The sequence below is a fragment of the Sulfitobacter sp. L-8 genome, from assembly GCF_056859255.1.
The window spans coordinates 1-54,710 of record NZ_JBSXOD010000027.1 but is presented as its reverse complement, the minus strand read 5'-3'; the positions used below and the strand labels follow the sequence as shown (position 1 = coordinate 54,710).

General features: G+C 54.6%; 65 protein-coding genes and 1 riboswitch (1 of these 66 running past the window's edge). Of the genes, 38 read left to right on the top strand and 27 right to left on the bottom strand.

All coding sequences use genetic code 11. The annotated features are described in order from the left end of the window. A protein-coding gene (gene mntR / locus AC13DE_RS02220; RefSeq protein WP_446314334.1) for a manganese-binding transcriptional regulator MntR crosses the window boundary here: on the top strand, positions 1–321 show its 3' portion. It extends 138 nt beyond the left edge of the window; the window shows 321 of its 459 coding nt (coding positions 139–459); the start codon falls outside the window, past its left edge; it ends in the stop codon at positions 319–321. 352 nt (positions 322–673) lie between these two features. Here the strand turns inward: mntR and repC are convergent, their stop codons facing one another. From repC to repA, 3 genes are all read right to left on the bottom strand, one after another. After that, complete coding sequence (gene repC / locus AC13DE_RS02215) at positions 674–1,762, bottom strand: plasmid replication protein RepC (RefSeq protein WP_483046894.1); 1,089 nt, start codon at positions 1,760–1,762, stop codon at positions 674–676. A gap of 211 nt (positions 1,763–1,973) precedes the next feature. Next, positions 1,974–2,942, bottom strand: coding sequence for a plasmid partitioning protein RepB (gene repB / locus AC13DE_RS02210; RefSeq protein WP_483046893.1), 969 nt, complete (start codon positions 2,940–2,942; stop codon positions 1,974–1,976). Beyond that, positions 2,942–4,141: a plasmid partitioning protein RepA gene (gene repA, locus AC13DE_RS02205; RefSeq protein WP_446295942.1), complete on the bottom strand. Its 1,200-nt coding sequence runs from the start codon at positions 4,139–4,141 to the stop codon at positions 2,942–2,944. Before repA ends, repB begins: the two co-directional genes overlap by 1 nt. Positions 4,142–4,604: 463 nt before the next feature. Between repA and AC13DE_RS02200 the strand changes: the two genes are divergently transcribed. The 16 genes from AC13DE_RS02200 (at position 4,605) to AC13DE_RS02125 (ending at position 15,410) form a co-directional block, all read left to right on the top strand. Beyond that, complete coding sequence (locus AC13DE_RS02200; RefSeq protein ID WP_446314337.1) at positions 4,605–5,204, top strand: cytochrome b/b6 domain-containing protein; 600 nt, start codon at positions 4,605–4,607, stop codon at positions 5,202–5,204. Positions 5,205–5,265: 61 nt separating this feature from the next. Then, positions 5,266–6,015 (top strand): SDR family NAD(P)-dependent oxidoreductase, encoded by a 750-nt coding sequence (locus AC13DE_RS02195; RefSeq protein WP_483046892.1) that lies wholly within the window; start codon positions 5,266–5,268, stop codon positions 6,013–6,015. 146 nt (positions 6,016–6,161) lie between these two features. Next, a complete protein-coding gene (locus AC13DE_RS02190; RefSeq protein WP_483046891.1) occupies positions 6,162–6,515 on the top strand; it encodes a hypothetical protein in 354 nt (117 codons plus the stop codon). Between the two features lie 87 nt (positions 6,516–6,602). Beyond that, positions 6,603–8,033, top strand: coding sequence for a multicopper oxidase family protein (locus tag AC13DE_RS02185; RefSeq protein WP_483046890.1), 1,431 nt, complete (start codon positions 6,603–6,605; stop codon positions 8,031–8,033). Between the two features lie 37 nt (positions 8,034–8,070). Further along, a complete protein-coding gene (locus AC13DE_RS02180; RefSeq protein ID WP_483046889.1) occupies positions 8,071–8,526 on the top strand; it encodes a DUF411 domain-containing protein in 456 nt (151 codons plus the stop codon). Positions 8,527–8,592: 66 nt separating this feature from the next. Next, positions 8,593–8,727 (top strand): hypothetical protein, encoded by a 135-nt coding sequence (locus AC13DE_RS02175; protein ID WP_446295936.1) that lies wholly within the window; start codon positions 8,593–8,595, stop codon positions 8,725–8,727. Between the two features lie 137 nt (positions 8,728–8,864). Further along, entirely contained in the window at positions 8,865–9,293 is a 429-nt protein-coding gene (locus AC13DE_RS02170; protein WP_483046888.1) for a c-type cytochrome, read from the top strand. Further along, positions 9,290–9,889 (top strand): DsbE family thiol:disulfide interchange protein, encoded by a 600-nt coding sequence (locus tag AC13DE_RS02165; RefSeq protein ID WP_446295934.1) that lies wholly within the window; start codon positions 9,290–9,292, stop codon positions 9,887–9,889. Before AC13DE_RS02170 ends, AC13DE_RS02165 begins: the two co-directional genes overlap by 4 nt. After that, the gene (locus tag AC13DE_RS02160; protein ID WP_446295933.1) at positions 9,886–10,398 is read left to right on the top strand and encodes a TlpA family protein disulfide reductase; all 513 of its coding nucleotides are present in this window, start codon (positions 9,886–9,888) and stop codon (positions 10,396–10,398) included. Before AC13DE_RS02165 ends, AC13DE_RS02160 begins: the two co-directional genes overlap by 4 nt. Continuing rightward, complete coding sequence (locus AC13DE_RS02155) at positions 10,395–10,742, top strand: hypothetical protein (protein WP_446295932.1); 348 nt, start codon at positions 10,395–10,397, stop codon at positions 10,740–10,742. Before AC13DE_RS02160 ends, AC13DE_RS02155 begins: the two co-directional genes overlap by 4 nt. Before the next feature lie 39 nt (positions 10,743–10,781). Further along, positions 10,782–11,084, top strand: a complete 303-nt coding sequence (locus AC13DE_RS02150) for a hypothetical protein (RefSeq protein ID WP_446295931.1) — start codon at positions 10,782–10,784, stop codon at positions 11,082–11,084. 63 nt (positions 11,085–11,147) lie between these two features. Then, positions 11,148–11,843 (top strand): SCO family protein, encoded by a 696-nt coding sequence (locus AC13DE_RS02145; RefSeq protein WP_483046887.1) that lies wholly within the window; start codon positions 11,148–11,150, stop codon positions 11,841–11,843. Continuing rightward, entirely contained in the window at positions 11,840–12,328 is a 489-nt protein-coding gene (locus tag AC13DE_RS02140; RefSeq protein ID WP_483046886.1) for a hypothetical protein, read from the top strand. Before AC13DE_RS02145 ends, AC13DE_RS02140 begins: the two co-directional genes overlap by 4 nt. A 2-nt stretch (positions 12,329–12,330) precedes the next feature. Continuing rightward, the gene (locus AC13DE_RS02135) at positions 12,331–13,068 is read left to right on the top strand and encodes a cytochrome c biogenesis CcdA family protein (protein WP_446295928.1); all 738 of its coding nucleotides are present in this window, start codon (positions 12,331–12,333) and stop codon (positions 13,066–13,068) included. 219 nt (positions 13,069–13,287) lie between these two features. Next, complete coding sequence (locus AC13DE_RS02130; RefSeq protein ID WP_446314345.1) at positions 13,288–14,394, top strand: porin; 1,107 nt, start codon at positions 13,288–13,290, stop codon at positions 14,392–14,394. Between the two features lie 350 nt (positions 14,395–14,744). Continuing rightward, on the top strand, positions 14,745–15,410 hold the full coding sequence (locus AC13DE_RS02125) for a L,D-transpeptidase (RefSeq protein ID WP_483046885.1): 666 nt from the start codon (positions 14,745–14,747) through the stop codon (positions 15,408–15,410). 58 nt (positions 15,411–15,468) lie between these two features. On the opposite strand, the gene AC13DE_RS02120 is transcribed toward AC13DE_RS02125, so the two are convergent. Then, complete coding sequence (locus AC13DE_RS02120; protein ID WP_446295925.1) at positions 15,469–15,759, bottom strand: hypothetical protein; 291 nt, start codon at positions 15,757–15,759, stop codon at positions 15,469–15,471. A gap of 157 nt (positions 15,760–15,916) precedes the next feature. On the opposite strand from AC13DE_RS02120, the gene AC13DE_RS02115 reads away from it, so the two are divergent. The 7 genes from AC13DE_RS02115 (at position 15,917) to AC13DE_RS02085 (ending at position 20,188) form a co-directional block, all read left to right on the top strand. Next, positions 15,917–16,507 (top strand): hypothetical protein, encoded by a 591-nt coding sequence (locus AC13DE_RS02115; protein ID WP_483046884.1) that lies wholly within the window; start codon positions 15,917–15,919, stop codon positions 16,505–16,507. 41 nt (positions 16,508–16,548) lie between these two features. Further along, complete coding sequence (locus AC13DE_RS02110) at positions 16,549–17,052, top strand: hypothetical protein (protein WP_446295923.1); 504 nt, start codon at positions 16,549–16,551, stop codon at positions 17,050–17,052. Between the two features lie 42 nt (positions 17,053–17,094). Continuing rightward, a complete protein-coding gene (locus AC13DE_RS02105) occupies positions 17,095–17,601 on the top strand; it encodes a cupredoxin domain-containing protein (RefSeq protein ID WP_483046883.1) in 507 nt (168 codons plus the stop codon). Between the two features lie 18 nt (positions 17,602–17,619). Then, positions 17,620–17,829 carry a copper-binding protein gene (locus AC13DE_RS02100; protein WP_483046882.1) on the top strand — a complete coding sequence of 70 codons (210 nt, stop codon included), beginning with the start codon at positions 17,620–17,622 and terminating at the stop codon, positions 17,827–17,829. A 112-nt stretch (positions 17,830–17,941) separates the two neighbouring features. After that, the gene (locus AC13DE_RS02095; RefSeq protein ID WP_483046881.1) at positions 17,942–18,466 is read left to right on the top strand and encodes a cupredoxin domain-containing protein; all 525 of its coding nucleotides are present in this window, start codon (positions 17,942–17,944) and stop codon (positions 18,464–18,466) included. Between the two features lie 9 nt (positions 18,467–18,475). Further along, positions 18,476–19,714: an ABC transporter transmembrane domain-containing protein gene (locus AC13DE_RS02090; protein ID WP_483046919.1), complete on the top strand. Its 1,239-nt coding sequence runs from the start codon at positions 18,476–18,478 to the stop codon at positions 19,712–19,714. Between the two features lie 33 nt (positions 19,715–19,747). Then, on the top strand, positions 19,748–20,188 hold the full coding sequence (locus tag AC13DE_RS02085; protein ID WP_483046880.1) for a c-type cytochrome: 441 nt from the start codon (positions 19,748–19,750) through the stop codon (positions 20,186–20,188). A gap of 60 nt (positions 20,189–20,248) precedes the next feature. On the opposite strand, the gene AC13DE_RS02080 is transcribed toward AC13DE_RS02085, so the two are convergent. Continuing rightward, complete coding sequence (locus tag AC13DE_RS02080) at positions 20,249–20,449, bottom strand: heavy-metal-associated domain-containing protein (protein WP_446312227.1); 201 nt, start codon at positions 20,447–20,449, stop codon at positions 20,249–20,251. A 190-nt stretch (positions 20,450–20,639) separates the two neighbouring features. Between AC13DE_RS02080 and AC13DE_RS02075 the strand changes: the two genes are divergently transcribed. Then, on the top strand, positions 20,640–21,068 hold the full coding sequence (locus tag AC13DE_RS02075) for a YqaA family protein (RefSeq protein WP_446312226.1): 429 nt from the start codon (positions 20,640–20,642) through the stop codon (positions 21,066–21,068). A gap of 88 nt (positions 21,069–21,156) precedes the next feature. On the opposite strand, the gene AC13DE_RS02070 is transcribed toward AC13DE_RS02075, so the two are convergent. From AC13DE_RS02070 to AC13DE_RS02060, 3 genes are all read right to left on the bottom strand, one after another. Continuing rightward, the gene (locus AC13DE_RS02070; RefSeq protein WP_446296498.1) at positions 21,157–21,798 is read right to left on the bottom strand and encodes a transmembrane anchor protein; all 642 of its coding nucleotides are present in this window, start codon (positions 21,796–21,798) and stop codon (positions 21,157–21,159) included. Between the two features lie 18 nt (positions 21,799–21,816). Next, positions 21,817–22,506, bottom strand: a complete 690-nt coding sequence (locus tag AC13DE_RS02065; RefSeq protein ID WP_446296527.1) for a HupE/UreJ family protein — start codon at positions 22,504–22,506, stop codon at positions 21,817–21,819. Between the two features lie 96 nt (positions 22,507–22,602). Beyond that, on the bottom strand, positions 22,603–22,962 hold the full coding sequence (locus AC13DE_RS02060; RefSeq protein ID WP_446296499.1) for a hypothetical protein: 360 nt from the start codon (positions 22,960–22,962) through the stop codon (positions 22,603–22,605). A 79-nt stretch (positions 22,963–23,041) separates the two neighbouring features. Between AC13DE_RS02060 and AC13DE_RS02055 the strand changes: the two genes are divergently transcribed. Together AC13DE_RS02055 and AC13DE_RS02050 are read left to right on the top strand one after the other, a co-directional pair. Further along, positions 23,042–23,317 carry a metal-sensing transcriptional repressor gene (locus AC13DE_RS02055; protein ID WP_446312225.1) on the top strand — a complete coding sequence of 92 codons (276 nt, stop codon included), beginning with the start codon at positions 23,042–23,044 and terminating at the stop codon, positions 23,315–23,317. Between the two features lie 12 nt (positions 23,318–23,329). Further along, complete coding sequence (locus AC13DE_RS02050) at positions 23,330–24,649, top strand: MFS transporter (protein WP_483046879.1); 1,320 nt, start codon at positions 23,330–23,332, stop codon at positions 24,647–24,649. Between the two features lie 49 nt (positions 24,650–24,698). Here AC13DE_RS02050 and AC13DE_RS02045 read toward each other — a convergent pair whose 3' ends face one another. Beyond that, complete coding sequence (locus AC13DE_RS02045) at positions 24,699–25,034, bottom strand: ArsR/SmtB family transcription factor (RefSeq protein ID WP_446296502.1); 336 nt, start codon at positions 25,032–25,034, stop codon at positions 24,699–24,701. A gap of 60 nt (positions 25,035–25,094) precedes the next feature. On the opposite strand from AC13DE_RS02045, the gene AC13DE_RS02040 reads away from it, so the two are divergent. From AC13DE_RS02040 to AC13DE_RS02020, 5 genes are all read left to right on the top strand, one after another. Further along, the gene (locus AC13DE_RS02040; protein ID WP_446296503.1) at positions 25,095–25,544 is read left to right on the top strand and encodes a YeeE/YedE family protein; all 450 of its coding nucleotides are present in this window, start codon (positions 25,095–25,097) and stop codon (positions 25,542–25,544) included. Positions 25,545–25,554: 10 nt separating this feature from the next. Then, positions 25,555–25,989: a DUF6691 family protein gene (locus AC13DE_RS02035; RefSeq protein WP_446296504.1), complete on the top strand. Its 435-nt coding sequence runs from the start codon at positions 25,555–25,557 to the stop codon at positions 25,987–25,989. Between the two features lie 2 nt (positions 25,990–25,991). Beyond that, positions 25,992–26,912, top strand: coding sequence for an MBL fold metallo-hydrolase (locus AC13DE_RS02030; protein WP_446296505.1), 921 nt, complete (start codon positions 25,992–25,994; stop codon positions 26,910–26,912). Between the two features lie 12 nt (positions 26,913–26,924). Then, the gene (locus AC13DE_RS02025; RefSeq protein WP_483046878.1) at positions 26,925–27,311 is read left to right on the top strand and encodes a rhodanese-like domain-containing protein; all 387 of its coding nucleotides are present in this window, start codon (positions 26,925–26,927) and stop codon (positions 27,309–27,311) included. A 141-nt stretch (positions 27,312–27,452) separates the two neighbouring features. After that, complete coding sequence (locus AC13DE_RS02020) at positions 27,453–28,295, top strand: sterol desaturase family protein (protein ID WP_483046877.1); 843 nt, start codon at positions 27,453–27,455, stop codon at positions 28,293–28,295. A 71-nt stretch (positions 28,296–28,366) separates the two neighbouring features. Here the strand turns inward: AC13DE_RS02020 and AC13DE_RS02015 are convergent, their stop codons facing one another. Then, entirely contained in the window at positions 28,367–30,739 is a 2,373-nt protein-coding gene (locus AC13DE_RS02015; RefSeq protein WP_483046876.1) for a Hint domain-containing protein, read from the bottom strand. Positions 30,740–31,058: 319 nt separating this feature from the next. Between AC13DE_RS02015 and AC13DE_RS02010 the strand changes: the two genes are divergently transcribed. Continuing rightward, positions 31,059–32,207 (top strand): sensor histidine kinase, encoded by a 1,149-nt coding sequence (locus AC13DE_RS02010; protein ID WP_483046875.1) that lies wholly within the window; start codon positions 31,059–31,061, stop codon positions 32,205–32,207. A gap of 67 nt (positions 32,208–32,274) precedes the next feature. Here AC13DE_RS02010 and AC13DE_RS02005 read toward each other — a convergent pair whose 3' ends face one another. Further along, positions 32,275–33,327, bottom strand: a complete 1,053-nt coding sequence (locus AC13DE_RS02005) for a flavin reductase family protein (RefSeq protein WP_483046874.1) — start codon at positions 33,325–33,327, stop codon at positions 32,275–32,277. Then, positions 33,324–34,589 carry an aromatic ring-hydroxylating oxygenase subunit alpha gene (locus tag AC13DE_RS02000; RefSeq protein WP_483046873.1) on the bottom strand — a complete coding sequence of 422 codons (1,266 nt, stop codon included), beginning with the start codon at positions 34,587–34,589 and terminating at the stop codon, positions 33,324–33,326. The genes AC13DE_RS02005 and AC13DE_RS02000 overlap by 4 nt, the downstream gene beginning before the upstream one ends. A gap of 156 nt (positions 34,590–34,745) precedes the next feature. Here AC13DE_RS02000 and AC13DE_RS01995 point away from each other — a divergent pair, with 156 nt between their 5' ends. Next, complete coding sequence (locus tag AC13DE_RS01995; RefSeq protein ID WP_483046872.1) at positions 34,746–35,684, top strand: LysR substrate-binding domain-containing protein; 939 nt, start codon at positions 34,746–34,748, stop codon at positions 35,682–35,684. 130 nt (positions 35,685–35,814) lie between these two features. Here the strand turns inward: AC13DE_RS01995 and AC13DE_RS01990 are convergent, their stop codons facing one another. After that, positions 35,815–36,069 (bottom strand): hypothetical protein, encoded by a 255-nt coding sequence (locus tag AC13DE_RS01990; RefSeq protein WP_446296513.1) that lies wholly within the window; start codon positions 36,067–36,069, stop codon positions 35,815–35,817. A 565-nt stretch (positions 36,070–36,634) separates the two neighbouring features. Continuing rightward, on the bottom strand, positions 36,635–37,402 hold the full coding sequence (locus AC13DE_RS01985) for a hypothetical protein (RefSeq protein WP_483046871.1): 768 nt from the start codon (positions 37,400–37,402) through the stop codon (positions 36,635–36,637). A 387-nt stretch (positions 37,403–37,789) separates the two neighbouring features. Here AC13DE_RS01985 and AC13DE_RS01980 point away from each other — a divergent pair, with 387 nt between their 5' ends. Both AC13DE_RS01980 and AC13DE_RS01975 read left to right on the top strand, forming a co-directional pair. Continuing rightward, the gene (locus AC13DE_RS01980) at positions 37,790–38,839 is read left to right on the top strand and encodes a hypothetical protein (protein WP_483046870.1); all 1,050 of its coding nucleotides are present in this window, start codon (positions 37,790–37,792) and stop codon (positions 38,837–38,839) included. Continuing rightward, complete coding sequence (locus tag AC13DE_RS01975; protein ID WP_483046869.1) at positions 38,836–40,056, top strand: GNAT family N-acetyltransferase; 1,221 nt, start codon at positions 38,836–38,838, stop codon at positions 40,054–40,056. The genes AC13DE_RS01980 and AC13DE_RS01975 overlap by 4 nt, the downstream gene beginning before the upstream one ends. A 95-nt stretch (positions 40,057–40,151) precedes the next feature. Here AC13DE_RS01975 and AC13DE_RS01970 read toward each other — a convergent pair whose 3' ends face one another. From AC13DE_RS01970 to AC13DE_RS01955, 4 genes are all read right to left on the bottom strand, one after another. Further along, positions 40,152–40,847, bottom strand: coding sequence for a L,D-transpeptidase (locus AC13DE_RS01970; protein ID WP_483046868.1), 696 nt, complete (start codon positions 40,845–40,847; stop codon positions 40,152–40,154). A gap of 487 nt (positions 40,848–41,334) precedes the next feature. Beyond that, entirely contained in the window at positions 41,335–42,132 is a 798-nt protein-coding gene (locus AC13DE_RS01965) for a carnitinyl-CoA dehydratase (protein WP_483046867.1), read from the bottom strand. Continuing rightward, positions 42,129–44,180 carry an acetate--CoA ligase family protein gene (locus AC13DE_RS01960; protein WP_483046866.1) on the bottom strand — a complete coding sequence of 684 codons (2,052 nt, stop codon included), beginning with the start codon at positions 44,178–44,180 and terminating at the stop codon, positions 42,129–42,131. The genes AC13DE_RS01965 and AC13DE_RS01960 overlap by 4 nt, the downstream gene beginning before the upstream one ends. 2 nt (positions 44,181–44,182) lie before the next feature. Next, positions 44,183–45,343 (bottom strand): acyl-CoA dehydrogenase family protein, encoded by a 1,161-nt coding sequence (locus AC13DE_RS01955; RefSeq protein WP_446312212.1) that lies wholly within the window; start codon positions 45,341–45,343, stop codon positions 44,183–44,185. 77 nt (positions 45,344–45,420) lie between these two features. On the opposite strand from AC13DE_RS01955, the gene AC13DE_RS01950 reads away from it, so the two are divergent. Beyond that, positions 45,421–46,380, top strand: coding sequence for a GlxA family transcriptional regulator (locus tag AC13DE_RS01950; protein ID WP_483046865.1), 960 nt, complete (start codon positions 45,421–45,423; stop codon positions 46,378–46,380). A 59-nt stretch (positions 46,381–46,439) separates the two neighbouring features. Here AC13DE_RS01950 and AC13DE_RS01945 read toward each other — a convergent pair whose 3' ends face one another. From AC13DE_RS01945 to thiD, 9 genes are all read right to left on the bottom strand, one after another. Further along, the gene (locus tag AC13DE_RS01945) at positions 46,440–47,180 is read right to left on the bottom strand and encodes an ABC transporter permease (protein WP_483046864.1); all 741 of its coding nucleotides are present in this window, start codon (positions 47,178–47,180) and stop codon (positions 46,440–46,442) included. Further along, on the bottom strand, positions 47,177–47,902 hold the full coding sequence (locus tag AC13DE_RS01940) for an ABC transporter ATP-binding protein (RefSeq protein ID WP_483046863.1): 726 nt from the start codon (positions 47,900–47,902) through the stop codon (positions 47,177–47,179). The genes AC13DE_RS01945 and AC13DE_RS01940 overlap by 4 nt, the downstream gene beginning before the upstream one ends. 79 nt (positions 47,903–47,981) lie before the next feature. After that, on the bottom strand, positions 47,982–48,920 hold the full coding sequence (locus AC13DE_RS01935; protein ID WP_483046862.1) for an ABC transporter substrate-binding protein: 939 nt from the start codon (positions 48,918–48,920) through the stop codon (positions 47,982–47,984). Then, positions 48,917–49,930 carry a ThiF family adenylyltransferase gene (locus AC13DE_RS01930; protein ID WP_446312208.1) on the bottom strand — a complete coding sequence of 338 codons (1,014 nt, stop codon included), beginning with the start codon at positions 49,928–49,930 and terminating at the stop codon, positions 48,917–48,919. The genes AC13DE_RS01935 and AC13DE_RS01930 overlap by 4 nt, the downstream gene beginning before the upstream one ends. Continuing rightward, complete coding sequence (locus AC13DE_RS01925) at positions 49,909–50,505, bottom strand: thiamine phosphate synthase (RefSeq protein ID WP_446312207.1); 597 nt, start codon at positions 50,503–50,505, stop codon at positions 49,909–49,911. The genes AC13DE_RS01930 and AC13DE_RS01925 overlap by 22 nt, the downstream gene beginning before the upstream one ends. Next, positions 50,502–51,275: a thiazole synthase gene (locus AC13DE_RS01920; RefSeq protein ID WP_446312206.1), complete on the bottom strand. Its 774-nt coding sequence runs from the start codon at positions 51,273–51,275 to the stop codon at positions 50,502–50,504. Before AC13DE_RS01920 ends, AC13DE_RS01925 begins: the two co-directional genes overlap by 4 nt. A 4-nt stretch (positions 51,276–51,279) precedes the next feature. Beyond that, entirely contained in the window at positions 51,280–51,477 is a 198-nt protein-coding gene (gene thiS, locus AC13DE_RS01915) for a sulfur carrier protein ThiS (protein WP_446312205.1), read from the bottom strand. Next, positions 51,461–52,456: an FAD-dependent oxidoreductase gene (locus AC13DE_RS01910; RefSeq protein ID WP_446312204.1), complete on the bottom strand. Its 996-nt coding sequence runs from the start codon at positions 52,454–52,456 to the stop codon at positions 51,461–51,463. The genes thiS and AC13DE_RS01910 overlap by 17 nt, the downstream gene beginning before the upstream one ends. Further along, a complete protein-coding gene (gene thiD / locus AC13DE_RS01905; protein WP_446296467.1) occupies positions 52,453–53,256 on the bottom strand; it encodes a bifunctional hydroxymethylpyrimidine kinase/phosphomethylpyrimidine kinase in 804 nt (267 codons plus the stop codon). The genes AC13DE_RS01910 and thiD overlap by 4 nt, the downstream gene beginning before the upstream one ends. A gap of 59 nt (positions 53,257–53,315) precedes the next feature. Beyond that, positions 53,316–53,416, bottom strand: a riboswitch (TPP riboswitch). A 363-nt stretch (positions 53,417–53,779) separates the two neighbouring features. Here thiD and AC13DE_RS01900 point away from each other — a divergent pair. After that, positions 53,780–54,421, top strand: coding sequence for a TorF family putative porin (locus AC13DE_RS01900; protein ID WP_446296466.1), 642 nt, complete (start codon positions 53,780–53,782; stop codon positions 54,419–54,421). Positions 54,422–54,710: the final 289 nt, after the last annotated feature.

Genomic DNA, 54,710 nt, shown 5'->3' with positions numbered 1-54,710 from the left:
GGCGAAGCGCGGGTTGCAGATATTGCAGAGCGAATGGGCGTGGCCCACCCCACCGCGACCAAAACCGTCGCTCGGTTAAAACGCGAAGGGTTGGCTACGTCGCGCCCTTACCGTGGTGTGTTTCTGACTGACGAAGGAGCGAAACTCGCGGAACGCGTGCGGGACCGCCACAGGACAGTTGTCGATTTGCTCGTCGCTCTTGGCGTTCCTGCTGACTATGCCGAACGCGACGCCGAAGGGATTGAGCATCACGTATCGCAGCGGACATTGCGGGCATTTGAAGCGTTTCTGAAGAAGAGCCAGACAGACTTAAGATCGTAGAACGCCGGTGAACGAAGTGCAGTAGGAAAGAACTGAGCAGTTTTATTCTTTCAGGTTTAACGCTGCTGGCTTGGGATACCCTGCCCTGTGCGTTATGTGTTTAGCAATCAAATCATGGCAGCGGGTTAGCGCGCCTATGGAGCGTTTCTTCAAACTCCGAATTGTCCGCTCGTCCATCGAAGTGGCTTGGCAAGAGCGTGTAGAATGCACACTCCTTGAACGAGGATCGGACGAACTCCCCTGACAATTGTTATTTGCTCCACTTGCTAGCTCCGTCGGTAGGCTGACGATCTTGCTGCTCTTCATAGCGGTATTTTTCCAGACGGTTGATGAATGTCCACCGCGGTGGACACTATGCTGTTGCGTTTTCGATGTTTGCTAGCCTTTGTAGCAATACGATGGGATCGAACTGATGCACCCGTTTGCCAAGCGTTATGCTATGAAAGTATGCTCCAAAGTTTCGAATGCGTTTGCCTAGCTGAAGCATAATGAAAATTGCGCAAGATGCTTTTTGAGGGCCGATGGCTATCTTGGCCTTGTCGAACGTGGATGCGTGAATTCCCATCATCGGTGCCAAGGTTTCAGCATGACGCTCCACGTCTTTCCAAGTGGTTAGCCCCTTGGGCGCGAAAGCTGTCGCCTCCCTGCACACGGAAGTCAAAGTCTGCACTTCAGGTTTGTTGTCGTTATCTACTGTCTTTATATCTTTATCTTCTTTTTCTGACTTAGATAGATGCCGGTCAGCTTGCCCGTCGTTGGCGGGCAGAAAGGCTGTTTTTGGCGCGTCCACCGCGGTGGACAACAGACGGTATTCACTCTCTGTTTCGGAGAGAAGGGAGCGATATTCAGCGATGGACAACTTCCTTCTTAGCGCTTTTCTGACTGTTGAAGTGAAGACGTTATCTGGATTGGTTTCCTCTAGATGGGCAAGTTTTGTCAGGATTTGCTTGCGAATAAAGATGCAGTCACGGCGCATGTTTTCGAGCTTTTGAGCGATGGCCAGGAGTTCGTCTGCGCGTTCGAACAAAGGTGAGAGGGTAAGCCCGTAGCTAATGCTCTGGCCGTCAGAGGAACGCACGCGATACCGCTTTCGGTTGGGACTGTCCTGGCGTGTTATGAAGCCGAGCACGAGAAAGCGGTCAATATGTCTGCGAAGCGTCCGTTCATCGATACCTCCGACGCGGCGGCAGATCTCGGCGTTGGAAGCAAACACGACTTCGCCGTGGCCAGGTTTAAGAAAACTGAGCAATGCTTGCAGTGTTTGCATGTGACTTGGGCGAAGACCAAACTGAGTGTGAGAGTCTCTGAGAGCCCTGAAGATGGTCCAGACGTCAAGTTCTGCCGCTGAAGCTGTTTCATCACGGGGTAGGTGGGCCTTTTGGCGTTTGACGGACAATTTTGTGAATGCCATGGGTTTATGAACGAAGACCGCCTTGCCCATAACTTCCCCGTCCATTCCCGCACATGCGCGCGTGAATAGGCAATAAAAAGACGTTCACCGAATCGGTGACTCTTGACCAGTTTATTGAAGATTGCTACATCATAGGTGCAAAGCTGATGATGAGGGCTCTCTGGGGGAAACCTTGGGGGGCTCTTTTCTTTTTAGTCTTCGTTTCTCTCCTTTTGCTCGCGTTTCTAGTTGTATTCCGGGGTCAGTGCCCCGGGCCTCTTTTATTCCGCCACTGGTCGAAGATCTGGCGAAGCACTGCCTCGGCATTGTCTTCGACCCATTGGCCGAATTCCGGGTTGTCCTTGCGGGTGATCTTGATTGCGACGGCTCGGCCATCGCTGGCAAGCATGGCAAGTGGCGCGCCGCTTTCGTCTTTCACCACGCTGGACTGGTTTTGGGTCTTTCGCTTAGCGGCACCGCGGGCCTTGGTGGAAGCGGCGTTGAAGACAGCCTGAAACCTTTCGGGGCTTGGCAGATCCTTTTTCATCGAAGAAAGCGTTTCCTTTGCGATGTCCACCAAGCTCGTTTTCTGGGCCAACACCGCTAAATCGCCCCATTGGCGCCGACCGACGCCATGGGCCGGCCCAATGAGGCGGATAAGTTCGTCGGGCAGCTGCTCGAGCACGACGCGATGATTTGACACGCCTTGTCGTGTAAGGCCCAAAGCATCCTGGATGACGCCCGGTTTATATCCTGCTTCCTGCATTTCCTTGATAAATATAGACTTTTCAATGAATGATGGGTCGAGTCTCAGGTTGTTCTCTTGGCCTTGTGCGATCAGGGAAGCATCGTCGTCCAACGTTCGCACGATCGCTTTGACTGTTCCGCCGACTTTGCGGATGGCCGCGAGGCGGCGGCGCCCATAGACGATACGGTACCGCTCTGGTTGGTCCGACGGGCGGACCATGATCGGCACTTGTTGGCCGTGTTTGCGGATGCTGTCAGCCAGTTCATCTATACTGCTGTCTTCCAGCACAAGTCGATCACGCAGGCCGTCCATGTCAATTTGGTCAACATCGATGTCCCGGATTGAATTGGCCGTGATCTCGCGCAGTGAATCACGCAACCCTCCAACAGAACCGGGAAGTTTTGATGACTTCGCCGGGGCAGGGGGCTGCGCCGCGGTTTGGGCGGTGTCTTTCGCAGGCTGATTAAAGATGTTGCGGGCCATCAGCGACGCCCCCATGCCATTTGAATCGTCTGCTCTAGTTCGTCCGCGACGCTGTTCACGCTGGTAAGTGCCCGGTCGAGCGTCTTTCGGATAAGCTGGTTCGGATCGACCTCATAGAGGGTCTGCTGCGTCATGCCTGCATCAGAGATCGCGGTCGATTTAAGCATGGGTTCGGTCATGACCTGCCCTGCGAGAATTGACCGGAGATATCCGGCCATCTGTGTCTGTGGGCCGTCCGAGGGTTCATATCGTGTGACCAAGAATTTCACGAAGTCCCATGTGACGCGCCTGCCGATGGCTTCTTCGACGGCCTTGATGGTCTCGGAAGCCAGCTTGAGAAACTGGCTCATGGACGCAATGTCGAGCATACCGGGGACGACAGTGACAAGAAGGCCGGTTGATGCAGACAATGCTGTCAATGTCAAAAAGCCCAGTTGAGGCGGGCAATCTATCAGAACGATGTCATAGTCAGCATCGACTTCTTCGAGCGCCAAAGCCAGACGTTCTGCGAAAATAGGCTGTGCCCTGCGGGCGAGCGCATTTGCTGTTTCAGTTTCATACTCGGACAGCATCAATCCTGCCGGAACCATGTCCAGTTTGTGAAAATAGGTCTTCTGGATGACTTCTGAGAGAGGCACCTGATCCTCGTATCGCAAAGCATCGTAGATGGTGCCCCCGTCGGCGAACTCCAGCTCGGGGCGGAAGCCAAAGAAAGTGGTCAGGCTGGCCTGCGGATCCAGATCGAGTACGAGAACACGATACCCGCGCAAAGCAAATCGCTGTGCAAGGTGTATCGTCGCCGTCGTTTTGGAGGATCCACCCTTGAAGTTGACGACCGACACAACCTGAAGGCGGTCATCATCGCGACGCCCGGGACGATAAGCGTCCGCGTTCTTTCCTGTGCGACCTAGGATGTCGCGCAGAGTGTCTACTTCCTCGGCCGTATAAAATCTGTGTCCCCGATTATCGGTGTGAACCTCGGGAAAACTACCGTCCTTGTGCCGATTGCGCAGGTTCGACGTACTGACCCTGAGTACGCTCGCGACCTCGGTTGAACTGAAGCGCCGAAGGGATTTTCGTTGCTCGGGCTCGAATGCAATTTTCATCTGCCGATCAAGCGATTCTGCCAAATTGTCGGCAAAGGCCCCGATGTCGGTTGAGCCTATCCCTTGCATCATTTCAGCGGTACGGTCATCCATATTCTGCTGCCTCTCTTGGCCTTTTCGAAGGCTCTTTGTCATTCTGACGATCAAATAGCTACCTGACGAGGTTTGCCGTCAGAATGACAAATGCCATGAACATGCAATTCCAGCAAGAAGAATCTAGATATGGTGGAAAAGTTATCCACAGCACCTACAGTAGCGCTGGTAAAGCAAACCGCTTAACATATTGATATATATATTAAAAAAGTAGTTTACGAATGATGGGCACGGCTTTGCAAATTTGCTAAGCTGCTGCGTCAGCCGTAGCTAACCGCGCGCCAGTGCGCGATTTTCTTGCGAAGCTATAAATGATTCCGAGCGAACTTGCGCCGTCAGCGGGCAGGCATGCTTCATAGGCCGCGTATAGGCGGGTCAAGATTGATTATCTGTAATGTGTAAGCAAAATCGAAGCAATTTAATCTCTCTAGGTGGGAAGGGTATTTTAATTAGGAGATAGTAAATGGAGACCACCCTCCCGCTCAGACACACCCGCCTGACACGGCTGGCTCATATGGGGCTTGCGCTTGGGGTTATCGTGCAGTTGTTGACCAGTCTTGTGTTCGTGCCCGATGCACCCGGTGAAACCGCCAATATCTATTTTGAAATACATGAATATTCTGGTCTCGCAAGTTTTGGCTTTGCCTTGCTGTTTTGGCTGGTCGTGATGTCACGTAAATCCGGCACCACGATAGGAGAGCTGTTCCCGTGGTTTTCCAAATCCCGCCTTTCCACGCTTTGGAGCGATATTCGCGGGAGCTTGGGCGCGATCAAGCAAATGAAGCTGCCGCATATTGATGAAACGTCAGCGATTGCCCACGCCATTCACGGATTGGGGTTGTTGCTGATCCTGACAATGGCGCTGACCGGGACCGTGTATTACTTCATAAATAATGGTGATCCGGATGCCGGAGGACTGGTCGGTGTGGTGATGTTTTTCCACATGGGGCTGGCCAACGTGGTGTGGGCATATCTGATCGGACATGCAGGGATCGCGTTGATTCACCATGTAACCAGCCAGCTCAGTTTACGTGAAATGTGGTCGTTGAAACAGCAGGGGTGACACCGGCACCAGACCGGGGCCCCATTCCCGGTCTGGTCCCATGCTACCCAGAGGATACGAAATGGATCATGCTCGACAGACCTGCCTTATCGTAGGGGCCGCTAGCAAGATCGGCCGAGCCATCGCCAAGCATTATATTGTCCAAGGTGCAAATGTCGTGATCACCGATCCGCTCTTGACCCGAGCCCAAAGAACAGCAGCCGACCTTCTGCCCGGCGCGACCAGCCGGCTTTTGCCGAAAAGACTGGACATCGCAGACGAGGAAAATCTGCATACCGTATTCGAAATGGTGAAGGGGCACTATGGCAAGATCAGTGTATTCGTTCTTGTTACCGAGATCGGTACAGCCTGTGACCGACGGAATATACCGTTTGACGCGTGGAAGTCCCGGTTGTCGCGCCACTTGGGGACTGCGCGTGTCGCAATGCAAACCTGCTTGCCTTATATGGATATCTCTGGCCAGGGCAGGGTGTTGGTGGTTCAACCACCTTGTGTCCAAGGTACTACAGCGATCGAGCTTACGAATAATCTGGCCAAGCATGGGCTGGCGCGTACCGTGCACCTTATGGCGCGCGAAGGCAGAAAATATGGGGTTGACGTAGAAATGATTGCCCCAACCCAGACGTCATCGGCGTTTACGCAACCACCCGCGATCAGCGTCAGCAAAAAACAGATGCGCCGCTTTGTCTCAGGCCCCGATATGAATGTCATCCCACGCGGTCGGAGAATGGTTGATGAACGCGAGGCAGGCAGAGAACGCTTTTTGCGTGTTTTCCGTTTTAAATCAACGAATAACCCTCCCTTGATGTAAAGCTGATCGATTGTGTGGGACGTGGAGGGGCGCGATCGAGATGGCGGGCCGGTTTTGCACGGAAACGCGAGAGATGGCAGACGATCACGCGCAAGTGACATAATGGTTATTGACCTCCCCCTGCTGGAAGGTTCCATCTAGGGCTTATGAATTTCGTTTATCGCCTGATCCTGATTCTGGCCCTAAGCTTTGGGGTTACCGTCGCGCCGGACGTATCGCCGGCCGACACGGTGGGCGCGTCTATGTCACAGATGGATACGGAACGGGGTGCGCAGGATAAGTGCGATGGGTGCATTTCGCGTGATATCGTCAATGGTGCAGCCTGCGAAAGCGGGGGACCGGTGCCGTGTGGGGCAAGCGGTTCCGCCGCGATTTTGAACGAAGTGTCTATTGCAACAGTTGCCGGTACATATGAAAAAATTCTGATGGTCGCTGACCCGACCGTGCCCCCCGGTACCAGCCCGTCACTTGATCCGTTTCCGCCTAGAAATTCTGTCTGATAACTTGGGCTTGCTTTGTGCAGGCCTTGACCGTTGCCCTCGGTATGGCGGCGACGGGTGATCCTTTCAGATTGAGGCAAATAGACAATGAAATTTGAACAACGACTTACACGCCGCAGGATGCTGGGTGCCAGTGCTGCCGTGGGTGGTTTGGCCATGCTATCGCCCGGGCGACTGGCCTTGGCTGCCACAACGCCTGACCCTTTCATTCTTCGTGCGGGTAAAGGCACTGCGATGTTGCGGCCTGTGCCCTATAGCCCGACACAGGTATGGAACTATAACGGGACAGTGCCAGGCGCTGAAATCCGGGTGCGGCAAGGTGATCGCCTGCGCGTTTTGGCACAGAACGGATTGGATGATCCAACTACGGTGCATTGGCATGGGATACGCACACCCAATGCGATGGATGGCGTGCCTTTCTTGACGCAAGACCCGATAGCGGCGGGCCAAGAATTCCTGTACGAGTTCGATGTGCTTGATGCAGGCACGTTCTGGTATCATCCCCATCACCGCAGCTCTGAACAGGTCGGGCGTGGGTTATACGGTCCGTTGATCGTCGAAGAAGTTGACCCCATCAGGGTTGATCGCGACCTGACCTGGATGCTGGACGATTGGCGCATGACCAAGAACGGCCAGATCTCCGACGATTTTGACAGTCGCCATGATGCTGTGCATGGCGGACGAGTCGGAAATGCGGTGACGATCAACGGTAAGGTCCCCGAACCTATGGAGATCCGCGCCGGAGAGAGGGTTCGCCTGCGTCTGGTTAATGCCGCAAACGCGCGTATATTCGGCCTGGATTTTGGTGACCTGTCACCAATGATAATTGCCATGGATGGACAACCGGTAACCCCGCATGCCCCGGAAAGCGGCGTCATTGTCTTGGGGCCAGCGATGCGCATCGATCTTGTGATCGATATGACGGGTAAGCCCGGTGACACAGTTTCGGTTGCCGATGTGTTCTATAAGGACCTCGAATATCGGTTGATTGATCTCACCTACGCGAGCGAGCCCTTGCGCAGCACGGTTCCGGACTGGCCGATCGCGCTTGCCCCAAACCCTCTCACTGAACCTGATCTTGCCGCGGCGACGCGCCATCAGATTGTATTCAACGGCGGCATGATGGGCCAAATGATGATGGGCGCGGGCATGGCCAACATGATGGAGCAAATGCGCGACGGCAACATGTGGTTCATCAACGGCAAAGCAGAAAAGGGACCGATCAAGGATCCATTGCTAACGCTGCCTTTGGGAACATCTCACGTGTTCGAGATGGAAAACAGAACCAGATGGGCGCATCCGATCCACTTTCACGGCCATAGCTTTCGCGTGATTGCCCGGAACGGCCAGCCAACAAAGTACAACGAATGGCAAGACACCGTGATGATGGCCCCCCAAGAACGGGTCGACATCGCCTTTGTCGCGGACAACCCCGGTGATTGGATGTTCCACTGCCATATTCTTGAACATCAGTCGGCGGGAATGATGGGCGTTGTCCGTGTTTCCTCTGCTGTTTGAAGCCTAACCAACAGACGTTAAATAGAAGGATGAAGAAATGAAAAAGATACTAGGAATTACCAGCCTTGCCTCTGCCGGTGCCGCCGCTGTGCTTGCGATCAGTCTGAACGCTGCTCCGGCAAAAGCCGAAACAGTCACGCTTTACAAAAACCCACAGTGCGGGTGCTGCGAGAACTATGCAGACTACCTTCGCGAAAACGGGTACACTGTTGAGGTCAAGCCTACGCATGAATTGACGCAAATCAGTGAAGAAGCGGGCATTTCGGAAAAGATCCAGGGATGTCATACCGCGTTTTTGGGTGATTACGTGGTCAGCGGACACGTGCCGGTCGAGGTGGTGAACAAGATGCTGACTGAAAAACCAGAAATAACGGGGATCACGCTTCCCGGCATGCCGATGGGTTCCCCGGGAATGGGCGGTGCAAAGCAAAAGCCGTTCGAGATTCTGGCGGTCAAAGCCGGGGCAGAGCCAACAGTCTATGCTGTGGAATGACGCCACGATTATCCCGGCACGGACACGTGCCGGGATAATCTTAAGGTTGGATAAAGGATGAAGTGTATGTTTATGGAAAATGGAATGATGGGTGGCGGAATGATGATCGGCATGGGATTAGTCTGGTTGTTGACCATCACGGTGTTGTTTCTGGGGGTGATCGCGTTGTTAAAGTACATACGTTCTGACGACAGCAAATAGTGCCCCTGACAGGTGCCCATTGCGCAACTGAACGGGCGGCAGGCTAGTGAGCGCGGGACTGTAACATAGAGTGTTCTTTCGGGTGCGGCCTCAACGGTTTCGCTGCGCGTCGGCGATAGGGAAATTTAGGAAGCGAGATGATCAAATATATAAGTGTCCTAGCCTTCATGCTGACAGGCTTAGCTGGAACGGTTTCGGCCCAGGATGCGCGGTTGGCCAGTGGCAAGGCGCTTTATCAGGAAAATTGCGCAAGCTGCCATGGTAGCAACTTGGAAGGCCAAGCGGACTGGAAAATTCGGTTGCCCAATGGCAGATTGCCGGCACCCCCGCATGACGAATCCGGGCACACTTGGCACCATCCCGACAGGGTGTTGGTCGACATTGTGAACCGCGGCACGGCGGCGATTGTCGGAGGTGGGTACGAAAGCGACATGCCCGGTTTTGGCGATGTTCTTTCGGACGAAGAAGTTATCGCGATACTGGACTACATAAAAAGCACTTGGCCGGCGCGCGCACGCGATGCGCAGGCAAAGATAACGCAAGGCGACGAAGAGGCGCGTAAATGACCGATCTTGACCCCCCCGAGCGGCGCGAGAAGCCCGGTTTTCGGTTGACCACACTGGCAATCGTTCCCGCGATTGCCTTTGCGTTACTGGCGCTTTTTGCTTGGGGGCTATTCAACAGCGATGAAACGCTGCCATCGACGATGGTGAACAAACCTGTGCCCGAATTCTCGTTGCCCCCCGTTCTTGGCCGCGCAGAGGGGCTATCGACGCAAGACCTGGCCGGACATGTATCATTGGTCAATGTATTTGCGTCGTGGTGTGTTCCGTGTCGCGCCGAACACCCGCTGTTTGTCGCACTGGGTGCCACGGGCGAGGTACCGATTTATGGCATCAACTATAAGGACCCACCAGAACAGGCACGGGCATGGCTGGATGAACTGGGCGATCCATATACCCGTATCGGGGCCGACCGCGACGGTCGTGCCGGAATCGAATGGGGCGTATACGGCGTGCCTGAAACCTATGTCATCGCTGCCGATGGCACGATCGCCTACAGGCATGTCGGGCCGTTAACGGACGATATTTTGCAAAACACGCTCATGCGTGTGGTGCGCGAGCTAAAATCTTCTTCTACCGCCAAGGAGGCGACACAATGAATTTTATCAAACTGGCATTCGCGTTGCTGGTGGGCTGGTCGACCGCCGCCGTGGCTGCCCCGCAAGGGTTTGCACTGCACGATGCGGCTCAGCCTATCGCCAACGTTCGTTTCGTTACGGAGGACGGCACGAAGCTGGATATGGAATCGTTTCAAGGCAAGGTGTTGCTATTGAACATCTGGGCAACTTGGTGCGTGCCTTGCCGCGAGGAAATGCCGACACTCGATGCGCTTGAAGACAAGCTCGGGAGTGATAAATTCGAGGTCGTAGCCCTGTCTATCGACCGCGCCGGCGTTCCGGCTGTGCGGCGGTTCTTTGACGAGATCGGCGTGAAGCATTTAAACATGTATGTTGATAAAACCATGCTGTCGGCGACAGCGTTGCGTACCGTGGGCCTGCCAACCACTTTGCTGATCAACGCAAAGGGAGAAGAATTGGGGCGCCTTGTAGGTCCAGCGGAATGGGATGACCCAGAGATGGTGTCGTTTTTGGAAGGGTTTATCGAATGAACGCTACGAGCAGCCAGATGTCGTTGCGCGGATCGGTCTCTGGGCTATTCAACGAAGATGGCCGCCAGACGATCGAAGGATCGTTGACGAACGCACCCGCCGACGCCTCGGCTACATCTGTATGGCCGGCATGGATGACCCGAAAACGCGTGATTTTCGCCAGTGCCGCGACCCTTCTCGGTGGGGGTATGGCGCTCAATTGGGGGTGGCTGACAGCCGTCGGCCTTGCTCCAATCCTCATATCGCTGGCACCGTGTGCTGCGATGTGTGGGCTAGGTCTGTGCATGAAGGGTGGCACAGGCAAGGGGTGTGGAAAATCGACCCACACCTCATCAAGTGAATAACCTTTCAAACCAACGTATATTAACGCAAGGAGTGACCCGATGAAAAAGACACTTGGACTAATCGCAGTTGCCACTGCATTCGCGACCGGCGGCTTCGCCGTAAATGCCGAAGAAAAGCCCGCGATGGATCATAGCAAGATGACCCAAAGCGACGGAACCATGAAAGACGGCAAGATGGACGGCAGCATGATGAAAGATGGCACCATGAACGGCGACATGATGGGCATGATGTCGATGATGTCGGAAATGAAGCCGATGATGGCCGAATGCACCAAAATGATGGCCAACATGAACAAGATGATGGAAAGCGGAAACATGAAGTCGGAAAAATCCGACGGTTGAACGCGACCATGTTCCTGCCGGCTACCTGGTCGGCAGGGGCACTTTGTTGAAGGACACGGTATATTGACTAACCTGACACGGCGTTCCGCTTTGGCGGCTCTGGCCGCACTTGCTGCTACCCCCGCTTTTTCTAACCATCCCGGCGAAAACCTTGACGCGCGCATGATGGAGATGGAGGACTACTTTCAGCGTATCGATGAACCTTCGGCACCTGCCTTTGAATTGCAGGATGCGCAGGGTAAACTGGTGCGTCTTTCGGACTATAACGACAAGATCGTTGTGCTGTATTTCATCTATGCGGGATGTAATGACGTCTGCCCACTTCATTCGCAAAAGATTTCGGAGATCCAAAGCGCGATTAACGAAGGCCCCATGAAGGACATGGTGCAGTTTATTGCGATCACTACCGACCCGGCCAACGATACCTCTGAAATTTTGCAGGCCTACCCCGAAGTACATGGGCTTGATACCCAGAACTGGGTGTTTCTGACGACCGCGGCGGGACAGTCTGAGGATGCGACGCGGCGTCTTGCCCGGGAATACGGGCTGGAATTCACAATGACCGAAGATACCGACATGATGATGCATGCGGCAGTTACCCATGTGATTGATATCGGAGGACGTTTCGCCGGAAAGTTTCACGGAATGAATTTCAAGAACGTCAATCTTGTCTTGTACGTCAGTGAGCTTATCAACAATGCGCAACACCGTCAGCGTGAACGCGGATGGTTTGACTGGCTGACCGGTGCCTTTCGATGACTGCTATGAAAGCTAGCGAATTGATGCGCACTGACGCCCAACTTTCCCTGGGGGCGCTGCGACGTTACTTCGCTGTTATCATTCCCGCCAATCTGATTTGGGAATTTGCTCATATGCCTCTGTACACGATCTGGACCGAGGGCACATGGAGCGAAATTATCTTTGCTGCTTTCCATTGCACTGGTGGTGATATCCTGATCGCAATGAGCGCGTTGATGCTTGCGTTGATGCTTGCGGGCCAGGGCTGGCCTTACAATGTGCGGTCGCGCCACCTGGTTCAGTTACTTGCGGTCAGTATCGGTCTTGGGTACACGATTTTCAGTGAATGGTTGAATATCGTGATACGTGAAGCTTGGGCTTATTCAGACCTCATGCCTATCGTGCCGATCTTGGACGCCGGCCTGACGCCGCTGCTGCAATGGATAGTTATTCCACTCGCCGCGTTTTGGTGGGCCGCAATTCCGTATAAAACAAAAGAGGTCTAGCAATGGATTTATCGGGCATAGGTATTTTGGCGGCTTTTCTGGCTGGCGCTATTTCCTTTCTTTCACCTTGTGTGCTGCCGCTGGTGCCGGGGTATGTCTCGTATATTGCCGGACAGCCCGGGCTGCGTACCACGCGCAACGTCGGATTGCGCGCCCGCGCCGGGGCATTGGGGTTAAGCACCTGCTTTGTATTGGGGTTCTCGACCGTCTTCATTGCGTTGGGTGCCAGTGCCAGTGCGCTTGGTACGCTTTTGCTGACGTGGCGGACTGAACTGAACTATCTGGGCGGCGCAATCATAATCTTGTTCGGGCTCGTCATGCTGGGCGTTTTCCGTATCCCCGCGCTTACCCGCGACACACGACCTGATCTGAACATTCCGGGAGGTCGCCCTTTGGGGGCATATGTCCTGGGTCTTGCTTTCGCATTCGGATGGACCCCGTGTATCGGACCCATCCTTGGCGCGATTTTGACGCTTAGCTCAACCTCGGGGGGAATGACTGACGGTATCTGGTTGCTGGCGATCTATTCTGCCGGTCTGGGCGTGCCGTTTCTTCTGGCTGCGCTGTTTACCGATGCCATTGCATCGCGCGTTCGCGAGATCGGCAAGGCCGGGCGCTGGCTGTATAAGGGGGCAGGGATAGCTATGGTTCTTATGGGGCTGGCAATCATGACGGGCCAATTGTCACGACTTGCGTATTGGCTGTTGGGAACCTTTCCTTTTCTTGCCTCGATCGGTTGACCATTGCCGGAGGGCACGATGATACCTTCCTGAAATCAACGTAATGCCGTCTATCTGAGAAAACAGAACATCCCGAACAACTGTGTCGGAAAATCCCGTTTTTTCTGGATAGTTCGCGAATTTCTTTTTCTATCCGTGGTTTCACAAAACTGTCGCAAACCACGGGTAGGCGACCGGTAGGAAAAAATTCCGAAAACCGAATCTGAAGGAAAACTACTAATGCTGCCTAGACACCTACTGAGCTCCATCACCGCTTTGCTCGCGCTGAGCGCAATGCCGGCCCTGGCTGAACTGAAATACTCCAACGATACGGGCGGCTCCGTGAAACTCTATGGTCAGCTTAGCCCCGCTTACCTTTCATTTGATGACGGTGTGGCGTCTTACGGGGATTTGGTTGACAACGAAGTATCCAACACGCGTGCCGGTCTGACAGTGACGCAGGATTACGGTTCGTCGGTTCTACAGTTCGACTTTTTGACCGCACTTGGGTTTGGTCAGTCGTCCAACTATGGCCAAGCTGGCGATCCAAAGTTTCTGGACTGGCGCCGGACCTTTGTCCGCAAGCTGGAAGTCAGCTGGAAAACCGAGAGCGCGGGCACCTTTACTTTTGGTCAGGGTAGCATGGCAACTGATGGCGTCGCGCAGTCGGATCTGTCGGGTACCAAAATGGCGATGTATAACGGGCTTGATACAGTAGCCGGGAACTACCAGTTCCGGACTTCCGCCGGTGCCCTTTCCGGGATCGAAATCGACCACACGTTCACCAGCTTTGATGCGTCGCGCCGCGGCCGTATCCGGTACGATACACCTAGCTTCAACAACTTCACGTTCTCCGCAGCCTACGGCAAAGACATCCTGTCGACCAACAGCAATGATATTTATGCTGATGCTGCCGTGCGCTATAAGAACGAGATCGCCGGGACAAAGATTGCCGCGTCGTTGGGTTTTTCGCGCAGAACGCGGAATGGATCAGACCGTGATGATACGTTCGGTTCGATCAGCGCTCTGCATCCGTCAGGCGTGAACGTCACCCTTGCCGCCGGTAGCCGGAAGAATGACGGGCAATATGGGTTGATCAAGCTGGGCTATACCGCCGATTTGTTTTCAGTGGGCAAGACGTCCTTTGCTGTCGACTACTACAAGGGTAGCGATTTCGTGACAAACGGATCGTCATCGAAAAGTGTCGGAGCAGGCATCGTTCAAAAATTCGACGACGCGCGTTTGGAAACCTATCTTATCGTTCGTAAGTACGAGTACACCGATACGACTGCCACGAGCTATCTGAATGCTTCTTCGGTGCTGCTGGGAACACGCTGGAAGTTCTGATAATCGCAAAAATTCGGTACGCGCGCCAAGTTAGTGCGTACCGAACGCCTGTTGCATGCAGGGTAATTGGAACCGATTATGTTCGGGCGCGTTGCGTAAGTATGATAGAGGTTGCGGCAATGGCCTTTTGGCCGTCGCAGCGGGACATCTAGATAATTTGCAACCGACGCGATCCGGTGATGATAATCTAGCTGACCGGCTTGGAGACTCAAGGCTAACACCACGGCGTTTAACGAGATGAAAATGAATTTCGCCAAAACGTCGCACGCATATGTGAAGGGATATGCTTTGTTTCGGACAGGATCGCTAACATATAGGTACTATTACACTAGTCAGGAGTTTACGTTGCCATGCTAACAAGGCGTCATTTCGTTCTTTCATCCGTAGCGCTGTTTTCCGCGCCGATTCCTCAAGCTTCCTGGGCTGCTGCCACTTCCAACAAATCGATGTGGGAGATATGGGATGCACAGGTCACGCCAGCCAACTATGACCCGGCAACGTCCAACCCCTGGGGCTTCCACCCAAGATTTTTGCCGCAGCTGGTCGAAGCAAACCCCAGCCTGACGCCCGGCGACATCCATGTCGATGCCGTAGCACGGTATCTCTACCATATCAGAGACAACGGTACTGCAATGCGGTATGGCGTGGCGATTGCACGCGGCAACCTGTACGAACCGGGTACATACACCATTCGTCGAAAAACGCACTGGCCTACCTGGACGCCCACGCCTTCGATGATCAAGCGCGAGCCGGAAGTGTATGAACAGTTTGCCGACGGTATGGATGCGGGCCCAACGAATCCGCTCGGGTCGCGCGCATTCTATCTTTTCGAAGGTAACCGTGACACGTATCTGCGCATCCATGGGACGCCGAACCCGGAGTCAGTGGGCGGGCGTGCCAGCTCTGGTTGCGTCCGGATGGTAATGCCCCACATCAATGGTCTTTATGATCATGTAGAAACCGGTTCGACAGCGTTTCTGTATCCGCCAGAAGACCGGATCACTGCGCAAAGCTGAATGCTGAGCCGGGCCTCTGGCGATAGATTTCGAAGGGCTTTCGCCCGTTACGGTCGGATTAACCGGCCGCTGGCACACCCGGCTGTCTTGTGCAGATCGGGTTGCCGTTTTTGGATCTCAGCGGCAGGAACGTCGTTTCAACTGGCCCTACATGCTGGTAGACGAAACACCCGTCAGACGGCTGAAGCTTGACAGCATTAAGATTTTGATACGGGGCGGCAATCGCAAGCACACTCGCAGGCAGTTCTGTCATGAAGCCGTTTTCGACCACGGGCGGAGGGGCCACAGGCTGAGCGCAGGCCCCCAAAAGCGTAACGGTGGACCCTATCAGCCACAGACTTATCTTCATCTCTTCCATTCCTTTCAATGTTGTGTCGCAGTAAGTTTAGCACAGCCGAGACACATTTCCCGACAATTACCGAAAAACTTGATTATCGCCAGATAAACATCGCTTTATTCAACATTTGGCAAGGCTCGCCAAAGCTTATTCTCGACAGTGATGGCCCGTGTACCTGCTCTCTGTGCTGAAAAATCGTTGGCAACATCCGGATCGGCATTTCAGTACTGCAAGGTTGGCGACGATTGCCAACCAAAACAAAGTATTTTCAAGTCAGACTTATGTGTCGATATCCTCACGAGAAAGTGGGCATCTTTCCCCCGCAGGAAGGATTGACAGACGGTTTATGGTCGACCAAGTATTTGGAATGAAGTTGAACTATGCCATATCCGCTTGCGTTAAAGCACTTTCGTGCTTGGCACTTATCATGGCATTGGCACTCTCCCCTACATCCGAAGCTCATGCATCGTCGATCGGGCATGATGACCATGCTGTCACATCAGCAGGAGCCGATAACGCGGATCAAGCCATATTGCAGTCCGGTAGCGGCGACGTTAGCAGCAGCGCGGCAGCTTCATCGCAGGACAAGGCTGACGCCTTCGCATTGTGTTGCGATGCACTTTGCATGTCGATTGTGTTAAACGAAACCGGGCATCCGTTTGTTAACGAGAACATCCGCGAGAACCGTTTGACCCTTCATGCGCAAACCGCATTGATTGATCCTTCAGGATTCCTGCGACCTCCCCAACTTTCGATCTGACTCGAGGCCCGTGAGAGGCCCGTACGTTACACGCGAACTGCGTGAAACTGAAGCTTGTCGATCAGGTTGGTTTTGTGAAAAATTTCATTGATCCCTGGGTTGCTGACCCTATTGTCCATACGGCCGTCGTCGCCGCATCCTTGCCTTCGATGGCCGGGATCCGGTCCGCGCACGGCGTCGCGTTGACGTATTATCATCGGGCCGACAAGCTACAAGGCATACAACCAACACGAAGTTTCCTAACAGAACATACGTCCCCGGACGTACCGATTGTTGGAAGCATCGCGAAGAAGTTCATGCTCAACGCTGATGATACCTCACCATTAAATATGGATTCGGGTTCATTCGCTCCGGGTTTGCCGGGAAGCATGTTCACGGTTGCAAAATACCTCGGTGATATGACGAGGAAAATTTGCACCGGTTCCGATAGGCATAATAACCCATCGGGCAAGATGGCAGATGAATGGACCGGCGAAGTTGTAAGCCTTTCCGCTGATAACGGTCCCGATGCTATTGACTATCTCCAACCACATTTGAAAGGCTGAGAGGCCTTTTGAAAACTCACACAAACCTTACAGGAAAAACTGATGAAAAACCTTCTTATGACAACCGCTCTGACAATTTCTCTGGCTGCCCCAGTGTTTGCGGCAGGTAAACACGAAGCCGGCCATGGCGATATGAAAATGGACGACCATGCGGCAATGATGGTCGGTATGCCCGGCGACGCGTCTAAGGTAGACCGGACAATCGACGTGACTTTGCTGGAAAATGACGAAGGCCAAATGCTGATCGAAAGCGAAGACCTGAGCTTTAAAAAAGGTGAAACAGTTCGGTTCAAAGTTGCCAACAAAGGCGAGCTCGAGCATGAATTCGTTCTTGATACAGTAGAACGCAATGCAGAGCATAAAGAAGAAATGATGGAAATGGCCGGAATGGATATGAAGCATTCCGATCCAAACAGGCTTCTTCTCGATGCAGGTGCTTCAGCTGAAGTCGTCTGGACTTTTACCAACGATGGGACATACGAAGCCGCTTGTTTAATACCGGGTCACTATGAATCCGGCATGCATCGCGAGGTATCAGTAGGCAAGTAGCTCACTACTGAGGCTGAGGTGTTCACTCGCGGTAAAGTCAAAAGAATTGACAGAAAAGCCGGTGAGGTAACTATCAGTCACGGTCTGGTCGTCAACCTGGACATGCCGGGGATGACCATGGTGTTTAAAGCCGACGAAGCGACGATAGACACGCTATCGGAAGGCGACACCATTGAGTTTATCGCCCACGAAGTCGACGGCGAAATCACTTTGACCGATGTAAAGTAAGCCACCGGGCGAGGCTGCAATTACGATTGCAGCCTCGCTATCGACCAAAACCCGACCGGACCGGGTTCCCGTCCGACACCGGGATGAAATTTACCGCGAGGCAACGCTGGCCGTGAGACCACTATTGATCATTATCACGTATTTGTTGTTCGGGCTGTTGCCCGCGCTGGCAGGGACGGGTGGAGCGATAAGTCCGCATGCCGACATATCGCAGAAATCCAAACACAACTTCATAGGGCGCCCGAGCGACGATGCGCTGGTTACTCGGGAAATTGAGATATCAATCAAGGAAACCGCCGCAGGATATATGCTGTTCGAACCTGATGCGATCTACATTAAAAAAGGGACCACTGTCCGGTTTGTCATCACCAACACGGGGGCAGTCGATCACGAATTCTATCTTGGGTCGTTTGACGAAATTCAGCAGCACGAACGGTGGATGCGCAGTCATCCGGACATGGCTCATGTCGACCGGAATGCCGTTGCCATCCCGGCGGGTGAAACCGCTGAATTGGTTTGGCAGTTTTCGGTCGAGACCAATCTGGAATTTGTTTGCCTGATTGATGGGCACCGCGAAGCAGGCATGTGGGGGGTCATTATTGTGCATGATCATGTGTCCGGCAGCACGGCGAGGTAATTGATCGCAATGGCTCTGCTGGAAAGATATCACCTGTTCGTCCACGACGTCGCGGCGATGTTTGGCTATGAATACAGTGACGCCACACCTGAGTGGATGCACCCTTTCATCCATGTCATTTTGGTGCTGGCCCCATCGTTTCTGGTTATTGTCGGCACGTATGGCATTATCGCCGGGTTGTTGAAATTGTTGCGGCGCACCCGCTTGAAAGAGCCTCGCAGCGAAGCGATTAGGGGGCTGGACAATAGCCTGTTCAGCTCGATATTGCGTCACTCGCGCCGGCAACAAGTACAGATGACTGGCCTTAGTTTACTGGCTTTGCCCATCCTCTATCTGACGTTGGAGCTGCCGAAGCAGATCGTGAACAATGCCCTGCATTCCGACCGGTTCCCTATTGTGGTCTATGGTTGGGGCGTGGATCAGGTCACGTTTCTATTGTTGCTGTGTGGTCTCTATCTTTTGGCGATCGTCTTGTATGGGCTGAACAAGTATTCCTTGAACGTTTTCAAAGGCTATGTTGCCGAACGGTTTGTGCGGCGGTTCCGCCTGTCGGTCTATCGCCAATGGCGTGCCGATGCCAATTTCAGGGGCCAAAGCGAAATCGTTCCCATTCTAGCCCAAGAGGTAGAACCTGTCGGAGGGTTCGCGGCAGATGTGTTGACGTTGCCTATTTTGCAGGGCGGGACGCTGATGACAATTCTGCTGTTCATGTTTGTTCAAGATCCGATTCTGGGTGCTGCCGCGCTGACGGTGCTGCCGATCCAGTTGGTCCTGCTGCCCACGCTTCAACGTCGGGTGAATACCTTGTCACGCGAGCGTATCCAGCAGGTGCGTCACATGGGCCGGCTCTTGAATGATCAGTTGCGTAGTGAAACTGGTGGCGGTGCGTTTCTCGAACCCACAAATGCTAGTTTCCGAGAACTTGAGAAGGTCAGGCGCCGCATCTTCCGGCTCAAGTTTTTCATAAAGGCGTTGAACAACTTCCTCACCGCACTGACGCCTTTTTTGTTCTATTCGCTCGGGGGATATTTTGTGATCGAAAACCGGATCAGCCTTGGGGCATTGGTCGCCGTTCTCGCCGCGCACAAAGATTTTTCTGCACCGTTGAGGGAGCTATTCAGATATTATCAAACGTTAGAAGACACGCGAATTCGATATCAAGAAATAGTCCAGTTCTTTCGGGGGCATCGCGGGCCGGTGCCGGTATCTCAGCGGTCACCAAGCCTCCCCGAAGCATTGCATGCATAAAATGCCATTGATTAACAATAAGGAGATTTTAATATGAAGTGGGGAGCAATGATTTTTGCTTTGATCGCGCTGGTTGCGGCTGTCTGGTACATAACCCAGCCCAAGGTAAGTGACGCAAACGGCCCACAGCCCAGCCGTGCCGCTTTGCCCGACGGGGCGCTCGCTGTGGTCAAGATACCGGCTGCGTTCAGTCCAAAAGAACAACTTGGCAAGCGCGCGTTCGATGCCACGTGTTCAAAGTGCCACGGCGACAACGCTCAGGGCAGGGACGGCACCGCTCCGCCGCTTGTGCATAAAATCTATGAACCGAACCACCACGGAGATATGGCATTTGAACTTGCCGCAAAAACCGGAGTCAGGTCACATCATTGGAAGTTCGGCGACATGCCACCGGTAGAAGGGGTAACGCGCGCTGATGTTCTTAACATCGTGGCGTATATCAGGGCGTTGCAACGCGAGAATGGTATCAACTAGGTATACGAAAGCTGGCCTAGCCAGGCCAAACGGTCCGGCTAGGTTACTTTCAAAGCCGTGTCAGTTGACTCGTTCCGCATCATAGCCTGCCGACTTCATTGCCGCGATCAACGCGTCGGAGTCTGCATCGCTTTGAACAGCAATCTGACGCGTGGTCATATCATAATCGACTTCTGCATCGGAATCGACCGATGCGATCGCTTTGCCGATGGATGCTTTACAGTGTCCGCAGCTCATTTTTGGAACTGAAAAATTAGTCATGAGATTCCTTTCCTTTGCTGGCTGCATACCTGTTTACTGTCCGGGAAGGTCAATAAACATTTCGCATCTACAGCTCTTCCACCTGACATAGGTGCCGTTTGACAAGTTGCAATGCCTGGGCGGTTTCCATGGTCTCTGACCGCGTTTCGATATAGTCAATTCGGATGAGAAGGCTGCCCGGTAAAACATCATGATCGCATATATCGGCCTGTTCATGTCCGCGTTGGTCGCGGCAACGATCTTACCAATGCAATCAGAAGCCGTTTTAGTGGGGCTGTTGGCTTCATCCGCCTACCCCCCAGTGCTTTTGATCGGTGTCGCTACAGTCGGGAACGTGCTGGGATCAGTCATTAACTGGTATTTAGGCCGATTTTTGATGCGTTTTCGGGGCCGGCGCTGGTTCCCCGCATCGCAAAGCCAATTGGATAAAGCGCAACGCTGGTATCACAGATATGGGCGATGGTCTTTGCTGGGCAGTTGGCTGCCCTTGGTCGGTGATCCGCTGACCGTGGTCGCGGGGGTGTTGAAAGAACCGCTGGTGCCATTTCTTATACTGGTGACGATTGCCAAGGGCGCACGCTATCTGATTTTGGCGGGTATTGTACTGGCCTGGTACTAACGGTGCATCACAAGAACCTGGGCTACCGTGTCATCAGTCAAGGTGGTGGCGGCCCCGGGGCAAAATGCCCGGGGCCGTCGTTCGGGTTTTACTTAGGTATTTTCAGGTCCGTGTAGTCGCCGCGTACGTATAGTGTCACGGTCACGTCCTGCCCGTCGCGGTTGCGCCAGAACCAGCCGTGGTTGCCGGTAAACGCGGCCGTCAAAACACCTTCGTCCATCGGGACGGCGCGCCCTTTTTCATAGCTGATGTTTTGCCCGCCACCGTCACCATGAAGGTCATAATTAACCACGCCGCCTTCCGCGACCCAGATATATTCAGCGTTGGCACCTTCGGTCATGCCCAGTTTGATCTCGGTGCCTTCGCCGGGTGTGAGCGTGAAGCTGTGCTGCTCTTTCCAATCCGTAGGTGTGACGGATTGCGCATAGGCACCGCCCACGAACAAGCTGAATATGTCGCTGCCAAGGCTAGACTGCTCTTCGACGACGGGGGCAGGTATCAACTGCATCTGGCTGTCCGCCTCGGCTTCTTCCGCGAGCTGGACTTTAATATCACCCATTTCCGTTAATCCGATGACCCTGCCTATGCCGGTAGGGTCGATACCGTATTCGGATGGAAGGACGACCAAGGTCAAAATAGCCACCGCCGAAACAGCAGCGATAAGCGTAGATTTGCGTAGCTGCGCAGAGGTCGGCAGATCTTCGGGGTTTGGTTTGTTTCCGTTGTGCATTTCAAGTTTTCCTTTGTGTTAAGCAACAAAATAGCCGGTAATCTGATAGCCCATCAGAATAAAACCAGCCGACATCATGACGACATTCGCGGTATATGCGTGTTTCCAGAAGCTTGGGCTTTTACGCCAATAGCCCATCACGATCAGGATCATCCCCAAGGCAATGAGCTGCCCGAGTTCGACGCCAACGTTGAAGGACAACAGGTTGGGGAGAAGCCCATCCTTGGCGATGTTGTAGTCGAGGATTTTCGTAGCCAATCCCAAGCCGTGGAAAAAGCCGAAGACGAGCACGGCGATTTTCGTGTTCGGTTGAAAGCCGAACCAGCGTTGGAATGCGCCTAGATTATCCAAGGCTTTGTAGACCACCGACAAGCCAATGATCGTATCAACCAGGTAAGAGTTGAAGTTCCAGTTAAAATAGACGCCGGCAAGCATGGTCGTAGAATGGCCAAGCGCGAAAAGGCTGACGTAGATTCCAATGTGCTTCATCTTGTACAAGAAGAAGACCACACCGAACAGGAACAACAGGTGATCATAGCCGGTCACCATGTGCTTGGCCCCCAGATACATGAACGGGATCAGCTTCATGCCGCTGACCTCCATGATATAACCCTTGTCACCCGCGGTGACCGCGTGGGCATAGGCGGATGTCGCGAAAGCTATCAAGGCCAGCGCGATTGCCGCCGATAGGATCAGCAGTTGGCGCATGTGATGCGTCACAACCACCGACCCGAAAGTACGGTTGTTTGTCATTTGATTTTCCATATTAGCGAAATTGAGGTCTGTGCGCCGAAAGGCGAAACCTCAGACGCGCGGAGGGCGATCCAGATCGAAGGCCCTGCGACCCGATAAAATCGTCGCCGTTGGCGACCAGACAGCGCTTGCGATTTCGGCAACGCCATTGGTACCACGTGGTGTCAGAAACGCGATGTTATGATCATGGTCGGCGAATTCAGGGCCATGACTTTGATACGCATGCAGGATGTCCACGATGTCTTCATGGGCATGACCGTGATTTTCGACTTCGAGCTTATGGTCCGTCAGAATCTGGGCGAGTTGGGCAAGGTCATGCGGGTCGCTTTGCTCATTCGACGACAAAAGGATGCCGGCGGCCAATACCGCAACCATAATAAAGCGCAGGAATGTTAGTGCCTGTAAAACCATGTCTGCCGTATCAGTTTCGCCTGTTTCCGTAGGTCTGGGCCTACTTGCTCTATCCCCCCGGGGAGGATACAGGATGTGTATGACAAAACACACCCATCATGCAAGCCACCCCGATATCGTTAAACGGCTAAAACGTGCCGGCGGCCATCTTTCAAGCGTTATCACGATGATTGAGACACAGCGCCCCTGTACGGATATTGCCCAACAGCTTCATGCTGTGGAAAAGGCCATCACCCAAGCAAAAAGAACACTGATTCAAGACCATATTGATCACTGTTTGGATGGCACTGTCTCTGACCAGAACGACGCCGTGCCTATCACTGCCGATTTTAAAGCGATCATCAAATATCTCTAGAGGAATCCCCCCATGCTCTCTGTTCTGGCTGACCGCACTTACCGGCATCTTTTTCTCGCGCAAATCATTGCGTTATTAGGGACGGGGCTGGCGACCGTCGCGCTTGGCTTGTTGGCGTATGACCTTGCCGGAGAGCGTGCAGGCTTGGTCTTGGGGACAGTATTCACGATTAAAATGCTGGCTTACGTGGGGATCGCCCCGATCGCCGGTGCCTTTGCCAACCGCTGGCCGCGCCGCAAGATGCTTGTCAGCCTTGATCTTGTCCGGGCGGCGGTCGCGTTGTGTCTGCCTTTCGTAAGCGAGGTGTGGCAGGTGTACATACTTATTTTTGTTCTACAGTCCGCTTCGGCGGCGTTTACGCCAACGTTTCAGGCCACCATACCGGATATTCTTCCGGATGAAGATCGCTATACACGGGCGTTGTCATTGTCGCGATTGGCGTATGATCTGGAGAATTTGATCAGCCCAACGCTGGCCGCGATCTTCTTGGCTTTTGTCAGTTATCAGGCCCTGTTTGTCGGTACGGTTATTGGGTTTCTTGGGTCCGCAGCTTTGGTGGTTTCCGTCCTCCTGCCAAGTCCTTCTGCATCAGCGCCCCGAGGTATCTACGATCGTACCACACGAGGGTTGCGGATATACCTGGCCACGCCAAGGTTGCGCGGGCTGTTATCGCTGAACCTCGCGGCGGCAACTGCCGGAGCAATGGTTCTGGTCAACACAGTTGTTTTGGTGCGATCGGGGCTGGGCTTCGGAGAAACGGAAGTGGCTCTGGCGCTTGGGGCATTTGGCGGCGGGTCGATGCTGGCTGCGCTGATCTTGCCACGATTGCTGGATCAACGACCCGATCGGCCGGTAATGATTGGCGGGGCAGCGGTGCTGGTCATCACGCTTTTGGGGCTTGCAGGTTTGTCTGCCTATCAGGGCACGGGCTGGCCCGTGTTGCTGACGGGATGGGTTGTGATCGGTATTGGCTATTCCACGGTCCTGACCCCGTCAGGCCGACTTCTTAAAAGGTCGGCGCATCCAGAGGACAGGCCCGCGGTTTACGCTGCACAGTTTGCCTTGTCACATGCTTGCTGGCTGGTGACATATCCGCTTGCGGGATGGCTTATCACAGACTTCAGCGCGGCAACCGCCTTTGCGGTTCTCGCTTTGCTTTCGATTGCCGGTATGATCGGCGGGGTGGTTTTGTGGCCCCGTGGCGACGCGGATGTCGTCGAACATTCCCATGACGATCTTCCATCTGATCATCCGCACCTCAACGGTGAACGCCGCCATGCGCATACAATCGTGATCGACGATGATCACCCACGCTGGCCAGCTGTTCACTAAATCGGACTTTGGCCCCGCGTGGGGAACGCGTGGACCATTTCTCGCGGTGTCACGGTGCGCAGTAAATACTGTACAGTGCGTCGATCATCCGTTGAACACGTGTATCGGCGATGCGATAGAAGATGGTTTGCCGCTCTCGGCGGGTGGCAACCATACCGGCATCGCGTAGCTTCGCCAAGTGCTGGCTAAGTGCGGATTGACTGAGGTTTAGTTGCGCCTGCAAGCTGCCAACCGATTGTTCCCCATCCAAAAGATGACAAAGCACCATAAGCCGGTTGGCGTTAGAAAGTAGCGCCAGATGTTCCGACACCTCTATGGCTCGTGACTGCAGGACCGCCAAAGGCAGCTTGCTTTCTTTTATATTAGTGTTGACTAAATTAGACATGTCTTACATATATAGATCAAGGATACAGATAACAATAGAAATGTAGAAAAGGACGTCACAATGGGACCTGTAACGCCAACAGATTTTACACCTTGGCTATCACTGTTCGGAGGCGTGCTTATTGGGCTTAGCGCGGTCATCGTCATGGGGGCCTTTGGCAAGATCGCCGGTATTTCCGGTATCACAAAGGGGCTTGTCGGGATGGTGCCGGGGTTAACCGGGCCGGCAGACCGGAACTGGCGGCTTTCGTTTCTGCTGGGGCTGGTTATCGCCCCGGTTGCCGTATTGCTAACCACCGGTAACTTTCCGGTTCAGACGATTCCCACCAATCTGGTCGGGATGGCGATCGCAGGGCTGTTGGTGGGCGTCGGTACTGCGCTTGGCTCGGGCTGCACGTCGGGGCATGGGGTCTGCGGGCTGGCCCGGTTGTCGCCGCGATCCCTGGTCGCAGTATTAACATTTGTTGCGGCGGCTGTCGTGACGACCACCTTGGTTCGCCACATTTTTTAAGGAACAGATCATGCGTAACATCACAGGTTTTTTAGCTGGCTTAATCTTTGGTATCGGGCTGATCATTTCAGGTATGGCCAACCCTGCAAAGGTGCTGAACTTTCTTGATATCCTCGGCCCCTGGGATCCGAGCCTGGCTTTCGTCATGGGCGGGGCGTCGATCACGGCATTTATCGGATATCGACTTGCATGGTCCCGCGAGGCTCCCTTGTTGGAGGCAAAATTTGATATGCCTGAAAACAATGCCATCGACGCACCACTTATCACCGGCTCTATCCTGTTCGGGGCCGGTTGGGGGCTAGGCGGGTTCTGCCCCGGCCCGGCTTGGACGTCCCTGGCGATCGGGTCACCCGGTATCCTGGTTTTCCTTCCTCTCATGCTCGTCGGCATCGTTTTAGGAACTGCGGCTAAATCCCATTCGTTATTTCAACTGAAAGGAGTTTAGAGATGTCAAATAAGTCGGAACTAGATAAATGTGTCGTTCGCCATTCGCCTTCAACCGGTCCTTCCAGCCCGGATGTTTGGGGCATTTACGAACCGGACACAGGTTCTATCCAGTATATTTGCGCCGATCCTGAAACACGCGAAGCAGCTTTGATCGATGTCGTCTTGAATTTTGATCCGGCCAGCTTTGCGCTGGACACCAGCAGCATGGATCAGGTGCTGGGCTTGGTGAAAGAGAACAATTTGACCGTGACTTGGGTGCTGGATACGCACCCCCATGCTGATCACGTAATGGCTTCATCACGTTTGAAAAAACACACCGGCGCACCCAATGCGATAGGTGTGAAGGTAAAAGAAATCGCCGAATTATGGCGCGAGATTTACCACACGCCAGACGCCTTCGACCCGGATCGCGATTTCGACCGATTGTTCCAGGATGGGGATACATTCAAGATCGGGTCTCTCGAGGTGTCCGTCATGCTCTCGGTGGGGCACACCTTGGGGTCGATATCTTACATTTGCGGTGACGCGATTTTTGCCCATGACACATTCATGCAGCCTGACAGCGGCACAGCGCGTGCGGATTTTCCGGGCGGTAGCACCGAAGAATTGTGGAATTCACTGCAAAAAATACTCGCCCTTCCCGGTAATACGAGGGTTTTCGTCGGCCATGATTATGGTTCGAAGGACCGCAACGAACCAGAATGGGAGGCGACTGTTGACGAACACAAGGCGCACAACATCCACGTAAAGGACGGGACCAAGAAAGAAGATTATATCAAGGTTCGCAATGAACGCGACGCGACGCTGTCGCTTCCCGACCGGATGCTGGCCGCCTTGCAGATCAACCTGCGGGCGGGGCAGTTGCCCAACGCAGAGTCAGATGGTGATCACTATCTGAAAATTCCCGTCAATAAGTTCTAAAGGAGATATGCCATGAATAAATCTATGAAGGACTTGGTCGCTGATGCGAAATCTCGGGTTGAAACCATCAGCCCCAAAGATGCGCTTTCCGCTCAGCAAAGCGGAGACTTGATCCTTGACGTGCGTGAACCAGCGGAGCTTACAACCGATGGCGCAGTCGAGGGGGCGGTGAACGTTCCGCGCGGCTTGCTCGAAGCGAATGCGGACCCCGAGACCGGTAAGGGAAATGAAAAGCTGGTCGCCAAGCGGGGTAAAAACGGGCGTGTTCATATTCTGTGTGCGTCTGGCGCACGGGCCACTCTTGCCGCTGATTGTCTGCGCGAGATGGGCTATGACGCTACCGTCATCGAAGGTGGCTTGGGCGGCTGGAAAAAAGCTAATCTGCCCGTCATCATGTAATGCTGAGATGAACCCGCGCTACGCGTACTGCCTTGATAGCAACAAGACAGTGCGCGCGCCGCGAAGCTGAGTTTTCAAGGCTCCCGCTAGCACGATCATGCTGCGATGCGACCTACTGCAAAACCAGGTAAGGAAGCGCATATGTCCGAGACCTTCTTGTCGGCAGAACCTACGGCGCGGCTTGCTGTGTTTCTGGTGATGCTTCTGCTCATGGTTATATGGGAAATTGCAGCCCCGCGGCGACGGCAAGAGATTCCACGGCTTTTACGATGGACCAATAACGTAGGCGTCGTGGTAATCGACACGTTATTGGTACGTTTGACCTTCCCGATAGTGGCCGTGGGGTTGGCAATCGTTTCTCAGGAACGCGGGTGGGGCCTTTTCAATATCTTTGACCTACCGGGACCGCTGGTTTTCATCGTGTCTTTGCTTGTTTTGGATATGGCGATTTATTTGCAACATGTAATGTTTCATGCGGTTCCGGCGTTATGGCGCTTGCACAGAATGCATCACGCCGACCTTGAATTCGATGTAACGACAGGGCTGCGGTTTCATCCTGGTGAAATTCTTCTGTCGATGGGAATAAAATTGGCGGTTGTGGCTGCGTTGGGACCACCAGCAGTTGCCGTATTGCTTTTTGAAATTCTGCTGAATGCGTCGTCAATGTTCAATCATTCCAACATAAAGATCCCGAAATCCATAGACCGGGTGTTGAGATTGTTAGTGGTAACGCCGGATATGCACCGGGTGCATCATTCGGTCGATCCAAAAGAAACCAACAGTAATTACGGTTTCAATGTGCCATGGTGGGACCGGTTGCTAGGCACATATCGTGCGCAGCCTGCCAAAGGACACACAGGCATGGATATCGGGATTGAACAGTTCCGTACGCGCCGTGACCTGTGGCTCGACAGAATGTTGATCCAACCGGTACGTGGCCCGGCAAGCGGTTATGCCCTGGATCCGTCTGAGCACAAGGACTGAACCCTGGTCTTTCTTGCACCGGATGCCGTGTTTTTGGGTGGTGCAGGGGGGCAATATTCAACGGCCGTTTCTCAAGACGCAAGCAACAAGCGGCGGCGTGTAAAGTCTGGCCGCCAATGGCCTTTGTTGGGGACAGTTCGATGTTTTACGCAGCGGCGCACAGTGGTCATGCGCATTCTTTTGGGTGCAGCACGAACATGGCTTCTGTTATTCGTCATCGTGGGTTCATGGGGTAGCCCAACAGTAGAAACGATCGCTGGCTTCAAGTCTTCCGTGCTATTCTTGAGCTGCTGACATAGGGCGCTCACTTCTTTCCGTGCTATAAACGTTCGTACCATTTTGCCATATCGCAAGACAGCGGTGTCTAAAGAGTCGATGTACCCGAAGGCGGGAAAGCGACTGAGCAGTCGGAGCAATTCCACAGGAGCCAGCATTTTCAGAGCCTGCGGGCCGGGGAAAAAGCTTTCGCTCAGCGTACCCTCGGCGACTATGATTTGATGCGCCTCAAACATTAAATGGACATAGGTGACAGACTTTTTACCCTTCGCGATCCGCACACCAGGAAGTTCGTCGACCAAGTGAATTGCCCTCGCCAGACGCCCGCCCGGCATCAGCATGCCGTGCTGGCGTGAAACGAATATATCGCGCTCAGCGCCAAGCACGCCCTTATTTATGCGCACTGGCAACAAATTGGGAAATTCAGAAAGCTCATCCCCACAGACGGTTCTGCTGCCGACCCAGGCGATGGGCTGTGCACCATTGTCCAAAGTGCACACCAGATCGCCTTGTTTCAGGGTCGCTATGTCCACGTCGCCGGCTGGGGTTCTTATACGGGTGCCTGCGGTAAAGCAGACGATGCCCGTGTTGTCGTAAGAGTAACTGGAGGAGGTGGCACCAAAGATGGTTAGCGAATTCGCGCCAAACTGCTTGTAGCCAGAGTAATCGACAATATTGCCCCGGTCATCCACGGTGTTCGATTGGTTAAGAATACCGTCGTCCGCTTGGTCGGCACGTAGTACGTGCAGGCTGCCATAATATTGCGACAGATCTATAAAGTCGTTGTTGGTGGTAATGCCGTCGCCAAAGGACCCGGAGTTCCCGGCGTTGAAGTCGGTGATGGTGTCATTGCCGAGTTCAAATTCGAATACATCGTTGCCGTCGCCGCCCGTCAGTCGGTCGTCGCCTGCTTGCCCATTCAGGGTATCATCGCCAAGCCCGCCTTCAAGCGTGTCGTTCCCAAGGCCACCATCCAGGTAATCGGCACCGCTGCCGCCTGTCAGTGAATCATCACCGCCGTCGCCGTACAGGATGTCATCGCCGTCACCACCATCAATGACATCGTTTTCGCCACTCTCTGTACCAGGTGAATAAAGCCTGGCGGCACCAGGGGTTACGGTGACCGAATGCGTTGCGTTATCGGCACCGTCATAAGTAAAGGTAAAGCTGCCATTACCGTTGTCCACCATCGTCTTGGTGCCGATAAGTACGATACTGTCATCTTGGTCTTCGTCAGCGATGGTGATCGAAAAATTGTCAACAAAAGTTGTCAGGTCAATTTGAAAGACATCGTTTTCGCCCTCGTCGGCACCAGCACGTCTTAGATGGATAGAATTGATCGCTTGGTCGGTACTGTCGGTTATCGTCACATCGACTGAATTGCGCTGCGATATCTGGTCGACGTTCAGTTCAAAATTCCCACCGCTGTCAATCGAAACGGCTGCTTTTACAGTGCCCGGCGCAGAAGCGGGCAGGGGAATGGCGCGGTCACCATAAACAACGTCGTTGCCCGCGCCTGCGTGGATCGTATCGGCACCACCGAGGCCATAAATGATATCGTCATTACCATCGACGCCATCGACTTCATCGTAATCCCCATCCCTAAACCCGGCACCCATGACGTCTGCGCTGTTCGTGCCTTCGACAATACCATCGGGGGTAAAGATGTTTTCCGTATTTGCCGTGGTGATGTTCGGGTCTTCACTGACGATAGTATCATTACCCGACTGCATATCGAAGCGAGGGAGGCTCGCGTTCTGACCGACCCGGATAAAATCGTCGCCTGAGCCTGTTTTAAAGTCCTTGGTTGACGTAAAGTTGTCGCCGATCTGGATCGTATCTTGGTTATTTGATCCCTTGTATTCGTTGATCGTGACGCCGTTGCCGATGGTCATGTCGATTGCATCGGCGTTGGACGCATCGATATTCGTCGCGGGCAGGCCCACCCCGTCAGAGATGTGGATACTTGGGGTCAGATTAGAATTGAACTGTATGTTCAACGCATTGGAATTACTGTTACTGAACTGGACCGCAAAATGCGTGGGCGACCCCGATGCCGACTGGAAAGTGATGTTTCCAGCAGCCGTACTTTCGATGATGAAAATATCCCCTTCGTTAACAGGGATATTCCCGCCTGCGAAGTCTCTGGGAATATAGTACATTGCCATCGTGAAGTACCTGAATATGAAAATAATAATCTCTGTGGAATTTTCATATCAGTGGAATAGGCCGAAAGAATGGCGAGGTGATGACCAATGTGGCATCCCCCCTTAGATCTGATCGAAACTGGAAACAATAAACCTCAAGTTGAAACTGCTTTTGGTACAGTCACCCGGTAGTGGGTACCGACCTTGGTTATATCTGTTGGGGGCTGGCTAATTATGGCAGCAATATTGCTTATGGCCCGGAATGACATGAAAACTCGCCATTTTTTAGTCAATTTCGTCTTATATGAGAATAGAGCACTCTTTTAAGGATTACATCATCATGAAGATCTATGAGACGCTCGCCCGGGGAAATTTCCCCAAAACGTATACAGGTAAAATTCTCCTCGTAAGCTTCATCGGCGTCCACGTGCCAATGTTTGGGGCCGTGACGTATGTTTTGCTTGCCGATACCAAGCCCTTTCTTGAACAGCTCGATGTTCTGGGCGCAATGCTTCTTGCAACATTGATAGGTACCGGTGGCACAATGTTCGTGATGAAAGAGCTTCTCGCCCCGGTCCGCGCGGCTTCTGAAGCCGCCGACCAATATTTACGGAACCGGCAAATCCCGCGCCTGCCTACAAAGTACACCGATTCAGCCGGGGTGTTGATGGCAAGTGTTCAGGAATGTGTAACGCGTTTGGACGCCAGCCTTTCCTCGACCGAAGGGCGGTATCAGCAACTGGAACGGGATCATTCCGAGCAGTTCAAGACATTGGCGGGGATGAAGCATGACTTCCGCACGCCATTGACGCAAATTCTTGGTTTTGCCAGCTTGATGAAGGCCGAAGCGATCGGGCCAATCGGCAACACCACCTATCAGTCTTTCGTGCAAAAGATAGGCGCGTCCGGACAGCAGCTCCTGGAGACCCTGAACTCTGTTATTGATTTGTCAGACAGCCAATCCTTGTCGCAAATCGCCCAGGATAGCGAAAATCTGGATCTCGTGGCCGTCGCACGGGATGCTGTGAATATCGAACATTTGCATGCCGAACAGCGCAGCGTGGAGGTAGAGGTCCGGGCGCCGTCCGAACTGGAGCTTTTCGCCGTCAAATCCGTCGCCAAGAACCTGACCGAGGCAATGCTTCATGCGGCTATTGCTGCAACACCTTCTCAAGGAACTGTTAGTTTGGCGATCGAATCTACCGATACCGGGGCCTGCGTGTTGGTCGAAAGTTGCGGCGGTCAGCTATCATTGGAAGACGTGCCGCCCAGGTTGGCTACGGGTATTCAGGGGCTGAAAAGCGGGGCAGGTACGCTCAGCGCGACTCCTGAAAGTTCTACACCAACGACACTGCGTTTGTGTCTCATCGATACTCTTTGCCGTTCCGTCGGCGCTCAGATCAGGTTGACGCAAACGGATGGGGTATCGTTTTCGATGTATGTCGAACTTGATGCCGCGGCGTCAGAAGTGTTGAGCTTGGCGGCATAGGCCAAAATGCGCATGGACGGACGGCCCCGGAATGGGTTGTCCGCCCATGCACCGCGTCGCTTCGACCTTAACAGTCAAGCACAATATCCGTCAGCGGTCGGCTTACACACGGCAATATGAATCCCCGGTCGATTTCCCGCTGCCTGATGCCGCCTTCATGGGCCATCGTGACCTCTCCGGAATGTTTGAAAATCTTGCACGTACCACACATCCCGCGCGCACATGACGACGGGAGAGGCAGGCCAGCAGCCTTTACCGCACTGAGGATCGTGGTTGTTTCTGCACACTCAAAGGTCTTGCCTGTGCGCGCAAATGAAATGCTGCGCACAGGGGTATCTGCTGCCGGCGTGATCTCAGCCTCCGGTGATGAAAAGTCGAAGCTTTCTTCGCCGTACCTTTCCGGCGGCACACCTGCATCACGCGCCGCCGCCCGTACCATTTCCATAAAGGATTGCGGGCCACAGCACAAAACAGTGCTGTCAGCAAGGCCGGGTGCCAGACTATTCAGCAATCCAGCCGACGGCCGCGAAGCACCCGGACCTCTTGTGATGATTGGAACGTAGGTAAGATGTGGCAAACGGCGGGACAACAGGGCAATTTCCTGCGTCGCAATCAGATCGGCTTCGGTGGGGGAGACATGGATGAGTGTGGCATCAAGCGCAATGCCTCGGTCCGCAGCGGTCCGTAGCATGGAAAGAATTGGGGTAATGCCGCTGCCTGCCGCAATCAGCGTGTATTTTTCACCCGGCCACGACACAGGACCAAATCGGCCCGACGGTCCGAACGCGAGGATGGTCGCCCCCGGAACCAATGTTTCGTGGAGATGAGCCGAACCGGCACCCGCTTGGCGTTTGACGGAAATTTCGATACCGCCATCGCGTGAGGCCGACGATGCAATGGTATAACAGCGCTCTACGGTTCCCTGGGGGGTATCGATTTGAAATGTCATGAACTGTCCGGGATCATGTTCAATTCGGCTTCCGTCTACTGGTGCCAGCAAAAATGTCCGGACGTCATGCGTTTCATCCCAGGTGGCTTTGCACAGCAGCGGTGCCCAGGCTTCGGGTGGGAAACGCCGGCGGCGGCGGGTTATCCACGGCGCTGCGTCGATCATGGTCATGACGTTGTCTCTGCTTCGGTCATGCGCTCCACATACCATGTGGTGAATTCGTCCAAAGCACGTTCGGTAAAACGTGAATATGGTCCGGGGCGATATCCTGGCGACAGGGCACCCTTGTGGGCCAGAGCGACAAGGTGGGCGTCTTCGCGGTTGGTCTGCTTCCAGACCGACGTGAGGTTCTCCAGAGTGTAATCTTCGCCCTCGACCGCGTCACGGTTCACCAACCACTTGGTACGCACCAACGTCCGATCCGGAGCGATGGGAAAGGCAGTGAAAATAACCGCGTGATCGGCCATGACATGGTTCCATGAATTGATCCCCCACAGATGTACATCCCCTAGCCAAGGACGGTCTGTATCACCAAGTGGGATGGCGACGGCAGCACGGGTGTCAGGGGTCTGGCTTTCGCCCAAACCGGCGATGATCAGGCGCTGCGTGCGAAAATTGGTCGGCCATCCGACCGTATGTTCAACGGCCTCGTAGTCGAGCCCTTCGTTGTCCCAATGTGCCCCGTAACGCGCATAGGCATCCAGCAAATCATTGGCTTCGGTCTTTTCCGCCTCGGTCAGCCCGCCAGGGTCATAGCCAAAGTCAGCTGCGTGGAACGACAGGGACAGTTGGGGATGATTGGACGCGCAGTGATAACACTCCCTGTTGTTTTCGATGGTCAGTTTCCAGTTACCTTCCTCGATGATGTCCTGCTCGAAGGCGACTTTGGCGTTGCGCAGATCATACGGAGCAAGACGTGGTTCCATTACGCGTTCCAGCTCGTCAATGTCAGATGGAGGCGTTTGAGACAGGCAAACGTACAGGATGCCGCCTATGTCCTTGAGAGCGACAGGCTTGAGGTGGTGTAGGTCACGGTCAAAATCGACACCCATATGCGGGGCCAACGCCAACGAACCGTTCAAATCATATGTCCACTGATGATAGGGGCACACCAATTTCCCGACGACCGATCGCCCAGGAGGCACCAGCCGCGACCCCCGGTGTGAACAGACATTATGAAAGGCCCGTAGTTCATTGTCGTCATCACGTAAGATCAGTATGGAGGCGGGGCCAATGTCCACTGCAACGACATCGCCCGGCTCGGCGACATCACAGGCTACGCCCGCGGCGATCCAGTGGCGGGAAAATATTATGTCACAGTCTGCTTTATAGGCACCTTCCCCCGTATATAGTGCAGCGGGAAGGGTATGCCCCGGCTTCCGCGCATCCAAAAGTGCGCGCGTGGAAGAAGAAGCTGAACGTTCATCAAACATGGCAGAGACCCCTTGGTTTAGCGCAAGACTATTCGCGAGAAACGCCACTAGACAACGGCACAAAAAATACGTCTATTCATTACTTCACCGTATGAATGAGTTGGATAACCATCAACGGCCCAGCAGATCGTCAACGGCACACGGACATAGCAAGTTATGCATCGGATACGACGGGCACTTCCTTCCCTGACGGCACTGGTCGCGTTCGAGGCCGCTGCCCGGAACGGCAGTTTTACGGTCGCGGCAAAGGAACTGGGCGTGACCCAAGCTGCGGTAAGCAGACGTATTGCTGCGCTGGAACAAGAAATCGGGCGACAGTTGTTCGACCGACGAAATCGGCGTGTTGCCCTTACCGAAGCGGGGTATGACCTGTTTGCCTCGGTTGGCGTCGCGTTTGGTGGTCTTGTCGATACGGTGGATCGCTTGCAAAGCCCGCAGGTAAAACTGACCGTCGCTGCATCTGTCGCCTTTGGCCATTTCAGGCTTCTGCCGCTGTTGGCGTCCTTTCGGGATCAGGAACCAGACGTCGACTTGCGCGTGATATCAGAAGATTCATGGGCCGCACCTGACGACCGGCAGATCGACCTTGCGGTACGATATGGCAAACCACCGTTTCGCGGCATGAGGGTTGTCGGAGCGCTTGAAGAACGCATCATCCCGGTTTGCGCCCCTCAGATGGCACAGCGTCTGGGATCCCTTACGCTGAGCGATCTTGCCCACAGGTCGGATATTCAGAAAATTGACAGTGCCTCGCCGGAACCGAGCTGGCTAAACTGGGCAGGCTGGTTCCAGCAACTTGGTTGGCGCGGCAGTTTCGAAGCGGCCAAATTGCATTTTAGCAGCTATAGTGATGCAGCATATGCCGCCATGAACGGGGAAGGGGTTGCATTGGGTTGGACCCACCTGTTGGAACGTCCGCTTGCGGATGGGCGATTGACTGCGATGGACCTTCCGGCGCTTTCGCCGAAAGAACGCCACTACATCCTTATTCTCGACCGACGCCAACCTACCCCGGCAGTCGAAGCGTTCTCGCGCTGGCTTGCCAGCGGGAGCCCGGAACCAACCGAGCGGCATAGAGATCAAGTGGAAGTTTGAAGTGTTTCGACGCGTGCGTGGTACGACGCAAACATGCTTTCGTTAGTCCCGAGAGCGGTAGAGTGTGCTGGGCCGATCGAAGTACGATTAGCGCCCGCGAAAGGCCCAGCAAGCAATGCTTGATCTTCGCTTAAGAAGACAAAGCAGTCAGCTTTGAAGTTTGCGTCTTGGTCTGCGTCGACGCATTTTCCGAAGCGGACATGGCATCGGATGTCTGGGGCGTCAGCAATGCGGAAATATAGGACTTACTTGCGCGCCCTGACGAGTTGGCGACCGGTGCGATGTCATCAATCATCGCCCGAAAACGTGCGGTTTCGACACGCTGTTCCGCAGTTTTTCGTTCCAGTTCTTCATTCACAATCTTTTTGTCTTCGACCTTTGTCAAAACTACGCTTGCCGATTTCTTGGCCGATTCAGCAGCAGCGGTTTCTTTCGTTCCGGTGCCAACGCTACTCGCTGACTGTTTTGCGTATGATGACGACGATCCCTCCGTTGATTTTGACGGTTCGTCGGATGCGGTAGGTTGCGTCTGCCGCGGAGGCGGGCTGGCGTTAGTCCCGATGGATAAGATTGACAGCATTTTTTGGCCTTTCGGTTTGCTTGGTTAGATAAGCGCACCTATCGCATCAGGCTATGGTCGTATCATGACCGAAATAAGGTTAGATCGGGCGAAATGTGGCAACAATTTATCATATTTTTGTTCCAGAAGACATGGTGAATCACGAGCGTCGCGGGTCGGCCCGCGTGTAATTGTTGTAAATCTATTAAATGTTTTCAGACAGTTTCTTTGGCTCCGGCAGAGATTAGTAAAATCCAAGCCAGACAAATTAGCGATGATCGCCGTCTGATAGATGCGTGACGATGGAAAACGCAACGCTGATTGGTTGTTCTTAAAGATTGATGGCGGCTATCATGCCGCCATCAATGGGGTTTTTGACGGTTTTCGGCTATTACAGCAACTCTGAACCGGTCCAGTCCACGGGTGTGCCGTCATTGCCATCGTCTTGGTCTACGGCGTCTATCTCCTTGGTCATTAACGACATGACATCATTCAAAGTGATCTCGTTGGTACCTACGGAGTCGACCTCGTAATCCTCGAACGGGGGCAGGGCATTGGCCGCAGCGGCAGCGTTTTCACCGCCCCACTGACCATGACCCGATGTAGTGCCACCCGTGCCGGAGCCCTTGGTGCCGCCAGAGCCGGAGCCCTTGGTGCCGCCAGAACCGGACCCCTTGGTACCACCCGAACCGGAACCCTTGGTGCCGCCAAAACCGGAGCCCTTGGTGCCACCCGAGCCGGAACCCTTGGTGCCGCCCGAACCGGAGCCCTTGGTGCCGCCCGAGCCGGAGCCCTTGGTGCCGCCCGAGCCGGAGCCCTTGGTGCCGCCAGAACCGGACCCCTTCGTGCCACCCGAGCCGGAACCTTTATGGCCATTACCTTTGCCGTTCCATTCGTGGTCTTTGCCGTGGCGGTCGCCGCTGGTTCCGCCGGAACCGGAGCCTTGATATTCCCGGGATTCAGATGCCGCTGCGCCATCGGGGCGCTGCATGACTGTCACTTCATTGGCTAGGTTGGCGTCGAACCATTTGGAAAACTGATCGCCCTCCACACCGCCGTTGTGATAGGATTTCGTTGCGCTTGCGTCGCTTTGCCCCGATCCTTTAGCATCACCAGCTTCAGAACTGTGCCCTCCTGATTTATCGTACGTCTTCGACATGCCAAATCCTCTCGCTAGTGTTCAATTATTTTCAATGTTATCGCAGAAAAGTGCTATTCTTAAGAAGTTTCAAATCTTCGTAATTAGCATTCAGAGCTAACATGATATCGGAATGTGGCAATATTTTAGCCAAACTTTGCAGATTTTACGCCTAGAAAGGGCTAGAACTGGAAACAATCTCTTTCATTTGGCACGATCTAAGCCGCGCGTAAATCAATTGCTTGCCGGAAATCAGTGCTCTGCTGACGGTATCGCTGCGATTCGACTGATGCCACAATCGCTCCTAATTTTAGCCGCACTGTGTATTTAATGCTTTTATGCAAAGACGGACCTTGGGGTGTGGCTCAAGCGCATCCCCGGGGAAATTACCATGACGGAAGGGACCAAATGGGTAACAAAAGCAATAAGGATCGTGTGCGCGAGCTTGTTGAATGTGCTGAATCCCATTTTGGCGAAAAGGTTTTGCATTCTTCCGCGCCGGGCGGCGAAGGCCGAGCGAGCTGGCGGTTTGAAATGGAAAGCGGTTTTGTGATTGCGACCTCGCGGCCAAACTTTCGGCGTACGCATCTAGAAGCGGTCGCACTGACAAAGCTTGCGGAATATTGCGATGATACCCCAAGATGTCTGGGTGTGGTCGGGGACATCATGTTCCAATCTGACGTAGGGGGCAGGCGCCTGAACCAGGAAATAATGAAATATGGTCGTCGTCAGCGTACCGATGTTGCACATGAAGCGATCGCGAGCATATTCAGAGTCCAATCAGCGGGACGCAAAAGTGGCTTGAACCGGTCGATGCCGCATCTGGGCGCAAATCACGACTGGATACGAAACCTTGTAGACGCGACATCCGTGCTGAAATCTTTCTCAGCGGGCAGATCTCTGGACGTTGACCAAGAGGCATTATGCGAACGGATCACCTCGCCAGCGGTTGAATTTGTGAAGTGGGACTGTCGTTCCGGAAATGCGGCGATAAGTGACAATGGTCGCTTGCGCTGGTTCGATTTTGAATATTGCGGCGTGCGCCACGGGGCCGAAGACGTTGCTTGGCTTATCGGTGACGAAGCCTGGCCCGTACAACCGCAAACCATGGAAGAAATCGTCGTTTCAGCATTCGACCGGACAAACCATTATGCTTTGGACCTGTATCTGGACTATCTGTCCGTGTACCTGACATTGCATTGTGTTCAGCGTCTAAAGCTAATTCTCAAAGAGGTAAACAAGCGAGGCTGGTTGTCGAAAACCCGTATCCGCAAATATGATGACGCCGGTGTTCATCCGGAATTTGCAGCTCATATTTGCAAGGTAGGTGCCTATTTCGCGCAACGGGTCCCTTTGACACGTCTCATCGGGCTTGATTTTGAAGATGCAGAAAAAGTATTTGAACAAGTTCTGAAAAGCGGCCGCAAGGACGTTGAGAACATGAAGGTCCCTGCATGAGAGATACAGTATCGAGCGGTCTGAGCAAAAACCGGTTGCGCGTAGAAGTCATTGACACCTACGCAGGGTTTCTGGCCGTCGAACAGGCGTGGAAGTCGTTGGAAGATCGCGACCCTGAAATGACGGTCTTCCTATCCTGGGATTGGCTCGCACAGCCGTTCAGGCAAAATCCATTCAGGTGGAGTGTGGTCGCCGTTTATACGCGGACTGGCGACGATCTGATCGGGCTGCTGCCGCTTAAATACGGTGTACGCTGGAGCGCGTCGCGAAAAGAGTTTCAGACCGAAATTGAAGCCGGCGGTCGCCTCATTTTCAGTGAATATACCGGGTTCCTTTGTGATCCCGAATTTGAGCAACCGGCTTTGGAAGCAATGGTTGCGCAGCTCCAAGCGATGCCTTGGTCGCGATTATCGCTTAGATATGTCGCGCAACATGCCCGTGCCGAGATGTTTTACGCAGCCTTTGATCGCCCGGGCTATTCAGGCTCCTGGAAAGAATACCGTACCGGGAATGGTGCCACCGATAATCTAATCTGCCCGCACGTGGCCCTGCCGGACGATTTCGAAACCTATCTCGACACGTGCATCAGCGCTGAAATCCAGAACCGTTACAGGAAAATACAGCAGCAATATTTCGCGAACGGGGAATATCGGTTCACCCATTCCGATGCCGATTGTTTCGATCGCGACGTTGCAACGTTGATGACCCTTTGGAAACAGGAATCAACGACACCGGACCAAGTAAAAAAGTCGAAAAAGATGGCCGATAACTTTGAGACAATGCTGCGGTCCGCGGTGGCTTCGGATGCTTTGTTTCTACCAATACTCTGGCGGGGCGACACGCCTTTGGCAGCCTTGGGCCATGTCATGGACCCAAAAGTAGGCGCGATGCATTTCATCATAGCAGGGCGGAACCCCACCGCAGACGAGGACTTTATCGCAGCCGTATTGCATTTCCACAGCATAGAATGCGCGATCTTGCTTGGATGTGAATATTACGATTTCGGACACGGGGATGAGCAGTATAAATTCAGCTATGGCGCAGAGCCGGTCGAAGTTCGGTATCTCTCGATCAGGCGCCAGAATGCGTCTGCGGACAAGGTTTTCGATTCCATTGGGTCGGGTATCGCGCTCAAGCGCATCGAAGAATTTTTGGAGGCCGGAAAAATTGATGAAGCCCGACGCGGCTGTCGTCAATTGTCGCGGATATTGAGCTAGGGCGCTGGTGCACCCAATCATTGCGCAGCAGCAGCGTCATCGACGTTGCTGCTGCGTAGGGGTATTGGGGAAGCCCGATCGGAAGGGTGCCCGCGTTAATAAAGTTGTTCCAACTTGTTAGCTTTCATTGACGGAAGAACGATCACCGAAGACCCGTGGATCGCACGTTCGTGAAGATGAATGACGTCCTGGTTCAGCATCCGAATGCACCCCGATGATACTGCTTTGCCCAATTCGAGATAGGACGCGTCGCCGTGAATTCGGTAAAGCGTATCGATCCCGTTTTGAAAAAGATACAAGGCGCGGGCACCCAAAGGGTTTTCGGGCCCCGGATCCATTCCACCGTTTGCGACGGAATACGGCTCAAGCTCTGGTTTGCGAGCGATCATGGTTTGGGGTACTTTCCAGCGGGGCCATTTACGGCAGAACTGAAGCCGGGCCGTGCCTTGCCAGGCGAAACCGGCGGCACCGACGCTTACCCCGTACCGAAGCGCGCGATCTTCATTTTCGACAAAGTGGAGCATTGCGGCATCCGGATCTACAACGATTGTGCCCGACGTGTAATTCGGCCAAGGGTTGGCGACCTCTTGGCGCCAGTAACGCTGCGGGAGCTTCCCTTGCGGGATCGCAGGGATCGGGTATGGCTCGGTCGTGATTGCTCCGTAAAAGTCGGGCAGGGGTGGGATGACAGGTGCCGAAGGCACTGTCGCGGGGATTTGGGGCGGCGTTGTCGCGCAGGCAGAAAGCCCGGCCATCGCCCCTACGGCGATGAAATTGCGTCTGGTAAACATGAATAGTCCTTTTCGTTCTGAACGGTGCAGGCAAGCGGTGCCGCGAGGGCTGTTCAGAAGTCGCGAGGCGGATCGAAAGGGGGCGCGTATTGGCGGCCTTCACGGTACCAATCGGAGTGGTAAATCAGTGTGACCCGGACAGCGTGGCGCCCATCAATGCTTATCGACCCGGGCAGTACCCGGTCAGGTCCGCAAGAAACCCCAATGACGGTACGGCAGCTTTTGCGGACCGAGGCTTTGATAACCGACGTGCTTTGTTCATAGGTTGTATCAACGCCGTAGTCGGCATATTCAACCGCCGGCACCACGGAAGTTCGTATAGCGGTAGGCGCCGCGAACGCGCCCCACGGCACCATAACGAGTATCAACAGCACACAAATGAATGAGCGAGACTTTTGCATCTCTATTTCTTCACTCAGGTGCGCGTCATTGTCCATGCCTCCAAGAGCCCGCACAGCCTGACAATGCCGTGATAAATTAAGCGGCGTTATTTGCCTTTCCACACGGGGTCGCGCTTTTCAGCGAAAGCCCGAGCGCCCTCAAGCTGATCTTCGCTGCTGTACAAGATGTCTATACTTGGCAGCTGTCGCTGGGTAATGCGGTTCATGGCATCCTGAAATTTGCTATCTTCGGCATCACGCACGATCTCCTTGATTGCGGCGTAAACCAGCGGCGGCCCGCTGGCCAACAACCGCGCCAACTCCAATGCGCGATCCATAAGCTGATCCGCTGCCAGCACCTCGTTGACCAAGCCCCAGTGTTTGGCTTCGGCCGCATCGAACCAACGGCCGGTCAAAAGTAATTCCATAGCGATGTGATAGGGGATGCGTTTGGGCAATTTGATGCTCGCTGCATCCGCAACCGTGCCGGATCTGATTTCAGGCAGCGCAAAGCTGGCATGATCCGCGGCTAAAATCATATCGGCCGATAATGCCAGTTCCAGCCCCCCGCCGCATGCGATTCCATTGACGGCAGCAATAACGGGTTTGTTCATGCCGCGCAGTTCTTGCAGCCCGCCAAACCCGCCAACGCCGTAGTCTCCGTCAACGGCGTCACCGTCGGCGGCTGCTTTCAGATCCCAACCAGGGCAAAAGAATTTCTCACCTCCGCCGGTCACGATCGCCACGCGTAAACTGTCGTCGTCACGGAAGGCTTTGAATACCTCGCCCATCTGCCGACTGGTTTTCAGATCAATGGCATTTGCTTTACCGCGGGACAGGGTAACCTCAAGGATGGCGCCGTCGCGGCGGGTGAGGATCGGGCCGGGGGCTTCGTCGTTGGTCATGATCTTGTCTCCTTGCATCTTATCAGGGCATCAGCCGCAATCGCACCATCGCGCGTACAAAGCAGCGGATTGACCTCTATCTCTTCGACCGTGTCCGCATGGTCGACCACGTAAGCCTCTATGCTGCGGATGGCACGGATCACCGCGGCCTTGTTGGCGGGCTCTGCACCTCTGTATCCGTCCAGCAGGCGACAGACCCGCAGCTCTGTCAACGCCCGTTCAATGTCGGTTTCCGAGGCGGGCAGCAGGAACGATGCGCTGTCTTGGATCAGCTCTGTTAGAATCCCGCCAGCGCCTAATGTCATCACAAACCCATGCGCCGGGTCGCGAATAACGCCGATCAGCAGCTCTGCTACGGTCCCCGTCACCATCTCTTCGACCAGATAGGTTTCGCATGGCATCCGCGACGCCGCCGCTTGGACTTCGTCGGCCCCGGTCAGGTTCACCGCTACCGCACCAACATCTGATTTATGCGCGATGCCCTGTCCTTTTAGAACCACAGGAAAGCCGATGCGTGCCGCCGCTCCGGTCACATTCTTCATGTTTGCGGTTTCTGAGCAGGGGATGCGCAGACCGTATCTCTCGAGTCTCTGCTTGGCTTCAGCTTCGGGAATTATCACGTCGGCTCCGCCGTCAGTCTTGGATTGTTCCGGCAAACACAGCGGTTCGGCCACGCCGCGAAGTGGGAAGCTGGCGATCTCACACGCGGCGATTGCTTCTTGCAGACCCGCAAACGGGACGATGCCGGACGCTATCAAACGGGCGGCCAGTACTTCGGGCAGATTTTCGGGCAGCGTCGCCACAAGCCCCACATTGCCCCCGGTCTGGGCTTTGGCCGCAGCCAATGCCGTGATGGTGCACATCCAATCTTCTGGGTCGCAGCGGTCAGCGCGCGGAAAGTCCACAACAAGCAGCGTCATTGCCAGGTCGGGGTCGATCATGGCGGCAAACGCGGCCGTCATCGCCGCGAGATCACCCCAAATGTAGGTGTGATAATCAAGAGGATTGGCCAGGGCGACCATCGGCCCCAATGCAGCACGCAAGTCTGCACGCTGACGTTGGTTCAGAGCCGGGAAAATTAAGTTGCGGCCATGCGCGGCGTCCGCGACCAAGCTTGCCTCACCGCCTGAGCAGCTCATCGATGCGAGGCGGTTGGACGCAAGAGGCCCCGTCATATGCAAGAGTTTCAACGCTTCGACAAAGCTGGGTAAATCGTGGGCCCGCGCGATACCTAAACGCGATAACAGGCACGCGGCACCCGTATCATCTCCGGCTAGGGACGCGGTATGGGATACAGTACCTGATTGAGCTTGCTCGGATTTGCCGACCTTTATGGCGACGATCCGTTTGCCGATCCGCCGGGCGCTGGATGCCAATGCTTCGAGCGCGCGTAAGTCGCCGAAGCCTTCGACATGCAGCCCCAGCACCGTCACGCGGTCATCGGCCAGCAAGGCCTGCCCGATTGCGGCGATGCCAGTCTGAGCCTGATTACCTGCTGTCACAATATATGCCAACGGCAGGCCGCGCCGTTGCATTGTCAGGTTAATCGCGATGTTTGAGCTTTGCGTAATGATGGCCACACCGCTTTCTGCGCGCTGCCCGCCGTGTTGGTCGGGCCAAAGCAAAGCACCGTCCAGATAATTGATGAAGCCATAGCAATTCGGTCCGAGGATAGGCATATCGCCCGCCGCCCGCAGTAATTGGTCTTGCAGGTCGGCCCCGTCCGCGGCCTCTTGTTGCGCCTCAAGAAACCCAGATGCGAAACAAACTGCGCCTCCGGCGTTTCGTTCAGACAAGGCCCGCACGATATCTATAGTCGCCGCACGGTTTACACCAACAAAGCAAGCGTCGGGTGCCGCGGGCAGGGCACGAACATCGCGATACGCCGGCAACCCGGCGACAGTTTCGTTTCGGGGATGGACCGGCCATATGCCCCCGGTGAACCCCATCTTGCGGCATTGCTCAACGATTGCGACGCACCAGGCCCCCCCGCCGACGACGGCGATGCTGTTGGGCCGTAATAGGCGGGAAAGATCATGTGCAGCCAAGATCAGGCTCCCAGCGGACGTAGCAGATCACGGGCGATAATATGGCGCTGGATTTCAGACGTACCATCCCAGATCCGTTCTACTCGAGCGTCCCGCCAGAACCGTTCGATAGGGAAATCATCCATAAGCCCCATACCGCCGTAGATTTGCAAGGTCGTATCCGTCACCCGCGCCAGTGTTTCCGAGGCATGAAGCTTGGCGGACGAAATCTCGCGATTCGCCGGCAACCCCTGATCTAGCCGCCAAGCAGCCGCCAACGTGAGCAAATCAGCCGCATCGATTTCGGTTATCATATCGGCAATCTGGAAACCGACACCCTGAAACTTGCCGATGGGCTGGCCGAACTGTTTACGTTCAGCCGCATAGGAAAGCGCATAATCAAAGCAGCGGCGTGCGCGGCCCACGCTAAACGCCGCGACGGTGAGTCTGGTGGCAAATAACCACTCGTTCATCACTGCAAAGCCGCCATCCACCTCGCCCAGAACCTGCGCGTCGGGCAAACGGCAATTGTCAAAGTAAAGAATACAGTTCTTGTAACCCTTGTGTGAGACCGAGTTATAGCCTTCACGCACTTCAAAACCGGGTGTACCGCGATCGACCAAAAATGTGGTGATGCGTTTTTTCGGCCCCTTTGGCGTTTCGTCAACGCCAGTGGCGATGAACACGATGAAGAAATCGGCATGTTCGGCACCCGAAATAAAATGCTTGGACCCGTTCACCACCCAATCCTTGCCGTCACGGGTCGCGCTGCATTTCATTCCACGTACATCAGATCCAGCGTCCGGTTCGGTCATCGCCAGCGCGTCCATGCGGTCTCCGCGTACGGCAGGCAGCAAATACCTTTCGCGCTGTTCTGCGTTGCAAGCCATCAAGATATTCTGAGGGCGCCCGAAAAAATGCGTGAGCGCCATCGAGCCGCGGCCAAGCTCCCGTTCGACCAGGGTAAAATCGACGTGGCTCAGGCCGGCCCCGCCAACCTCCTCGGGAAAATTGCAGGCATAAAAGCCTAAGTCTATGACCTTGCGCTTAATGGCTTCGCCCAACTCACGGGGAACCTGGCCGGTCCGTTCGACCTCTGCCTCATGGGGATAAATTTCTTTTTCGACAAAGTTACGCACTGTCGACACGATCATTTCCTGCTCGTGGGTCAATCCAAAGTCCATCAAGCCGCCCCTTACTGGTGTTTGACGTAGACTTGCGCCCGGATCTGAATTTAGCTGTGCACAATTGGGAGGAAATTGTGCCTAATTCGAAAAAATTTGACGATACGCCCCTGCGGTTGTGCTTTTTGTTGTTCGACGGTTTTTCAAATCATTGTCTGGGCAACGCTGTGGAGCCCCTGCGCGCCGCCAACACGTTGTCCGGACGTGAGCTGTATCGTTGGCAGTTCGTTTCCGTCACTGGGCAAGGGGTCACCAGTTCGTCCGGGTTGCCGGTCATGCCGCATGAATGCCTCCGCTTGGCCGAGGGGGATATGCTGGTCGTGATGCCCTCATATGGTTACCTCGATTGGTGTACCGGCACGACCTTGCGCGCTTTGCGCAGCACAGCTTTTCGGTTCGCAACAATTGCAGGGTTTGATACCGGCAGTTGGCTAATGGCCGAAGCCGGATTATTGGATGGGTATCACGCAACAATCCACTGGGACGAATTTCAGGCATTCCAAGATCAGTTTCCCACAGTTGATGCCATCAGGTCACGTTTTGTCTTTGACCGAGACAGGATCACGTGCGCCGGGGCCACCGCCGCTTTCGACCTTACACTGGAATTGATCTTGCGCGTACATGGCCCGGCGTTGGCAATGGAAGTGGCGCAGATTTTCATGACGCAGCTCGCTGATGTCGCAAACCTGTATCAAGGTGTACCGCGGGGCCGCTTGATACGCCGAGTCATCGCGAAGATGCGCGATAATGTCGAGCACCCGCTGCCGATCACAAAGCTGGCCAAGGATCTGGGGTGCAGCCATCGCAAGCTTGCCAATCAGGTGCGTCAGGAACTGGGCCTGACCTCACAAGCCCTGTATCGCCGCATTCGGCTTTCTCATGTGCGCAAGCTCTTGGATGAAACCGACCTGCTGATCGGCGAAATTGCGATCAGGGCCGGATATGAAAATGCGAGCGCTCTTAGCCGGGCCTTTCGAATGGAATTCGGCGTAACGCCGAGCGGCCTGCGGGCCAGGTCATACTATGCGGCAGGTTAATACATCGGCATCGTAAGACGTTGGATTGTCATTGGCGCTTCGCCTCGAAGATTTATCTGCTATTTGCCTTGCGCATATCGGGTCAGCCAGAGTGTCAGCCGACCGACCGCGATATGCAAGATGACTGTCAGGCAGGCCAAAACGATGAGGCTCGCGAACATCAGATCGATTTTGGCACGGCCGTTGGCCAGTAGCATCAGATACCCCAACCCTTTTGACGCGCCGACCCATTCGCCGATCACCGCCCCGATAGGTGCATAAACCGCAGCTAGCTTGAGGCCGGTTCCTAAATCGGGCAGGGCGCTTGGAATTTGGATATGCCACATGAACCTGACCTTGCGGGCACCCATGGCGTGCGCAAGATCGTGGAAACGGTTGTCTGTACGCGTTAGCCCGTCATGAAATGCCGATGTAACGGGAAAGAATATGATCAATACCGTCATCACGATCTTTGACCCAATGCCATAACCAAACCAAAGCGTAAGCAGGGGTGCCAGGGCAAAAACCGGCACAGCTTGAGTGAAGACCAGTATCGGCAAGATCAAGCGCTCGGCGGTTCGGAAAAGCGCCAGCTGAACAGCTGTCACTGTGCCTAGAATCGTCCCGATCACAAGGCCAAGAACAACTTCGGTCGCTGTAGCTAAAGTATGGTCAAAGATGGTGGCACGATGAATGAACAGGGCCTGCGCGACGCGTGAGGGTGAGGGCAGAATAAAATGCGGTACATCGGTTAGCGTTACGGCGGCTTGCCAAAGCCCCAACCCGAGGACCAACGTCAACAGTGTGTCCTTCCCCTTCATAATGTGGCCTTGCGCAGGTGGTCCAGCAGACGGGCTTGGCATATGATTGTTTCCGGGGCATGGATTTGGCGCACTGGCACGCTGTCGGGTACTGGCCAACTGCGCGTCTTGCCTGCCGACATCACCAGGATTTGGTGCGCAAGTCGCGCGGCTTCGCCGGGATCATGGGTGACAAGCACAACGGTTCGTCCCTGCAGGACATCCGCCGCCAATTCCTGCATTTCGGCGCGTGTGGCTGCATCCAGTGCCGAAAACGGTTCATCCAGCAACACGACGGGACGGTTTTCAAAAAGGGTTCTCGCGAGCGCTATGCGCTGGCGCATCCCCCCCGACAAAGTGCCCGGTTTTTGATGGGCGTGGCCGGACAAGCCCACCCGGCCCAACAAACTTCGCGCCAGATCGATATCGGGTTTGCCGCCACGAAGGCAGGCGCCGATATAAATGTTTTCCAACACTGATAGCCAGGGCAAGACCAAAGCGGATTGCGCCATATAACTGATCTGATAAGCCAACGGCAGTGCATTGGTCGCCTGTATCGTTCCGTCGAATGTCCCGCCGGTATCAAAACCCAGCAGAAGCCGGAGAATAGTGGATTTGCCGACGCCCGATCGCCCCAGCAGGCAGGTCCATTGCGCCGCTGGAAATTCCACCGCAGCTTCGAACAGAAGATTTCCGTTTAGCCGATACTGGCCGCTAAAAACGATCCCCGGTGCCTTCGTCATTTGGGTGTTATTCCCGCTGAACCTCCCCCCGCAGTGCCGGGCACACACGAAGTGCGGCACTGCGGCGACGCGATCCTCATCAGTTTTCCGTTATATCAACTGCGATTTTCGACACAGGGTTTTGGCTTGTGATCAAGCCTGCGTCGAACAGGAACGTTTCAAACGTGGTATAGCGCCCCTGGTCCATCGCGGTCGGGCGCAGCGCAAAGCGGGAAATGGTATCCTTCCAGGCGCGTTCGTTAAGATCATCTTGCAATTCGGGTGCGGTGCTTGCAAAAATCTCCCAGCTTTCCTGTGGGTGATTAACGATGAACTGGGTAGCTTTCTCTGTCGCAGCAAGAAAGCGGGCGATCATGGCCTTATCCATTGTATCGCTGTTGGCGACATAGATCAGTTCATCATAGGGCGGCACACCTTCTTCTTCGACGAAGAAGCATTTGCCTTGTACGCCCTCTATGTCCATCTGGTTCAGCTCAAAGTTTCGGAACGCACCAATAACCGCGTCGACCTGGCCCGACATCAGCGAAGGGGACAACGACCAGTTTACATTGACCAGCTCAATATCTTCCAAAGACAGACCGTTGTTGCGAAGCACTGCGTCCAGTAAGGCAGACTCCACCCCGCCGACTGAGAACCCGACCTTCTTGCCCGCAAGGTCTGCGGGCGATTTGACAGGCCCATCTGCCAAGGTCAAAAGGCAGTTCAACGGGGTGGCGACCAGCGTGCCAACCCGTTTAAGAGGTAGCCCTTCGTGGATCTGCAAATGAAGCTGTGGCTGATATGAAATAGCCAGGTCGGCTTTGCCCGCCGCCACCAGTTTGGGCGGGTCGGACGGATCTGCCGGTGCCACGATCTTAACGGCCAGGTCCTGCTCGGCGAAATAGCCCTTTTCCTGCGCTATGATGATCGGCCCGTGATCCGGATTGACGAACCAGTCCAGCATGACAGTCATTTCATCAGCCGCAACCAATGGCGAGGCTATCAACATTAATGCGGCGGTTATTGACGTTAGTTTCATTCGTTTTGCCTTTGATGTGAGAGCATGTCGCCCATTGAAATTAAGGAAATATCGCCGGCCCAATAAGACCGCAGATGTGTGGCCGCTTGCCAAGCTCGCAAGCCGGAGCGGCAGACGAACACCGCCCGTTTCCCTGTCGCAACAGGAATCCGGTGCTGTTGAAATTCGGAAACAGTCATCCGGTGCGCATCGGGTGTAACGGGATCGGCAGCTTCAGCGGTATCGCGCAATTCGATCACCACATCAGAGGCGGTGATCTCGGCGGGCGCGATAAAGGTGAACGCCCCACTGGGTTCTGGAGCATCATCAAAGCGAAACCCGCTCGCCCTGAAATTGCGCATGTCAAAGCTCATCATCTGGCCCAGAGGCGAGGGTGATTGACCGATCAGATAGGCCAGAGCCATCTGCGCCTGAACCGTGCCGATCATACCGACCACTGGCCCCATGACGCCGACCTGGGCACAGGTCGCCGTCCGATCAGGAAGGTCGGGGAAAACTGCCCGAAGCGATGGAGAAGATCCGCAAAAGCCGCCGGCGTAGCCGGTAAATCCGAGGGCTGATGCGCTAAACAGCGGCACTCCCAGTTCAACGCAGACATCCGACAGCGTATAACTTACCGCGAAACTGTCAGCGCAATCCAGCACCAACGTCTTTCCATTCACCAAGCCCCGCGCGTTGGCTGGGTCCAACTGCGTATTGACCGGCACGACCCTGCAGCCTGCATTCAACGCGCGCAGGGCTGATGCCGCTGCGTGTGCCTTGAATGCGCCTACATCGGCCTCGCGGAACAGGGTTTGCCGATGCAGATTTGTCCGAGCGACCAGGTCGTGGTCAACCAGTGTAAGGTGACCAACCCCTGCGCCGACCAGGTATTGCAGGGCGGGTGCTGCCAGCCCGCCAACCCCGACCACCAGTGTTCGCGCAGCACCGATAGCGGCTTGGCCAGTGCTGCCTACCTCGGGCAATTGGACCTGACGGACATAGCGGCTCATCTTGTGGCCGCCAACCATGCCCGAACCTTGGCTTCGGGGTTATCGTCCAGGGTGATGTCCGTGACCGCTGCCACGACATCCGCCCCTGCGGCAAATGCGCTCTTGGCCCTTTCGACTGTCATACCTCCGATGGCCACTAACGGGATATCCCCGATCTGCTGTCGCCATGTCTTGAGCCTATCGACCCCCTGCGCGTGCCATTTCATCTGTTTCAGGATGGTTGGGTAGATCGGTCCAAGGGCGACATAGTCAGGCACCACATCCAATGCCCGCGCAAGTTCGGATTTGTCATGTGTGCTGATGCCAAGGCGAAGCCCCGCTGCGCGAATGGCACCCAGATCAGCCTGATCCAGGTCGCCTTGTCCGAGATGCACAAAACGACACCCTTGTTCGATCGCCGTCTGCCAATGGTCATTGATGATCAACTCGCATCCATGGGCATCGCATAGCGACTGCGATCGCTGGATGTGCTGGCGAATATCGGTAGAGTCGCGGTCTTTCACGCGTAGCTGAACCAGCTTGATCCCAAGCGGTACGAGGCGTTCGATCCAGTCGGCACTGTCGAAAATCGGGTAGAAGCGATCCAGCGTCATTTCAAAAACGCCTTGCCGATCACTGGGGTTGAGGGTGTCGCCATATCACGGGGGCACATCGGTCCGGCCGTTGCGGCCAAATGACCAGCCTGGATCGCTGTGGCAAACGCCAGTGCCATCGCCGCAGGGTCACCGGCCTTGGCCACAGCGGTATTCAGCAATACTGCATCAAACCCCAGCTCCATTGCCTGCGCGGCGTGCGACGGGAGCCCAAGCCCCGCATCGATAACCAACGCAGTATCGGGAAAATGGGCCCGCAGTGTCCGCAAGCCGAACAGGTTATTCAGCCCCAATCCCGAACCGATAGGTGCCCCCCAAGGCATCAAGACTTCGCAGCCGGCATCAAGCAATTTGCCTGCCACTACCAAATCTTCTGTGGTATAGGGGAAAACCTGAAACCCGTCTTCGGTCAAAATCCGTGCAGCCTCCACCAGGCCAAACACATCTGGCTGAAGCGTGTCTTCTTCCCCTATAACCTCAAGCTTGATCCATTTTGTATCAAAGACTTCGCGCGCCATATGTGCGGTGGTGACGGCTTCTTTTACCGTGTGGCACCCGGCGGTATTAGGCAGCACGTGAACACCGAGATCGCGGATCAGATTCCAAAAATCCTGGCCGGCGCGGTCCCGGCCGCTTTCGCGACGCAGTGACACCGTGGCCACGCTCGCAGCACTTCGTCTGAATGCGTCGGCCAATACATGCGGGGACGGGTACTGCGCGGTCCCTAACATGAACATAGTATTAAGCGTGCTGCCGTAAAAATCGCGCATGGCGTCAACCTCCCTGCATTGGCGCAAGTATCTCAACGCTGTCGCCGTCACTAAGAAGGTAAGTCACGCGGAAGGTCGCTGGCACAAATGCACCATTCACCGCGGTTGCGACTTTCGCATCGCGCAAACCTTGGGCGTCAAGCAACGCTTCAAGGGTATTGGAATGCACATCCATCGACATACCGTTAACCAGGAGTTTCATCCATCACCTCGGGAATTATGTTTTCATATATCAGGTCTGCAACCATGCGTGCCATGGCGGGAGCCAGTAAAAAACCATGTCTGAACAGACCGTTAGAGCTTATCAAGTTACCATCACGTCGAATGCGTGGAAGATTGTCAGGATAGGCAGGACGACAATCGACGCCGACCTCCAGCACTTCGGCTTCGCCAAATGCGGGGTTGAGAGCATAAGCCGCGCTCAACAATTCCAGCACCGACCGCACCGAAATATGTGCCGCCGAACTGCTTTCGATCATGGTGGCACCGAGCATGAAAACTCCATCTCCCCGTGGTACTATGTACAGAGGAACCCGCGGGTGTAGCATGCGCACCGGTCTGTTCAAGGTGACTTCCGGGCAGGAAAGAACCAGCATTTCACCCTTTACGCCGCGAAGATCCCTTTGTGTGTCACGCGCTTGGAAGCCCCGGCAATCAACAGTAATACCCCGCCGGGCATAGTCATCCGGGTTTGCCTCATCTTGAACGAAATGTGTTCCATCGCGCACGAGACCCGCCCGAAGTTGTGCCAGCGCAGCGCGCGGTGCGAGATGGGCTTCGGCCTCAAAGTAAAGTCCACTTGCGAAGCGATCCGCAAGATCAGGCTCGAGCGCGGCGATCTGCGGGCCGTCCACTTTTACATATCCTTCGGTGCGTCCCGCAAATTGAGCAAGCTCCGCACGGTCACGTGTCGGGCTCAGCACCAGCGACCCACGCTGGCAAGTCGCTTGGGTATGCGCGGCCCACCAATCCGCAGCTTCAAGGCCCAACCTTACCACCAACTGGTCAGCGCTGGTGCCTTCGCAATATGGGGCAAGCATACCGCCAGCCCACCATGAGCAAGATCGAGGACCAAGTTCGGCATCGCGCTCAACCACCGTAACGCTGGCCCCACGGTCCTTCAGGCTTCGCGCGACGCAAAGTCCGCTGACGCCGGCCCCGATAACGGTAACTTCGGTCAAGTCCAATACCCATGGAAATGATGCACAGGTCCGTGACCCCGACCGACTGAAAGCCGGTCTGCCCCCACGATTGCTGCGTGCAAATAGGTATGCGCAAGTTCAACGGCATTGGCCAAATCTTGACCCTTGGCCAGATGCGCCGTGATCGCGGCCGAGAAGGTACACCCTGTGCCATGGGTATTGCGTGTTACAATGCGCGGTGCCTCGAACGTATCGACCGCGCCATCTGCTTGGACCAGAACATCGGTGCATTTATTCCCGGTTGCGTGCCCCCCCTTTATCAAAACAGCCTGCGGCCCCATTGATAACAATTGTCGCCCTTGCGCGATCATCTCTCGCGGAGACTTAGCTTCGGTGCGGTTTAACAAACGCGCGGCTTCGGGCAGGTTGGGGGTAAGCAGGCAGGCATGCGGTAACAGTTGGCTGATTAGCGCGTCGATAGCCGCGTCCTGTAAAAGCGCGTCCCCTGATTTTGACACCATCACCGGATCAATAACCACGGGGCCGGAAAACTGCGCCAATTCGTCGGCAACTGCTGCGATGATAGCCGGGGAAAACAGCATGCCCAGCTTGATTGCATCGATCTCAATATCTGACAAAACCGTTGAAATCTGGGCCGCGACGATATCCGGGGGCATTTCATGCACGGCAGAAACAGCAACAGTGTTTTGCGCGGTAACAGCCGTGATCACACTGGCACCGTAAACGCCGAGGGCCGACATTGCCTTTAGATCGGCTTGGATACCGGCACCGCCGCCGCTATCCGATCCGGCTATCGTAAGAGCTATGGGAATCTTCATCGTCCAGTGCACCATCCTTGCCAAGGGCACACAAACGAGAAAACGAGCGGGTGTGGTCTATACACAACCTATCCGTTCCCTACGCCGGTATTGCCCGGATCAGGTTCGACGGGTCGGTGCACGCACCTCTCAGCCCCACAGGGCACCCCGACGGATAATAAAAAAAGTTGCTTCACCCCCGAAAGGAACAAAGCGAATTGTCTGTGTAAGACGTAGGCTAGATAGATTTCAAGTTCAATGACAATCTAGAGGCGGTGAGTTAAATGCTAATCGCTTCAATTTTGCAAAGTAGCGCTCACCAATCCCTGTCTTGGAACATCGAATTGCGCTGACCGTCACCGGATGGTCATATTTTTTCTGGCGCAATAACCGTCATACCTGCGGCGACGTGCCTAGATTTTGCGCATGTGGCTACGCCGCGGCGAGATGGCGGGCGTTACAGGATCCTATTTCTTCGCAGAACCTTGCCCCTGTTTGGTCTTCATAAATAATTTAATACAGCATTAAATTATAAGGACATTATATGCGCCGCTATACACAAGCATCCGCACTGGCGATCACTCTGCTGATTCCCACATTCGCTACCGCCCAGGACGTCAGCGTATCTGCCGGGGCGACACTCACAAGTCGCTATCTTTTTAACGGTCTTGAGCAAAGCACTGGTGCTGCGCTTCAGCCTTGGTTGGAAGCCGAATATCAGGGTTTTTATGCGGGGATATGGGCGTCTAATACAGCGAGGTCCCTCGTCGGGAGCTCCGCCGAAGTGGACCTGTACCTGGGATACCGCAACGCAGTCGGACAGTTCAGCTATGATCTTGGATATACTCGTTATTACTATCGAAATCCGAACGTTGACTGCTGTGGCGAAGTAATTCTCGCCCTTGGGTATACCCCCGCCGAGCCGCTGGAGCTAGGTCTTCGCTTTGCGCATGACCCGGTCGCCGACTACGTAAACACACGTATTTCACTCGACTATGCCATAAACGACAAGATCGGCATTTCGACAAATTACGGCACTATCAGTAAAGGTGGTCACGATTATTGGAAAGTAGGTGGAAGTTATGCAATTTCCGATAACTTCGGTGTCGATGTGGCTTGGGAGGACACCAACATATCTGACGGGCTGATCGTGGTTTCGCTTAACACATCCTTCAACTTGCGTTGATGCTGGTTTCATAAGCAGTGCGGTCTGTGGCAGAGTTCATGGGCCGCACGAGACTGGTTCAGCGTATGACGAATGCGAAGCCGGCCTGCCCTGTACTTTCCTTTCAGCAGGATAGGGCAGTTTTCGTAATCCACTGCAAAACATGCCACCGTTAGGGCGGTTTGTTTCTGATAATTGCGATTATGTTACTAAACGCGTTTTATATTTTTATGATTATGTATATTTATCGTTGAGAGATACGTTGTTGATGAACTTATTAGGTTTGGCGGTGACCTACTCTCCCACGTCT

Bases quoted from the DNA above. Each gene is read 5' to 3' on its own strand.
- repC (WP_483046894.1), bottom strand. From the start codon at position 1,762: ATGGGCAAGGCGGTCTTCGTTCATAAACCCATGGCATTCACAAAATTG.
- repB (WP_483046893.1), bottom strand. From the start codon at position 2,942: ATGGCCCGCAACATCTTTAATCAGCCTGCGAAAGACACCGCCCAAACC.
- repA (WP_446295942.1), bottom strand. From the start codon at position 4,141: ATGGATGACCGTACCGCTGAAATGATGCAAGGGATAGGCTCAACCGAC.
- AC13DE_RS02200 (WP_446314337.1), top strand. From the start codon at position 4,605: ATGGAGACCACCCTCCCGCTCAGACACACCCGCCTGACACGGCTGGCT.
- AC13DE_RS02195 (WP_483046892.1), top strand. From the start codon at position 5,266: ATGGATCATGCTCGACAGACCTGCCTTATCGTAGGGGCCGCTAGCAAG.
- AC13DE_RS02190 (WP_483046891.1), top strand. From the start codon at position 6,162: ATGAATTTCGTTTATCGCCTGATCCTGATTCTGGCCCTAAGCTTTGGG.
- AC13DE_RS02185 (WP_483046890.1), top strand. From the start codon at position 6,603: ATGAAATTTGAACAACGACTTACACGCCGCAGGATGCTGGGTGCCAGT.
- AC13DE_RS02180 (WP_483046889.1), top strand. From the start codon at position 8,071: ATGAAAAAGATACTAGGAATTACCAGCCTTGCCTCTGCCGGTGCCGCC.
- AC13DE_RS02175 (WP_446295936.1), top strand. From the start codon at position 8,593: ATGTTTATGGAAAATGGAATGATGGGTGGCGGAATGATGATCGGCATG.
- AC13DE_RS02170 (WP_483046888.1), top strand. From the start codon at position 8,865: ATGATCAAATATATAAGTGTCCTAGCCTTCATGCTGACAGGCTTAGCT.
- AC13DE_RS02165 (WP_446295934.1), top strand. From the start codon at position 9,290: ATGACCGATCTTGACCCCCCCGAGCGGCGCGAGAAGCCCGGTTTTCGG.
- AC13DE_RS02160 (WP_446295933.1), top strand. From the start codon at position 9,886: ATGAATTTTATCAAACTGGCATTCGCGTTGCTGGTGGGCTGGTCGACC.
- AC13DE_RS02155 (WP_446295932.1), top strand. From the start codon at position 10,395: ATGAACGCTACGAGCAGCCAGATGTCGTTGCGCGGATCGGTCTCTGGG.
- AC13DE_RS02150 (WP_446295931.1), top strand. From the start codon at position 10,782: ATGAAAAAGACACTTGGACTAATCGCAGTTGCCACTGCATTCGCGACC.
- AC13DE_RS02140 (WP_483046886.1), top strand. From the start codon at position 11,840: ATGACTGCTATGAAAGCTAGCGAATTGATGCGCACTGACGCCCAACTT.
- AC13DE_RS02135 (WP_446295928.1), top strand. From the start codon at position 12,331: ATGGATTTATCGGGCATAGGTATTTTGGCGGCTTTTCTGGCTGGCGCT.
- AC13DE_RS02130 (WP_446314345.1), top strand. From the start codon at position 13,288: ATGCTGCCTAGACACCTACTGAGCTCCATCACCGCTTTGCTCGCGCTG.
- AC13DE_RS02125 (WP_483046885.1), top strand. From the start codon at position 14,745: ATGCTAACAAGGCGTCATTTCGTTCTTTCATCCGTAGCGCTGTTTTCC.
- AC13DE_RS02120 (WP_446295925.1), bottom strand. From the start codon at position 15,759: ATGAAGATAAGTCTGTGGCTGATAGGGTCCACCGTTACGCTTTTGGGG.
- AC13DE_RS02105 (WP_483046883.1), top strand. From the start codon at position 17,095: ATGAAAAACCTTCTTATGACAACCGCTCTGACAATTTCTCTGGCTGCC.
- AC13DE_RS02090 (WP_483046919.1), top strand. From the start codon at position 18,476: ATGGCTCTGCTGGAAAGATATCACCTGTTCGTCCACGACGTCGCGGCG.
- AC13DE_RS02085 (WP_483046880.1), top strand. From the start codon at position 19,748: ATGAAGTGGGGAGCAATGATTTTTGCTTTGATCGCGCTGGTTGCGGCT.
- AC13DE_RS02080 (WP_446312227.1), bottom strand. From the start codon at position 20,449: ATGACTAATTTTTCAGTTCCAAAAATGAGCTGCGGACACTGTAAAGCA.
- AC13DE_RS02075 (WP_446312226.1), top strand. From the start codon at position 20,640: ATGATCGCATATATCGGCCTGTTCATGTCCGCGTTGGTCGCGGCAACG.
- AC13DE_RS02070 (WP_446296498.1), bottom strand. From the start codon at position 21,798: ATGCACAACGGAAACAAACCAAACCCCGAAGATCTGCCGACCTCTGCG.
- AC13DE_RS02065 (WP_446296527.1), bottom strand. From the start codon at position 22,506: ATGCGCCAACTGCTGATCCTATCGGCGGCAATCGCGCTGGCCTTGATA.
- AC13DE_RS02060 (WP_446296499.1), bottom strand. From the start codon at position 22,962: ATGGTTTTACAGGCACTAACATTCCTGCGCTTTATTATGGTTGCGGTA.
- AC13DE_RS02055 (WP_446312225.1), top strand. From the start codon at position 23,042: ATGACAAAACACACCCATCATGCAAGCCACCCCGATATCGTTAAACGG.
- AC13DE_RS02050 (WP_483046879.1), top strand. From the start codon at position 23,330: ATGCTCTCTGTTCTGGCTGACCGCACTTACCGGCATCTTTTTCTCGCG.
- AC13DE_RS02045 (WP_446296502.1), bottom strand. From the start codon at position 25,034: ATGTCTAATTTAGTCAACACTAATATAAAAGAAAGCAAGCTGCCTTTG.
- AC13DE_RS02040 (WP_446296503.1), top strand. From the start codon at position 25,095: ATGGGACCTGTAACGCCAACAGATTTTACACCTTGGCTATCACTGTTC.
- AC13DE_RS02035 (WP_446296504.1), top strand. From the start codon at position 25,555: ATGCGTAACATCACAGGTTTTTTAGCTGGCTTAATCTTTGGTATCGGG.
- AC13DE_RS02030 (WP_446296505.1), top strand. From the start codon at position 25,992: ATGTCAAATAAGTCGGAACTAGATAAATGTGTCGTTCGCCATTCGCCT.
- AC13DE_RS02025 (WP_483046878.1), top strand. From the start codon at position 26,925: ATGAATAAATCTATGAAGGACTTGGTCGCTGATGCGAAATCTCGGGTT.
- AC13DE_RS02020 (WP_483046877.1), top strand. From the start codon at position 27,453: ATGTCCGAGACCTTCTTGTCGGCAGAACCTACGGCGCGGCTTGCTGTG.
- AC13DE_RS02015 (WP_483046876.1), bottom strand. From the start codon at position 30,739: ATGGCAATGTACTATATTCCCAGAGACTTCGCAGGCGGGAATATCCCT.
- AC13DE_RS02010 (WP_483046875.1), top strand. From the start codon at position 31,059: ATGAAGATCTATGAGACGCTCGCCCGGGGAAATTTCCCCAAAACGTAT.
- AC13DE_RS02005 (WP_483046874.1), bottom strand. From the start codon at position 33,327: ATGACCATGATCGACGCAGCGCCGTGGATAACCCGCCGCCGCCGGCGT.
- AC13DE_RS02000 (WP_483046873.1), bottom strand. From the start codon at position 34,589: ATGTTTGATGAACGTTCAGCTTCTTCTTCCACGCGCGCACTTTTGGAT.
- AC13DE_RS01995 (WP_483046872.1), top strand. From the start codon at position 34,746: ATGCATCGGATACGACGGGCACTTCCTTCCCTGACGGCACTGGTCGCG.
- AC13DE_RS01985 (WP_483046871.1), bottom strand. From the start codon at position 37,402: ATGTCGAAGACGTACGATAAATCAGGAGGGCACAGTTCTGAAGCTGGT.
- AC13DE_RS01980 (WP_483046870.1), top strand. From the start codon at position 37,790: ATGGGTAACAAAAGCAATAAGGATCGTGTGCGCGAGCTTGTTGAATGT.
- AC13DE_RS01975 (WP_483046869.1), top strand. From the start codon at position 38,836: ATGAGAGATACAGTATCGAGCGGTCTGAGCAAAAACCGGTTGCGCGTA.
- AC13DE_RS01970 (WP_483046868.1), bottom strand. From the start codon at position 40,847: ATGTTTACCAGACGCAATTTCATCGCCGTAGGGGCGATGGCCGGGCTT.
- AC13DE_RS01965 (WP_483046867.1), bottom strand. From the start codon at position 42,132: ATGACCAACGACGAAGCCCCCGGCCCGATCCTCACCCGCCGCGACGGC.
- AC13DE_RS01955 (WP_446312212.1), bottom strand. From the start codon at position 45,343: ATGGACTTTGGATTGACCCACGAGCAGGAAATGATCGTGTCGACAGTG.
- AC13DE_RS01945 (WP_483046864.1), bottom strand. From the start codon at position 47,180: ATGAAGGGGAAGGACACACTGTTGACGTTGGTCCTCGGGTTGGGGCTT.
- AC13DE_RS01940 (WP_483046863.1), bottom strand. From the start codon at position 47,902: ATGACGAAGGCACCGGGGATCGTTTTTAGCGGCCAGTATCGGCTAAAC.
- AC13DE_RS01935 (WP_483046862.1), bottom strand. From the start codon at position 48,920: ATGAAACTAACGTCAATAACCGCCGCATTAATGTTGATAGCCTCGCCA.
- AC13DE_RS01930 (WP_446312208.1), bottom strand. From the start codon at position 49,930: ATGGTTGGCGGCCACAAGATGAGCCGCTATGTCCGTCAGGTCCAATTG.
- AC13DE_RS01925 (WP_446312207.1), bottom strand. From the start codon at position 50,505: ATGACGCTGGATCGCTTCTACCCGATTTTCGACAGTGCCGACTGGATC.
- AC13DE_RS01920 (WP_446312206.1), bottom strand. From the start codon at position 51,275: ATGCGCGATTTTTACGGCAGCACGCTTAATACTATGTTCATGTTAGGG.
- thiS (WP_446312205.1), bottom strand. From the start codon at position 51,477: ATGAAACTCCTGGTTAACGGTATGTCGATGGATGTGCATTCCAATACC.
- thiD (WP_446296467.1), bottom strand. From the start codon at position 53,256: ATGAAGATTCCCATAGCTCTTACGATAGCCGGATCGGATAGCGGCGGC.
- AC13DE_RS01900 (WP_446296466.1), top strand. From the start codon at position 53,780: ATGCGCCGCTATACACAAGCATCCGCACTGGCGATCACTCTGCTGATT.